Annotated in this window: 48 protein-coding genes, 1 tRNA gene, 2 pseudogenes and 1 riboswitch; of the genes and pseudogenes, 22 read left to right on the top strand and 29 right to left on the bottom strand. The window is 75.0% G+C overall.

The window, feature by feature from the left end:
- Both LPA27_RS13450 and LPA27_RS13445 read left to right on the top strand, forming a co-directional pair.
- The coding region (locus LPA27_RS13450) for a TldD/PmbA family protein (RefSeq protein ID WP_228942761.1) at window positions 1-1210 on the top strand (1210 nt) is incomplete at its 5' end.
- Window positions 1210-2607 (top strand): metallopeptidase TldD-related protein, encoded by a 1398-nt coding sequence (locus LPA27_RS13445; protein WP_228942760.1) that lies wholly within the window; start codon window positions 1210-1212, stop codon window positions 2605-2607. The genes LPA27_RS13450 and LPA27_RS13445, both read left to right, overlap by 1 nt.
- A 10-nt stretch (window positions 2608-2617) precedes the next feature.
- On the opposite strand, the gene LPA27_RS13440 is transcribed toward LPA27_RS13445, so the two are convergent.
- Window positions 2618-4186, bottom strand: a complete 1569-nt coding sequence (locus tag LPA27_RS13440; protein WP_228942759.1) for a CYTH and CHAD domain-containing protein — start codon at window positions 4184-4186, stop codon at window positions 2618-2620.
- Between the two features lie 159 nt (window positions 4187-4345).
- Between LPA27_RS13440 and LPA27_RS13435 the strand changes: the two genes are divergently transcribed.
- Window positions 4346-4516, top strand: coding sequence for a hypothetical protein (locus tag LPA27_RS13435; RefSeq protein ID WP_228942758.1), 171 nt, complete (start codon window positions 4346-4348; stop codon window positions 4514-4516).
- 101 nt (window positions 4517-4617) lie between these two features.
- Here the strand turns inward: LPA27_RS13435 and gcvP are convergent, their stop codons facing one another.
- From gcvP to LPA27_RS13385, 10 genes and pseudogenes are all read right to left on the bottom strand, one after another.
- Window positions 4618-7506, bottom strand: a complete 2889-nt coding sequence (gene gcvP, locus LPA27_RS13430) for an aminomethyl-transferring glycine dehydrogenase (RefSeq protein WP_228942757.1) — start codon at window positions 7504-7506, stop codon at window positions 4618-4620.
- Between the two features lie 74 nt (window positions 7507-7580).
- A riboswitch (glycine riboswitch) is annotated at window positions 7581-7681 on the bottom strand.
- A gap of 94 nt (window positions 7682-7775) precedes the next feature.
- Window positions 7776-8390 (bottom strand): MerR family transcriptional regulator, encoded by a 615-nt coding sequence (locus tag LPA27_RS13425; protein WP_056864480.1) that lies wholly within the window; start codon window positions 8388-8390, stop codon window positions 7776-7778.
- A 188-nt stretch (window positions 8391-8578) separates the two neighbouring features.
- The gene (locus LPA27_RS13420) at window positions 8579-9058 is read right to left on the bottom strand and encodes a bifunctional nuclease family protein (RefSeq protein ID WP_056864481.1); all 480 of its coding nucleotides are present in this window, start codon (window positions 9056-9058) and stop codon (window positions 8579-8581) included.
- A 44-nt stretch (window positions 9059-9102) separates the two neighbouring features.
- Complete coding sequence (locus LPA27_RS13415) at window positions 9103-9798, bottom strand: MerR family transcriptional regulator (protein WP_056864701.1); 696 nt, start codon at window positions 9796-9798, stop codon at window positions 9103-9105.
- Window positions 9799-9849: 51 nt separating this feature from the next.
- A complete protein-coding gene (locus LPA27_RS13410; RefSeq protein WP_056864482.1) occupies window positions 9850-10380 on the bottom strand; it encodes an FHA domain-containing protein in 531 nt (176 codons plus the stop codon).
- A 158-nt stretch (window positions 10381-10538) separates the two neighbouring features.
- Window positions 10539-10925: a glycine cleavage system protein GcvH gene (gcvH, locus tag LPA27_RS13405; RefSeq protein ID WP_056864483.1), complete on the bottom strand. Its 387-nt coding sequence runs from the start codon at window positions 10923-10925 to the stop codon at window positions 10539-10541.
- A gap of 30 nt (window positions 10926-10955) precedes the next feature.
- A complete protein-coding gene (locus tag LPA27_RS13400; protein WP_228942756.1) occupies window positions 10956-11654 on the bottom strand; it encodes a DUF881 domain-containing protein in 699 nt (232 codons plus the stop codon).
- Window positions 11655-11775: 121 nt separating this feature from the next.
- Complete coding sequence (locus LPA27_RS13395; RefSeq protein WP_056864484.1) at window positions 11776-12108, bottom strand: small basic family protein; 333 nt, start codon at window positions 12106-12108, stop codon at window positions 11776-11778.
- Window positions 12105-13040: a DUF881 domain-containing protein gene (locus LPA27_RS13390; RefSeq protein WP_228942755.1), complete on the bottom strand. Its 936-nt coding sequence runs from the start codon at window positions 13038-13040 to the stop codon at window positions 12105-12107. Before LPA27_RS13390 ends, LPA27_RS13395 begins: the two co-directional genes overlap by 4 nt.
- Window positions 13041-13179: 139 nt before the next feature.
- Window positions 13180-13749: pseudogene (locus LPA27_RS13385) on the bottom strand (CDP-alcohol phosphatidyltransferase family protein); the annotation flags it as partial.
- A 458-nt stretch (window positions 13750-14207) separates the two neighbouring features.
- Here LPA27_RS13385 and LPA27_RS13380 point away from each other — a divergent pair.
- Together LPA27_RS13380 and LPA27_RS13375 are read left to right on the top strand one after the other, a co-directional pair.
- Window positions 14208-15833 carry a DUF1800 domain-containing protein gene (locus tag LPA27_RS13380; RefSeq protein WP_228942753.1) on the top strand — a complete coding sequence of 542 codons (1626 nt, stop codon included), beginning with the start codon at window positions 14208-14210 and terminating at the stop codon, window positions 15831-15833.
- Window positions 15834-15843: 10 nt separating this feature from the next.
- The gene (locus LPA27_RS13375; protein WP_228942752.1) at window positions 15844-17127 is read left to right on the top strand and encodes a DUF1501 domain-containing protein; all 1284 of its coding nucleotides are present in this window, start codon (window positions 15844-15846) and stop codon (window positions 17125-17127) included.
- Between the two features lie 105 nt (window positions 17128-17232).
- Here the strand turns inward: LPA27_RS13375 and LPA27_RS13370 are convergent, their stop codons facing one another.
- Both LPA27_RS13370 and LPA27_RS13365 read right to left on the bottom strand, forming a co-directional pair.
- Window positions 17233-18144 carry an NAD(P)-dependent oxidoreductase gene (locus LPA27_RS13370; protein ID WP_228942751.1) on the bottom strand — a complete coding sequence of 304 codons (912 nt, stop codon included), beginning with the start codon at window positions 18142-18144 and terminating at the stop codon, window positions 17233-17235.
- Between the two features lie 35 nt (window positions 18145-18179).
- Window positions 18180-19043, bottom strand: a complete 864-nt coding sequence (locus tag LPA27_RS13365) for a spermidine synthase (protein ID WP_228942750.1) — start codon at window positions 19041-19043, stop codon at window positions 18180-18182.
- Window positions 19044-19094: 51 nt separating this feature from the next.
- On the opposite strand from LPA27_RS13365, the gene LPA27_RS13360 reads away from it, so the two are divergent.
- A complete protein-coding gene (locus LPA27_RS13360) occupies window positions 19095-19244 on the top strand; it encodes a hypothetical protein (protein WP_165699044.1) in 150 nt (49 codons plus the stop codon).
- Between the two features lie 116 nt (window positions 19245-19360).
- Window positions 19361-19684, top strand: coding sequence for a putative quinol monooxygenase (locus LPA27_RS13355; protein WP_056904106.1), 324 nt, complete (start codon window positions 19361-19363; stop codon window positions 19682-19684).
- 22 nt (window positions 19685-19706) lie between these two features.
- On the opposite strand, the gene LPA27_RS13350 is transcribed toward LPA27_RS13355, so the two are convergent.
- Window positions 19707-21203, bottom strand: coding sequence for a helix-turn-helix domain-containing protein (locus tag LPA27_RS13350; RefSeq protein ID WP_228942749.1), 1497 nt, complete (start codon window positions 21201-21203; stop codon window positions 19707-19709).
- A 167-nt stretch (window positions 21204-21370) separates the two neighbouring features.
- Here LPA27_RS13350 and LPA27_RS13345 point away from each other — a divergent pair, with 167 nt between their 5' ends.
- From LPA27_RS13345 to LPA27_RS13325, 5 genes are read left to right on the top strand one after another with little or no spacing between them, the layout of a single operon-like run.
- Window positions 21371-22414, top strand: coding sequence for an amidohydrolase family protein (locus tag LPA27_RS13345; RefSeq protein WP_228942748.1), 1044 nt, complete (start codon window positions 21371-21373; stop codon window positions 22412-22414).
- Complete coding sequence (locus LPA27_RS13340) at window positions 22414-23253, top strand: metal-sulfur cluster assembly factor (RefSeq protein WP_228942747.1); 840 nt, start codon at window positions 22414-22416, stop codon at window positions 23251-23253. The genes LPA27_RS13345 and LPA27_RS13340 overlap by 1 nt, the downstream gene beginning before the upstream one ends.
- The gene (locus LPA27_RS13335) at window positions 23250-24293 is read left to right on the top strand and encodes an NAD(P)-dependent alcohol dehydrogenase (RefSeq protein WP_228942746.1); all 1044 of its coding nucleotides are present in this window, start codon (window positions 23250-23252) and stop codon (window positions 24291-24293) included. Before LPA27_RS13340 ends, LPA27_RS13335 begins: the two co-directional genes overlap by 4 nt.
- Window position 24294: 1 nt before the next feature.
- On the top strand, window positions 24295-24801 hold the full coding sequence (locus LPA27_RS13330; protein ID WP_228942745.1) for a DUF1097 domain-containing protein: 507 nt from the start codon (window positions 24295-24297) through the stop codon (window positions 24799-24801).
- 21 nt (window positions 24802-24822) lie between these two features.
- On the top strand, window positions 24823-25152 hold the full coding sequence (locus tag LPA27_RS13325) for a putative quinol monooxygenase (RefSeq protein ID WP_056864492.1): 330 nt from the start codon (window positions 24823-24825) through the stop codon (window positions 25150-25152).
- A 28-nt stretch (window positions 25153-25180) separates the two neighbouring features.
- Here LPA27_RS13325 and LPA27_RS13320 read toward each other — a convergent pair whose 3' ends face one another.
- The 4 genes from LPA27_RS13320 to LPA27_RS13305 all read right to left on the bottom strand — a co-directional run bounded on the left by LPA27_RS13320 (window position 25181) and on the right by LPA27_RS13305 (window position 29110).
- Window positions 25181-26569: a glycoside hydrolase family 3 N-terminal domain-containing protein gene (locus LPA27_RS13320; protein ID WP_228942744.1), complete on the bottom strand. Its 1389-nt coding sequence runs from the start codon at window positions 26567-26569 to the stop codon at window positions 25181-25183.
- 25 nt (window positions 26570-26594) lie between these two features.
- Window positions 26595-27506, bottom strand: coding sequence for a hypothetical protein (locus LPA27_RS13315; RefSeq protein WP_228942743.1), 912 nt, complete (start codon window positions 27504-27506; stop codon window positions 26595-26597).
- Entirely contained in the window at window positions 27503-27925 is a 423-nt protein-coding gene (locus tag LPA27_RS13310) for a hypothetical protein (protein WP_056864495.1), read from the bottom strand. The genes LPA27_RS13315 and LPA27_RS13310 overlap by 4 nt, the downstream gene beginning before the upstream one ends.
- Window positions 27926-28210: 285 nt before the next feature.
- Window positions 28211-29110, bottom strand: a complete 900-nt coding sequence (locus tag LPA27_RS13305) for an alpha/beta fold hydrolase (protein ID WP_267477215.1) — start codon at window positions 29108-29110, stop codon at window positions 28211-28213.
- Window positions 29111-29245: 135 nt separating this feature from the next.
- Between LPA27_RS13305 and LPA27_RS13300 the strand changes: the two genes are divergently transcribed.
- Window positions 29246-29938 (top strand): nitroreductase, encoded by a 693-nt coding sequence (locus tag LPA27_RS13300; protein ID WP_228942742.1) that lies wholly within the window; start codon window positions 29246-29248, stop codon window positions 29936-29938.
- Here LPA27_RS13300 and LPA27_RS13295 read toward each other — a convergent pair.
- Window positions 29935-30843: a CPBP family intramembrane glutamic endopeptidase gene (locus tag LPA27_RS13295; protein ID WP_228942741.1), complete on the bottom strand. Its 909-nt coding sequence runs from the start codon at window positions 30841-30843 to the stop codon at window positions 29935-29937. The two genes, LPA27_RS13300 and LPA27_RS13295, sit on opposite strands and share 4 nt — an antisense overlap.
- Before the next feature lie 97 nt (window positions 30844-30940).
- Between LPA27_RS13295 and LPA27_RS13290 the strand changes: the two genes are divergently transcribed.
- Both LPA27_RS13290 and LPA27_RS13285 read left to right on the top strand, forming a co-directional pair.
- A complete protein-coding gene (locus LPA27_RS13290) occupies window positions 30941-32470 on the top strand; it encodes a M28 family peptidase (RefSeq protein ID WP_228942740.1) in 1530 nt (509 codons plus the stop codon).
- 130 nt (window positions 32471-32600) lie between these two features.
- Window positions 32601-33119: a nucleoside deaminase gene (locus LPA27_RS13285; protein ID WP_228942739.1), complete on the top strand. Its 519-nt coding sequence runs from the start codon at window positions 32601-32603 to the stop codon at window positions 33117-33119.
- Between the two features lie 84 nt (window positions 33120-33203).
- Here the strand turns inward: LPA27_RS13285 and LPA27_RS13280 are convergent, their stop codons facing one another.
- From LPA27_RS13280 to LPA27_RS13270, 3 genes are read right to left on the bottom strand one after another with little or no spacing between them, the layout of a single operon-like run.
- Window positions 33204-33968, bottom strand: a complete 765-nt coding sequence (locus tag LPA27_RS13280) for a hypothetical protein (protein ID WP_228942738.1) — start codon at window positions 33966-33968, stop codon at window positions 33204-33206.
- On the bottom strand, window positions 33965-34651 hold the full coding sequence (locus LPA27_RS13275; RefSeq protein WP_228942737.1) for a SatD family protein: 687 nt from the start codon (window positions 34649-34651) through the stop codon (window positions 33965-33967). The genes LPA27_RS13280 and LPA27_RS13275 overlap by 4 nt, the downstream gene beginning before the upstream one ends.
- A 48-nt stretch (window positions 34652-34699) precedes the next feature.
- Window positions 34700-36235 (bottom strand): DHA2 family efflux MFS transporter permease subunit, encoded by a 1536-nt coding sequence (locus LPA27_RS13270; protein WP_228942736.1) that lies wholly within the window; start codon window positions 36233-36235, stop codon window positions 34700-34702.
- A 126-nt stretch (window positions 36236-36361) separates the two neighbouring features.
- Here LPA27_RS13270 and LPA27_RS13265 point away from each other — a divergent pair, with 126 nt between their 5' ends.
- On the top strand, window positions 36362-36949 hold the full coding sequence (locus LPA27_RS13265) for a TetR family transcriptional regulator (protein WP_228942735.1): 588 nt from the start codon (window positions 36362-36364) through the stop codon (window positions 36947-36949).
- A gap of 579 nt (window positions 36950-37528) precedes the next feature.
- On the opposite strand, the gene LPA27_RS13260 is transcribed toward LPA27_RS13265, so the two are convergent.
- Complete coding sequence (locus LPA27_RS13260; RefSeq protein ID WP_228942734.1) at window positions 37529-38917, bottom strand: glycoside hydrolase family 30 beta sandwich domain-containing protein; 1389 nt, start codon at window positions 38915-38917, stop codon at window positions 37529-37531.
- Between the two features lie 249 nt (window positions 38918-39166).
- On the opposite strand from LPA27_RS13260, the gene LPA27_RS13255 reads away from it, so the two are divergent.
- The 6 genes from LPA27_RS13255 (at window position 39167) to LPA27_RS13230 (ending at window position 45288) form a co-directional block, all read left to right on the top strand.
- Window positions 39167-39751, top strand: coding sequence for a TetR/AcrR family transcriptional regulator (locus LPA27_RS13255; RefSeq protein ID WP_056864503.1), 585 nt, complete (start codon window positions 39167-39169; stop codon window positions 39749-39751).
- Window positions 39748-41001, top strand: a complete 1254-nt coding sequence (locus LPA27_RS13250; RefSeq protein ID WP_228942733.1) for a GDSL-type esterase/lipase family protein — start codon at window positions 39748-39750, stop codon at window positions 40999-41001. Before LPA27_RS13255 ends, LPA27_RS13250 begins: the two co-directional genes overlap by 4 nt.
- 76 nt (window positions 41002-41077) lie before the next feature.
- Entirely contained in the window at window positions 41078-43204 is a 2127-nt protein-coding gene (locus LPA27_RS13245) for a sensor histidine kinase (RefSeq protein ID WP_228942732.1), read from the top strand.
- A 361-nt stretch (window positions 43205-43565) separates the two neighbouring features.
- Window positions 43566-44333 carry a hypothetical protein gene (locus LPA27_RS13240; protein ID WP_228942731.1) on the top strand — a complete coding sequence of 256 codons (768 nt, stop codon included), beginning with the start codon at window positions 43566-43568 and terminating at the stop codon, window positions 44331-44333.
- Window positions 44330-44734 carry a phage holin family protein gene (locus LPA27_RS13235; protein WP_228942730.1) on the top strand — a complete coding sequence of 135 codons (405 nt, stop codon included), beginning with the start codon at window positions 44330-44332 and terminating at the stop codon, window positions 44732-44734. Before LPA27_RS13240 ends, LPA27_RS13235 begins: the two co-directional genes overlap by 4 nt.
- Complete coding sequence (locus LPA27_RS13230; protein ID WP_228942729.1) at window positions 44710-45288, top strand: DUF3618 domain-containing protein; 579 nt, start codon at window positions 44710-44712, stop codon at window positions 45286-45288. The genes LPA27_RS13235 and LPA27_RS13230 overlap by 25 nt, the downstream gene beginning before the upstream one ends.
- Before the next feature lie 97 nt (window positions 45289-45385).
- On the opposite strand, the gene LPA27_RS13225 is transcribed toward LPA27_RS13230, so the two are convergent.
- The 6 genes and pseudogenes from LPA27_RS13225 to LPA27_RS13200 form a co-directional block, all read right to left on the bottom strand.
- Window positions 45386-45709: a hypothetical protein gene (locus LPA27_RS13225; protein WP_228942728.1), complete on the bottom strand. Its 324-nt coding sequence runs from the start codon at window positions 45707-45709 to the stop codon at window positions 45386-45388.
- Window positions 45706-45909: a hypothetical protein gene (locus LPA27_RS13220; RefSeq protein WP_082502940.1), complete on the bottom strand. Its 204-nt coding sequence runs from the start codon at window positions 45907-45909 to the stop codon at window positions 45706-45708. The genes LPA27_RS13225 and LPA27_RS13220 overlap by 4 nt, the downstream gene beginning before the upstream one ends.
- Before the next feature lie 102 nt (window positions 45910-46011).
- Window positions 46012-46085: transfer RNA gene (locus LPA27_RS13215), tRNA-Pro, on the bottom strand.
- Window positions 46086-46206: 121 nt separating this feature from the next.
- On the bottom strand, window positions 46207-49635 hold the full coding sequence (locus tag LPA27_RS13210; protein ID WP_228942763.1) for an error-prone DNA polymerase: 3429 nt from the start codon (window positions 49633-49635) through the stop codon (window positions 46207-46209).
- The gene (locus LPA27_RS13205) at window positions 49635-51383 is read right to left on the bottom strand and encodes a DNA polymerase Y family protein (protein ID WP_228942762.1); all 1749 of its coding nucleotides are present in this window, start codon (window positions 51381-51383) and stop codon (window positions 49635-49637) included. Before LPA27_RS13205 ends, LPA27_RS13210 begins: the two co-directional genes overlap by 1 nt.
- Window positions 51383-51644, bottom strand: a pseudogene (locus LPA27_RS13200) (hypothetical protein); the annotation flags it as partial. The gene LPA27_RS13205 and the pseudogene LPA27_RS13200, both read right to left, overlap by 1 nt.

The following is a 51644-nucleotide window of genomic DNA, read 5'->3' as shown; positions in this document are numbered from 1 at the left end:
GGAGCCGGTGGTGCTGGCGCCCGAGCCGGTGCACGACGACGTCACCTGGGTCTCCTCCTACGCCGTCAACCCGCTCGACGTGCCGGTGGCCGACAAGGCCGCGCTGCTCGTCGGCTGGACCGACCGGCTGCGCCGCTCCCCCGCCGTCGAGCACGCCTCCGCGCACCTGGCCCAGGTGCAGGAGAACAAGTACTACGCCGACCTCGCCGGCACCCGCACCACCCAGCAGCGGGTCAGGATGATGCCCGGCTTCGAGGCCATGGGCTCCTCGGCCGACGCGTTCGACTCGATGGCGAGCATCGCCCCGCCGGTGGGCCGCGGCTGGGAGTACTGCACGGAGGGCCCCTGGGACGGCGGCTGGGACTGGGACTCCGAGCTCGCCGAGGTGCCCGAGCTGCTGGCCGAGAAGCTCGCCGCGCCGGGCGTCGAGCCCGGCGTGCACGACTTGGTCGTCCACCCCTCCAACCTCTGGCTCACCATCCACGAGTCCATCGGCCACGCCACCGAGCTCGACCGTGCGCTGGGCTACGAGGCCAACTACGCCGGCACCTCCTTCGCCACCCCCGACCTGCTGGGCACGCTGCGCTACGGCTCCCCGGTCATGCACGTCACCGGCGACCGCACCGTCGAGCACGGCCTGGCCACCACCGGGTGGGACGACGAGGGGGTGGAGACCCAGGAGTGGGACATCGTGCGCGACGGGGTGCTCGTCGGCTACCAGCTCGACCGGCCGATGGGGCCGATGCTGCCCGAGCTCAACGGCGGACGCTCCAACGGGTGCGCCTACGCCGACTCCCCCGGGCACATCCCCGTCCAGCGCATGGCCAACGTGTCGCTGCAGCCCGACCCCGAGGGGCCGACGACCGAGGAGCTGATCGGTCGCGTCGAGCGCGGCCTCTACGTCGTCGGCGACAAGTCGTGGTCGATCGACATGCAGCGGTTCAACTTCCAGTTCACCGGCCAGCGCTTCTACCGCATCGTCGACGGCGAGCTCGCAGGTCAGGTCCGCGACGCGGCCTACCAGGCCACGACGACCGACTTCTGGGGGTCGATGGAGGCCGTCGGCGGCCCCGACACCTGGGTGCTCGGCGGCGCCTTCAACTGCGGCAAGGCCCAGCCCGGACAGGTCGCGGCCGTGAGCCACGGCTGCCCCACCGCGCTCTTCCGGGGCGTACGCATCCTCAACACCACCGACGAGGCGGGTCACTGATGTCGAGCACCTCCCCCACTCCCCAGCAGCTCGTCGAGCACGCCCTGGCCCTGTCGGAGGCCGACGACTGCGTCGTGGTCGTCACCGACGCGACCAGCGCCAACCTGCGCTGGGCCACCAACACGCTGACGACCAACGGCGTCATGCACCGCATCTCGGCCACCGTGGTGTCCTTCGCCCGCACCGCCGACGGCGTGGCCGCCGCCCCCGTCTCGGGCAGCGCCGGATCGCTGGAGCAGGTGGCGGCGCTCGTGGCCGCCGCCGACGCCGCCGCCCGGCTGGCCTCGCCCGCCGAGGACGCCGCCGATCTGGTCCCCGAGCGGGTGTCCCCCGACTGGGACGAGGCGCCCGTGCCGACCGACATCGGTGTCTACCGGCTCTTCGCCCCGGCGCTCGGGGAGGCCTTCGGGCGAGCGCGTGCCGAGGACCGCCTGCTCTACGGGTTCGTCAACCACGAGATGACCACCACCTACCTCGGCTCGTCGACCGGGCTCCGGCTGCGCCACGTGCAGCCGACCGGGCACTACGGCTGCACCGGCAAGCCGACCGACCTCTCGCAGAGCGCCTGGGTCGGCGGCGCCACCCGCGACTTCACCGAGGTCGACGCCCTGGAGATGGACGCGACCCTCGCCCGCCGTCTGGGCTGGGGCGCGCGGCGCGTCGACCTCCCCGCCGGGCGCTACGACACGATCCTGCCCCCCGGCTCGGTGGCCGACCTCATGATCGACGCCTACTGGTCGGCCGGTGCACGCGTCGCCCACGAGGGCCAGTCGGTCTACAGCCGCCGCGGCGGCGGCACCCGGATCGGCGAGCAGGTGGCCGCGCGGGGCGTGCGACTGTTCTCCGACCCGGCCCACCCCTCGCTGCCGTGCTCCCCCTTCGAGGTGGCGACCTCCTCGGGCAACGAGTCGTCGGTCTTCGACAACGGCCTGCCGCTGGGACGCACCGACTGGATCCGCGACGGGGAGCTGGTCTCGCTGCTCCAGACGCGTCACTCCGCGGCCATGACCGGGCAGCCGGTCACCCCGGGCATCGACAACCTGGTGCTGGAGGTCGACGGCGCGACCGGCAGCGTCGAGGACCTCGTCGCCGGCACCGAGCGCGGCCTGCTGCTGACGTGTCTGTGGTACATCCGCGAGGTCGACGCCCAGTCGCTGCTGCTCACCGGGCTGACCCGCGACGGCGTCTACCTCGTCGAGGGCGGCGAGATCACCGGGGTGGTCAACAACTTCCGCTTCAACGAGAGCCCGGTGGACCTGCTCGGCCGCTTCAGCCACGCCTCCGCGACCGTGCCCAGCTTCAGCCGGGAGTGGGGCGACGACTACTTCAGCCGCACCGCCACCCCGGCCCTGCGCGTGCCCGACTTCAACATGTCCAGCGTCTCCCAGGCCCTGTGACCGCTCGCGCTCAGGCGAGCGCGCGCGCCTGCTTGCGCAGCCGTGAGCGCGTGCGCGGCCAGGCGTCGAGGAAGGCCGTCTCGAGCTCCTCGGCCCGCGCCTGCTCGCGGGCGTGCAGCACGCCGTAGGTGAACGCGCTCTCCCCCGCCGCCGTGGCGGCGCGCGCGAGGTCGAGCAGGTGCCGCCGGGTGATCTCGGTGTCCTGACGCTCGCCGAGCCGCTGCGTGATCGCCTTGGCGGTCCTCGTCAGTCGCCTGGCCCGCTTGCCCCACGCCGGCTCGAGCACCTCGGCGGCGTAGCGCAGTCGCTTCGCGGCCTTGCGGGCGTCGTGCCAGGCCTCCTCCACCTCGCGGCGCACCTCGACGCTCGCGGGGTCGTCGTCGAACCGCGCCAGCCGGTCGAGACCGTCCACGACGCGCTCGACCGCCCGCTCCGCCCGGGCGACGTCGCGACCGACCCGCGGCACCGCGACCTCCCGGGCGGGCAGCTGGGCCTCCTCGGCCAGGGGCGGGCGCGCCGCAAGCTCCTGCAGCACCGGCCACAGCGCCCGGCAGCGCGGCGAGTCGAGCACCGCGACGACGTCGGCGCGACGACTGGCGCCGTAGGTGGAGCGCAGCCGGCTGCGCACCGGGCCGACGACCTGCTCGGCCGGCAGGTCGACCACCCGCTGGCGCAGCAGGTCGTGGACCACCTCCGCGTCGCGCGCGCCGCCCAGCTCGCCGGCCAGCCAGCGCAGCTCCTCGCGCACCGGCTCGGTGACCTCGCGGTCCAGCAGCGGGCGGTAGGTCGCGAGCGCGGAGCGGATCCGGCGGCACGCCACCCGCGCCTGGTGCACGCCCCGGTCGCCGCCGCGGCGGATCTCGGTCTCGCGGCGCAGCAGCTCCTCGACCTGCTGCTGCAGCCGGAGCTCGACCAGCCGTCCGGCGGGCTTCCCCCGGCCGGGGCGTCCCGGCGCCGTGGCGGCACGGGCGAGGGCCTCGCCGAGCACCACCTCGATCTTGCGGGACACCGCCGCGACCTCGACGCCCAGCTCGGCGAGGTGCTCGTCGGCCGCCTCGAGGAGGTCGGTGCCGGCCGTGACCAGCTCCAGCTCCCACTCCCGCCACACCGTCACCGCCCCGGGTGACGTCTCGCCGGCCAGGCCCGGCCCGGGCGATCCCGTGACCTCGTCGTCGACCAGCTCGGCCAGCACCGCACCATCGGCGTCGAGCAGCTCCTGGGTCGTACGCCGGGTCAGCACGGTGGCGACCACCACGAGCGGCGCCTCGCCCACGCGCGCCGCCACCAGCGTCCGCAGCTGCTGGGGCGGCGTCGTGCCCGTCGTGAGGGGACGCCGCAGCTCGTCGCGCCCCTCGCCGACCGGCAGCTTGAGGTGCCAGCCCGCGTCGGTCCCGCCCGTGCGCCGACGCAGCGAGATGCCCGCCCGCACCAGGCGCAGGTCGGGGGTGTCGACGTAGGCCGCCTCGAGGTCGGTGACGACGGGCGGCCCCACCTGCGCCACCCCGGGCAGCTCGGTCAGGTCGGGCACCGGAGCCTGCGGCGGAGGGGTGTAGGTGCGCTCGATCTCGTGGTGGGCCATGTGCCAGGTCTACCGCACGCGTGGGTGCTGCAGCGCCTGCGGTTCCTGCAGTTCCTCCTACGAGGCCTGCGACGACGAGTTCGTCACCCCGGCCACTGCCACCGTCAGCGGGATCGCGCCCGAGCCGCTGTGCGTGCTGGCGCGTCCGAGGTCGTCACCGTGTCGACCCGTCGCATCCGCTACGTCGCCATCGCACCCCGCCAGGACCTGCTGGTCGACGTCGGCCTGGTGCGCGGCATCGAGCAGCGCACGACAGCGAGCGGGCCCACCGGCCCCGGCGCCGTGATGGTGCCCCAGCGCGCGCAGCGGCTGTGGAGCGCCACCCGCTGAGCCGAACCACTGGCCCACGTCACGAGGCCCGGACCCCAGCGGGGGTCCGGGCCTCGTGCCGTCCTCAGAGCGTCCTCACGGCCCGCACGCGCGGGCGGGGCTCACTCGGCGAAGGCCTCCAGCGGCGGGCAGGAGCACTGCAGGTTGCGGTCGCCGTAGGCCTGGTCGATCCGGCCGACCGGCGGCCAGTACTTGTCGGCGGCGGTGTGCGCCCCGGCCGGGAAGACCGCCAGCTCGCGGGAGTAGGGACGGTCCCACTCCCCACCCAGCACCCGGGCGGTGTGGGGCGCCCCGCGCAGCGGCGACTCCTCGGGCGTCCACTCCCCCGCGGCGACGCGGTCGATCTCGCCGCGGATGGCGATCATCGCGTCGCAGAAGCGGTCGATCTCGGCGAGGTCCTCGGACTCGGTGGGCTCGACCATGAGGGTGCCGGCGACCGGGAACGACATGGTCGGGGCGTGGAAGCCGTAGTCGACCAGCCGCTTGGCCACGTCGTCGACGGTGACGCCGGTGTCCTTGGTGAGCCCGCGCACGTCGAGGATGCACTCGTGGGCGACCAGGTCGCCGTGACCGCGGTAGAGCACCGGGAAGTGCTCGCCGAGCCGCGCGGCGACGTAGTTGGCCGACAGCACCGCTGAGGCGGTGGCCCGGGTCAGGCCCTCGGGGCCCATCATCCGCACGTAGGCCCACGAGATCGGCAGGATCCCGGCCGAGCCGTACGGCGCGGCGCTGATGGGGCCGATCCCCTCGCGCTTGGCCGCCTCGGGGTGCATCGCGTGGGAGGGCAGGTACGGCGCGAGGTGAGCGCGCACGCCCACCGGACCGACGCCGGGCCCGCCGCCGCCGTGGGGGATGCAGAAGGTCTTGTGCAGGTTGAGGTGCGAGACGTCGCCGCCGAACTCGCCCGGCTTGGCGTAGCCCAGGAGCGCGTTGAGGTTGGCGCCGTCGACGTAGACCTGTCCGCCGTGGGCGTGCACGATCTCGCAGAGCTCGCCGATGGTGTCCTCGTAGGCCCCGTGGGTCGAGGGGTAGGTGACCATGATCGCCGCGAGGTCCTCGGCGTGCTTCGCGCAGGCCGCACGCAGGTCGTCGAGGTCGACACCCCCGTCGTCGGCGGCCTTGACCACGACCACCTTCATGCCGGCCATCACCGCGGAGGCGGCGTTGGTGCCGTGGGCCGAGCTGGGGATCAGGCACACGTCGCGCACCGGTGCGCCCTCGGCGGCGCGGGCGCGGTGGTAGCCCCGGATCGCCAGCAGCCCGGCCAGCTCGCCCTGCGAGCCGGCGTTGGGCTGGATGGAGACGCGGTCGTAGCCGGTGACCTCGGCCAGCCACCCCTCCAGCTGCTCGACCATGCGCCGGTAGCCCTCGGCGTCCTCCGCGGGCGCGAACGGGTGGAGGTCGGCGAAGCCGGGCAGCGAGACCGGCTCCATCTCGGTGGTCGCGTTGAGCTTCATGGTGCAGGAGCCCAGCGGGATCATGCCGCGGTCGAGGGCGTAGTCGCGCGCGGAGAGCCGGCGCAGGTAGCGCAGCATCTGGGTCTCGCTGCGGTGGGTGCGGAAGACCTCGTGGGTGAGGTAGTCGCTCGTGCGGCGCAGCGCCTCGGGCAGGGCGTCGCCCGTGGTGGCGTCGAGCGCGTCGAGGTCGGCGCTGACGCCGAAGGCGTCGAGCACGCGGTCGATCGTGGCCCGGGTGGTGCACTCGGAGGTGGAGACGCCCACCGTGTCCTCGTCGACCAGGCGCAGCTGCAGGCCGAGCTCGCGGGCGGCGTGCACGACCTGGGCGGCGCGGCCGGGCGCCGCGACGGTGAGGGTGTCGAAGAAGTCGGCGGTGAGCACGTCGACGCCGCCGTCGGCCAGCGCACGCGCGAGGACCGCGGCGTAGCGGTGGGTGCGGGTCGCGATCGCCCGCAGGCCGTCAGGGCCGTGGTAGACGGCGTACATCGAGGCCACCACGGCCAGCAGCACCTGGGCGGTGCAGATGTTGGAGGTGGCCTTGTCGCGACGGATGTGCTGCTCACGGGTCTGCAGCGCCAGGCGGTAGGCCGGGCGGCCCTCCGCGTCGACCGACACCCCGACGAGGCGACCGGGCAGGTGGCGCTCGAGTCCGGGTGCCACCGACATGTAGCCGGCGTGGGGGCCGCCGTAGAACAGCGGCACACCGAAGCGCTGGGAGGACCCGACGACCACGTCGGCGCCCATCGAGCCCGGGGACTCCAGCACGGTGAGCGCCAGCAGGTCGGCGGCGACGACGGCCAGGCCGCCACGGGCGTGCACGGCCTCGACGAGCGGGCGCGGGTCGCGCACGCGCCCCGACGCGCCGGGGTACTGCACCAGGACGCCGGAGACCGGCTCCTCGCCACCGGGCAGGCCGTGGTCGAGGTCGGCGACGACCACCTCGATGCCCATCGCCTCGGCGCGGGTGCGCACCACGTCGACGGTCTGCGGCAGCGCGTCGGCGTCGACCACGAACGGCCCCGAGGCCTTGCGGTTGCCCCGGCGCACCAGGGTCATCGCCTCGGCCGCCGCGGTGCCCTCGTCGAGGAGGCTGGCGTTGGCGGTGGGCAGGCCGGTCAGGTCGCCGATGACGGTCTGGAAGTTGAGCAGCGCCTCGAGGCGGCCCTGGGAGATCTCGGGCTGGTAGGGCGTGTAGGCGGTGTACCAGCTGGGGTCCTCCAGCACGTTGCGCCGGATGACGGCCGGGGTCAGCGTGGCGTGGTAGCCCAGGCCGATCATCGACTCCCCCGGGCGGTTGGCGCCGGCCAGCTCGCGCAGCTCGCGCGCGGCGACGTCCTCACCCACCGCCGCCGGCAGGTCGAGCGACTCCGGGGTGCGGATGCCCCCCGGCACGGCGGCGTCCATGAGGGCGCCGAGCGAGTCGAAGCCGAGCCGCTCGAGCATCGTGGTGACGTCGGCGGGGCTCAGGCCGATGTGACGGTCGACGAACGGCAGGGCCGCGTCGAGCTCGGCGAGGGTGGGGTGGTCTGACACGTGGCGGCTCCTCGGGGCGTGGTCGTCCGGGTGCCTCCCCCTCTGTCGGGGCGTCGTCGCGCCTCCAGAGTTGCCTCGACCGCGCGGTCCGGGTGCCTGAGAGGTTCCGGGGAGGAATTGCCCCTTCGGCGCCCCGGGCCGGCCAGCGACCCGGAGACTCTCCCGCGCGGGATAGTCAGCGGTGCCACTCTAGCCCCGGCGCAGGCCCGAGCACGACATCGGCCCGTCGCCCCGGGTGGGGCGACGGGCCGTCGTACGTCGGGTCGGCGTCAGCCGATCTTGCGCGCGGCGCGGCGCGCGGCGAGCTCGTCGGAGGCCGACGGGGCCTCCGCGGCGTCATCGCCGGTGCGCTCGCTGGGCAGCTCGGCGAGCGTGCCCTCGATCTCGCGCCACACACCGCCGATGGCGATGCCGAAGACGCCCTGGCCGCCCTGGAGCAGGTCGATGACCTCGTCGTTGCTGGTGCACTCGTAGACCGAGGCGCCGTCGCTCATCAGCGTGACGCGCGTCAGGTCGTCGGTGCCGCGCTCGCGCAGGTGCTGCACCGCGGTGCGGATCTGCTGCAGGGAGATGCCGGCGTCGAGCAGCCGCTTGATGACCTTGAGGATCAGGATGTCGCGGAAGGAGTAGAGCCGCTGGGACCCCGAGCCCTTCGCGCCGCGCACGGTGGGCTCGACCAGGCCGGTGCGGGCCCAGTAGTCGAGCTGGCGGTAGGTGATGCCGGCGGCGTTGCAGGCCGTGGGGCCGCGGTAGCCGGTGTCGCTGGGCAGGGGCGAGACGTCGTCGGTGAAGAGCAGGCCCTGCTCCTCGGCGGCCTCGACGGCCACCTCGGCGGCCAGGGCCGCCTGGGCGTCGACGCCCTTGCTCGTGTCGTGCTCGTTCACACGGTCCTCCGTGGGTCTACTCCGTTAGCGCGTAACACCGGGGAAGGTGGTGAGCTGCGGAGCAACGACACCGGTGGAGTTACAACAGAGACAGTTCAAGGTAGGCCCGCCGCGTGACCCCGTCAAAGACCTCGGGCCCGCGTGTCCTCACCCTCATCCTCTGCTTGAGGGTGAGGGTCTGGCCGGCCCTACGTCGGCTCCTGGCCCGCCTCGAAGTCCTCGGGGGTGACGTGGTCGAGGAACTCGCGGAACTTCTCCACCTCGTCCTCCTGCTCGGCCGGCACGGCCAGACCCGCCTCGTCGAGGACCTCCTCGGCGCAGACGATGCGGGTGCCGGTGCGCAGGGCCAGCGCGATCGAGTCGGAGGGCCGGGCACTGACCTCCGCGCCGCTGCCGAGCACCAGGGTGGCGAAGAAGACGCCGTCCTTGACGTCGGTGATGCGCACCTCCGTCAGCTCGTCGCCGGTGGCCTCCAGCACGTCCTTGAGCAGGTCGTGGGTCAGCGGTCGCGGCGGCACGACGCCCTGCTGGGCGAAGGCGATGGCCGTGGCCTCGACCGCCCCGATCCAGATGGGGAGGTACCGCTCCCCCGTGATCTCGCGCAGCAGCACGATCGGCTGGTTCGAGGGCATCTCGACCCGGACTCCCATGACATCGACTTCGCGCACGTCCTCACCCTACTCCGGGGTGGTGGGCGCCGCCGACGGCCCGGTCAGCGCGACAGGCCGGCCTTGACCAGGGTGGCGTGCAGGCGCACCGAGAGCGCGGCGATCTCGCTGGCGGCGTGCTCGGCCCGGGCCGAGGCCGCGGCGTCGCGACCACGCTGCAGCGGCGCGACGACCTGCTCGACGAGGCCCACCTCGCGGTCCGCGGCGGTCTTGAAGGCGCGCAGGTGCCGCGGCTCGAAGCCGAAGTCGGCCAGCTCGCGCGCCGTGCGGGCGAGCACGAGGGCGTCGGTGTCGTAGAGGCCCGTGCCCGTGCGCGCCACGATCAGCCCGAACTGCTCGAGCTGGCCCAGCAGCTCCTCGGAGATCTCGGCGACCTTCAGCAGCTCGCGCCGCGAGAGCCGCAGGTTGTCCTGGCGGCGGAAGGACTCGGGGCTGGGCAGGCCGTCGGGGGCCAGCGCGACCGTGGGCACCGTCGGCACCACGGTGTCGATCGGCGGCGGCTCCAGGCCGCGGTCGATGGCGTCGAGGTGCTCGCCGATCACCTTCAGCGGGAGGTAGTGGTCGCGCTGCATCCGCAGCACGTAGCGCAGCCGCTCGACGTCGTCGTGGGAGAACTTCCGGTAGCCCGCGGGCGTGCGCTCGGGCTTGATGAGCCCCTTGTCCTCGAGGAACCGGATCTTGGGGATCGTGACGCTCGGGAAGTCGGCGCGCAGCCGCTCGAGGACCTCCCCGATGTTCATCCGCGCCCGGTGCCCCCCGCTGGGTGCCGGGCTGCCGGTGGAGGCCACGCGTCAGCTGCCCTCGTGACCGGAGAAGAACACCAGGCGGTACTTGCCGATCTGCACCTCGTCGCCGTCCTTGAGGAGCACGTGGTCGATGCGGTCGCGGTTGACGTAGGTGCCGTTGAGGCTGCCGACGTCGCTCACGGTGAAGGACGCGCCCTCGCGGTTGAACTCCGCGTGCTTGCGCGACACCGTCACGTCGTCGAGGAAGATCTCGCTCTCGGGGTGGCGCCCGGCGTAGACGACGTCGCTGTCGAGCAGGAAGCGGCTGCCCGAGCCCGGGCCGCGCTGGACCACGAGCAGGGCGTGACCGGTCGGCAGGGCGTCGACGGCCGCGGCGTCGACGGGGTTGAGCTGCCGGTCGGAGGTCTCGACCTTGGCGTCGCCCAGACCGATCTGGATCGTCGCGGTGGACTCCCCGAGCGGCTCCGCGGAGGCCGGGGCGGGCACGTCGGCCGGCGTCACCAGACGCGTGCCGCACTGGGAGCAGAACCGTGCGTCGTCGGGGTTCTGCCGACCGCAGGCTGTGCAGAAAGGCATCTCTTCTCCTCCAGCTGCTGGGCTGTGGTCGAGCGGGTGGGGCGCGGGGTCGGACGGGCACCCGAACCCTCAAGGCTGGCCTGAGGGTGAGTGTCGGCCCGAACCTACCAGCAGGCCGAGCCCGGCCGCTCCCGCTCCACGTGCCCGGTGGGGGCCGCTCAGCCCTCGAGGGTGCCGGTGTAGGCGGTGGCGTCCATGAGGGCGTCGAGCTGGGCGGGGTCGCTGGGCACGACCTCGAAGAGCCAGCCACCGGAGTAGGGGTCGTTGTTGACCAGCTCGGGGGTCGCGTCGAGCTGCTCGTTGCGTGCGACCACCTCGCCGGTCACCGGCGCGTAGATGTCGCTGACCGACTTCGTCGACTCCAGCTCGCCGCACGTCGTGCCGGCCTCGAGGGTGTCGCCCACCTCGGGCAGCGAGACGTAGACGATGTCGCCGAGGGCGTCCTGGGCGAAGTGGGTGATGCCGATGCGGACGGAGCCGTCGTGCTCACCGGGCTGGCGCAGCCACTCGTGCTCGGCGGTGTACAGCAGGTCGTCGGGGTACACGGTCTCTCCTCCGGTCGGGGTCACGGAAGGCTACTGCCCGTCCGCGGGGGCGGCGTACTCAGGTTGGGTGCTCTCGGCGACGCTCTCGATGTCGAGGGAGGTCAGCTCGGTGACCTCGACCTCGATCCCCGACTCCTCGAGCTGGAGCCGGGGGCCGGAGAAGAAGTCGACGGCGCCCGACAGCGTGGCCGGCGCGCCGATGACGTCGAGCACGTAGGGCGCCTCCAGGAGCTCCCCGTCGACCACGATGCCCCCGGTCGCGTCGGCGAACGAGCTCTGCGCGACCAGCCGGACCCGTCCGTTGAGCTGCATCGCCTCGGCGTCGGCCGTGCGGAGGTCCTGGACCATCGCGACCAGGGCCTGCGCACCGACCGTCCCGGTGACCTCGCTGAGGGTGATCCGCACGCCCGGCCCGGTCACGGGGACGGTGCCGGCCAGGATGCTCAGGGTGTCGGCCTCGCTGCGCGCCTGCGCCAGCGCCGCGGCCTCCGCGGAGGTGTCGGAGGCGAGGTCGTCGCGGGTCCGCTCGAGCCGGGTGATCTCCGACTGCGCCCGCTGGGAGGCGCCCGCGAGGCCGCTGAGCACGTCGATGAGGTCCTGCTCCCGGTAGCCCGCGAACGAGTCGTCGACCTCGTTGCTGCGCACCTGGGTCACGCCGGCGAAGCCCACGAGGGCCAGCAGCACCGCCACGACGGCCTGGCCGCGCGTGGGCTTGAGCAGCGCGCGCACGAGACGGTCACGGCCCGGCTCGGCCGGCCGCTGTCGCGCGGGCCGCTGCGCGGTCGGGGGCGCCTGCGGCTCATCCGGCGGTCGCGGGGCCTGCGGCTGCCCCGGCGCCTGCGGCGTGGGCTCAGGCATGGAAGAGGTGGCGGCGGATCGCCGCGACGTTGGAGAAGATCCGGATGCCGAGGACCACGATCACACCCGTGGACAGCTGTCCCCCGACCCCGAGCTTGTCGCCGAGGTAGACGATCGCGGCGGCGATGACGACGTTGGAGACGAAGGAGACCACGAAGACCTTGTCGTCGAAGATCCCGTCGAGGTAGGCCCTCAGGCCGCCGAAGACGGCGTCGAGCGCGGCGACCACCGCGATGGGCAGGTAGGGCTCCAGCGACAGGGGAACGTCGGGCTGGAAGGCGAGGCCGAGCACGATGCCGACCAGCAGTCCGAGCGCTGCGATCACTGCACGTTCTCCTCTCCCCTGGGTGGGCCGGGCGGGGTCACGACGAGCTCCTCGACGCTGCGCAGGGGGCGGGGACGCGCGGCCGGGAGGGTCATCGAGGAGACATTCTGCCTCTCGACGCCGAAGCCGTACTGGGCGGCCACCTGCGCGAAGAGTGCGCCCGACGCGGTCTCGGCCAGATCGGCCTGCAGCGTGCGGCTGTCACCGATGGCGGAGACGACGTAGGGCGGGCGCAGGTCACGTCCCTCGATGGCCACCGTCGTGCCCGACAGCAGGATGGACGACAGCACGGTCAGCCGGTTGCCGTTGATCGACACCGCCTCGGCGCCCGCCTGCCACAGGCCGTTGACCAGCAGGCGCAGGTCGCGGTCCTCCACCAGCACCCCGCCGGTCGCGGGGTCGGACACCGTGATGCGGACGCCCTCGCCCTCGACCGCTCCGTAGCCGGTGCGAGCGGCCAGACGGCGCTCGCGCGCCTCCTCCGTGACCCGGTCGGCGCGCAGCGCGGCCGTGGTCGCCTCGGCGGCCGCGATCCGGTCGCCGAGGCGGCTGATGCGCTCCTGCTGGTCGGCGATGCCGGCCCGCGCCGTGAGGACCTGGTCGATGAGCGTGCTGCGGCCGGCCTGGTCGACGTCGGCGTTGCGCGAGGTCTGCAGGGCCGCGGTGGCCACCATGATCCCGAAGACCGCGACCACCACGGCCGCCGTGCGGTGGCCTCCGCCCCGGCGCGTCGGCGGAGTCTCGGGCTCCGCGCCGAGCGAGGCGGCGCGACGATGCTCGGCGCGACGCTCCGCGACGTGGAGGTAGTCCTCGTCGAGCGACTGCTGGGTGATGAGCGTCAGCAACGGCATCGTGACCCGGGCCGGGAGCTGCTCGGGGTGCCGCGACTCCTCCGGGGTCGTCGGCGCCGGGGGACGCTGCCGGCTAGCCACCGCTCACCCGGTCCGACTCGGCGGTGGTCCCGGGCGTCGTCCCGGAGGTCGTCCCGGGCGTGGCTGCCCCGGCCGCGCCCGTGGTCCGCGGACCGGGGGCTCGAGCCGGTCGCGGCCGACGACGCGGACGCGGCTCCGTGGTGGCGAGCAGCCGTCGGACCTGCCAGGCGTAGAGGATGCCGGCCCACCAGTAGAGCCCGATGCCCCAGACCGCGAAGGCCCAGCCGAAGACCTCGGCCAGCCTCGCCACGGTGCCGTCGCCGTCGCCGAGCAGCAGCAGCGGGAAGGCGTAGAGCAGGTTGAAGGTGGCGGCCTTGCCCAGGAAGTGCACCGGCAGCGCGCTGTAGCCCCGGGTGCGCAGCAGCGGCACCAGGCCCCACATGAGCGCGTCGCGCAGCGGCAGCGAGACCGCCATCCACCACGGGATGACGTCGCGCAGGGCCAGCCCGACCACGACGGCGAGGATGTAGAGCCGGTCGGCCACGGGGTCGAGCACCTGCCCCAGCACCGAGGTCTGGCCCAGGCGGCGGGCGAGCCACCCGTCGAGCCAGTCGGTCACGCCGGAGACCATGAGCAGGGCCAGGGCCCAGCCGTCGGCCTCGGGGCCGAGCACCAGCCACAGGAACACCGGCACCCCTGCCAGGCGCACGGCGCTCAGCAGGTTGGGGACCGTCCACACGCCGTGGTCGGGCGTCGGGGCGTCGGACACTGCGGCCTGCTCTTCTCCGTGACGGACGGGCACCCGGGCGGGGCCCGGAGGCCGGCTCGGTGCACGTGAGCCGGCGGCCTCACCATAGCCGTCGCGCGCCGCCCCCGACCGCGACGCCCCGCGACCGACGCCGCCGGAAGGCGGGTCCGGTCGGCCCCGATCGGCGCGGCGGTCTAGCCCGATGTGACCAGGCCGGTCGGCCCACGCGGGGGCGGCCCGGGCCGGGCGGCCCGCACTAGCCTGGGCGAGCGCCGCCCGGCGCCATGGGGCTCGACCGGGCGGCGCTGTCACGTGCGGGGAGAGGGGGCGTACCCCAGGTCGGGTATCTGTGCGTCCGACCGCGGCCGACCCCTCAGGCCCCACGACCCCCCTGCCGATGAGGCTGGTCCCCCCGCACCACGGCCCGACTCCCCGGTCGGCCGGCTCGGCCCCTCCCCCCTCGGACCTGGAGTACCCCCGTGCCCGACGTGTCCCCCCGCACCGCACCGTCCACCACGACCGCTACCACGACCGCCACCACGCGACGCAGCGTCCTGCGCGCCGGCGCCACCGCGGCCGGCGCGGCAGGGGTCGGCGCGACCGTGCTCGCCGCGCCCGGACGCACCGAGGCGGCTCCGGCGTACCGCCCGGCGCGCTTCGCCGGCGACACCCCCCTCCTCGGGGCCCGCGACCGTCACCTCGTCATGCGCTTCAGCTACGGCCTGACCCCCGCGCTCGCGCGGCAGGTCCGCAGGGCCGGTGGCGGGCGGGCGTGGTTCGAGCAGCAGCTCGACGTCGACTCGGTCACCGACGGCGCCGGAGCCTTCGCCTCGTGGTGGCCCGGGCTGGGACGCACGCCCTCGGAGCTGTGGCAGCGCCACGTCGGCGAGGTCGAGGGCGGCTGGGAGGTGATGGACGACTACCAGCGCTGGCTGCTGCTGCGCCGCATGCACACCGGCCGTCAGGTGCACGAGGTGATGACGGAGTTCTGGGAGAACCACCTCAACGTGCCGGTCAACGGCGACGCCGTCTTCACCTGGCGCGCCGACTACGGCGACACCGTCCGGCGGCACGCCCTGGGTCGCTTCGACGAGCTGCTGCAGGACGCTGTCGTGCACCCCGCGATGCTGCTCTACCTCGACGGCGCCATCTCGACCGCCGAGCACCCCAACGAGAACCTCGGCCGCGAGCTCCTCGAGCTCCACACCGTCGGGCGCGGCCAGTACGACGAGGACGACGTCAAGGCCTCCGCGCGCATCCTCACCGGCTGGTGGGTGGACATGTGGCGCACCTGGGCCGCCTCCTACGAGCCGCGCCACCACGCCGTCGGGCCCGTCAGCGTCATGGACTTCAGCCACCCCAACGCCGACCGCGACGGCCGGGCCGTCACCCGTGCCTACCTCACCCACCTCGCCCACCACCCGGCGACCGCGGCCAGGATCGCCCGCAAGCTGGCGGTGAAGTTCGTCAGCGACGACCCGCCGCAGGCGCTGGTCGACGAGCTGGCCCGGGTCTACCTCGCCTCCGACACCGCCATCGTGCCCGTGCTGCGCGCCCTCGTCGCCTCCGAGGCCTTCGCCGGCTCCGCCGGGGCCAAGGTGAGGGACCCCGGCGAGGACGTCGTGGCGACCTACCGCGCCCTGCGGGTGAAGGTCAGCGAGCCTCCCCAGGGTCGCGCCGGTGACTCGTGGGGCGCCAACGCCGTGCTCTGGCAGTGCTCCGACCTCGGCAGCACGCCCATGTCCTGGCCCCGACCCGACGGGGCGCCGCTCGACAACGACTCGTGGTCCTCCTCCTCGCGGGTCGTGGCCTCCTTCGGCCTGCACTACGCGATGAGCGGGGGCTGGTGGCCCCGCGACGGCATGCGCTATCGCACGCCTCGGCAGTGGCTGCCGAAGGCCTCGATCCGCTTCGACCTGCTGGTCGACCACCTCGCCCAGGAGCTGCTCGGCGTGCACTCCACCGCCGAGCTGCTGCAGGCCTGCTGCGAGGCCTGCGACGTCCGCCCGGGCGAGCGGATCACCCGCGAGCACCGCCTGGTGAAGTGGGCCTTCCAGCGCCTGCTCACCACCTTCCTCGACTCCCCGCTGCACATGACCCGGTGACGGTGACCCCATGACGACCTCTCCCCTCCCCGCCGGACCGCGCGCCGTCGCACCGGCCGGCTCCCCCTGCTGCGCCGAGTACGCCGGCCTGAGCCGCCGCGGCCTGTTCCGGGGGCTCGCGCTCGCCGGTGCCACCACCGCGATCGGCTCGGCCGTGGTGACCGCCTCGCCCGCACGGGCCGCGAGCGCCTCCTCGGTCCTGGTGGTGGTGTCGCTGCGCGGCGCCGCCGACGGGCTGTCCCTGGTGGTGCCCCACGGCGACCCGGCCTACTACCGGGCCCGCCCGCGCATCGCCGTGCCCTCCGAGAGCCTGCTGGCCAAGGACGCGATGTTCGGGCTGCACCCCCAGCTCTCGCCGCTGCTGCCGCTGTGGACCTCGGGGCGCCTGGCCGCGATCCAGGCCACGGGGCTGCCGGTGGCCAACCGCTCCCACTTCTCGGCGATGGAGGAGCTCGAGGACGCCGCCCCCGGCTCGACCGCCCGCGTGGGCTGGCTCAACCGGCTCATCGGCGGTGACGCCGACGCCTCCCCGCTCGAGGGCCTCCACGTCGGGCTGGGGGTCGTGCCGACCTCGCTCTACGGCGGGGCGGCCGTCTTCGCGGTCAAGGACGTCGACTCGGTGGAGATCCCCGGCGCCGACCAGTACGACACCACCGGCGGCCGTCCGCGTTCGCTGCGCACGCTGTGGGGCGGCGACACCAGCCCGCTGGGGCGCGGGGTGCGCGCGACCTTCGACTCCGTGCAGGGCTTCGCGCCGGTGCAACGCGCCGTCGACCGGCGCGGGCGCTACCCCTCGACCGACCTCGGTCGCGCCCTCGCCGACGTGGCGCGGGTCGTGCGTGGCGACGTCGGGGTCGAGGTCGTCACCGTCGACCAGGGCGACTGGGACATGCACACCAACCTCGGCACGCTGGAGTGGGGCGACATGCGCCGCAACGCCGCCGACCTCGCCGGGTCCGTCGCCGCCTTCTTCGACGACCTCGGCGCCGCGGGCGACAAGGTCACGATGGTCGTGCTCAGCGAGTTCGGCCGCCGGGTGGTGGAGAACAGCAACCAGGGCCTCGACCACGGCTACGGCAACGTCATGCTCGTCGCCGGCGCGGGGGTGAGGGGCGGGCGCTACTACGGCCGCTGGCCCGGCCTCGACACGACCCTCGACGCCGACCTGCTGGTCACCACCGACTACCGCCAGGTGCTGGGCGAGGTGGTCGCGAGCCGGTTCGCCGACGCCTCGGTGGCCCGCGTCTTCCCGGGGCTGTCCTACGACCCCGTGGGGTTCATGCGCACCGCCTGAACCGGCCGGGCCGGCTCGGGCGCGTCGGGTCGGGTCGAATCGGGTCGGCTCGGGTCGGGTCGGGTCGGGTCGGGTCGGGTCGGGTCGGGTCGGGTCGGGTCGGGCTCAGTCGACCCGGTAGGACGCCGACATGTCGCGGTCGCCGAGCCCGGCCTCCGCGGCCCGGGCGAGGTGCTCGCGCGCGCCCGGCACCAGGGTGAGGTCCAGCCCGGCGCCGCGTGCGGCGGCGAGGATGAGGTCGGCGTCCTTGAGGGCGCCGCCGAGGGCGAAGGAGGGCTCGTCGTCGCCGGCGAGCATGGCGCCGCCCTTGAGCTGCACGTAGGGCGCGTCGAGCGCCCCTCCCTCGACGGCCTCCAGGAAGAGTGCCGGGTCGAGGCCGAGCTCACGGGTCAGGCGCAGCGACTCCGCCACCCCCTCGAGCACGGTGAGCACCCAGGCGTTGGCCGCCATCTTCAGCCGGGAGCCCGCGCCGGCGGCGCCGAGCCACATCGTGCGGCTGCCCACGGCGTCGAGGACCGGGGCGATCCGGTCACGGGCGTCGTCGGGCCCGGAGGCCAGCACCACCAGGGCGCCGGCCTCGGCCGGTCCGCGGGTGCCGAGCACGGGGGCGTCGACCAGGGTGAGACCGAGCTCCTCGGCCAGGGCGACGAGCCGGTCGGAGCCCTCGACGCCGACAGTGCTCTGCTGGACCCAGACGGCGTCGTCGCCCATCGACGGCGCGACCTCGCGCACCACCGACTCCACGCTGTCGAGGTCGTAGAGCATGGTCACGACGACGTCGGCCCCGTCGACGGCCGCGGCGGCCGACGACGCCACCGTGGCGACGTCGGCCAGCGGCTCGGCCCGCTCGCGGGTGCGGTTCCAGACCGTGGTCGCCAGCCCCGCGGCGGCGATGTTGCGCGCCATGCCTGCGCCCATGACGCCGGTGCCGAGCACGGCCACGCGGGGCCCGGAGCCCGGCGACGGGGCGGGGACGTCGCTCGCGGCGGGTGCGGGGGTGCTGCTCTGCTCGCTCATGGCGCCACGCTAGGTCGCTCGCGCGCCCGAGCCGCTCACCCCTCCGGACGACCGCCGGGCGCCGGCGGCTCGGGCAGGGGCGTGCCTCCCCCGAAGCCGCTGGCCACCCCCACCGCGTCGAGCACGACGTACGGCGTGAGCGCACTCACCGCCCCGCGCGCCAGCGCCCGGTCTCCCCCGGCGAGGTGCTCCGCGGCCCGGCCGGCGACGACCACGAGGTTGCCGGCGCGGCGGCCCTTCAGCGTCGGCGGCTCGGCGCTCAGCGTGAGGTGCGGCAGGTGCACCCGCAGGCCGGCCAGCACGTCGCGGGTGTGGGCGAAGGGCGTGCGGTCGCTGAGGTTGAGCAGGGCCAGGCCGTCGGGCGCCAGGGCGCGGGCGACCAGGGCGAAGGCGGCCGGCGTGACGAGGTCGGCGGGCACCCGGCCGGCGGCGTACGCGTCGAGCACCACGAGGTCGAAGGCGCCCTCACGGAGCTCCGCCAGGCCGGTGCGGCCGTCGACGGGGCGCACCTTGATGCCGCTGCGCCGCGGCAGCGGGAGCCGCTCGCGCACCAGCGCGGTGAGCGCGGTGTCGGGCTCGAGCACGACCTGGCTCGACCGGGGGCGGGTGTGGGCGACGTAGCGCGGAAGGGTCAGCCCCGCCCCGCCGACGTGCACGACGCGCAGCGGCGCCCCGGGCCCGCCGTGGGCGTCGACGACGTCGCCCATGCGGCGCACGTAGCCGAACTCCAGGCGCGAGGGGTCGTCGAGGTCGACGTGGGACTGGTCGCGGCCGCCGACGCGCACCAGGAAGGTCCGCGCGCGCTCGGTGGCCACCACCTCGGCGACCTCGGCCGCCTCGGCCACTCCGGCCACTCCGCCCGGTCCGGCCGGCTCGCCCGACGGCGCCTGTGATCCCACACCGGCCAACCTAGGCGGTGCCCGCTTCGGCCCCTCGGTACCCTCCCCGGCATGGGCATGATGAAGAAGATGGGCAAGCTCGGCGTCGCGAAGCTGATCTACGACGAGGCGCGCAAGCCGGAGAACCAGGCACGCATCAAGGCGGCTGCCGCCAAGGTGCAGACGACCGTGCAGGAGCGCCGGGCCAAGCGGCCGCGCTGAGCGCACGCACCGCGCACCGCGCGGACCCCGACCCGCAGGACGCCGGCACCCGGCCGGCACCGGACCTGCCCCAGACCAGCACCAGACGAGCGCCAGACGAGCACCGAGGAGAGCCGATGATCTTCATCACCGCGAAGTTCCAGATCAAGCCCGAGCACGCCGAGGACTGGCCCGAGATCTCGCGGCCCTTCACCGAGGCCACCCGCGCCGAGGAGGGCTGCCTGTGGTTCGACTGGTCGCGCAGCCTCGACGACGCCCACGAGTACGTGCTGGTGGAGGCCTTCCGCGACGGTGACGCCGGTGGCGCCCACGTCTCCTCCGACCACTTCAAGCAGGCCCAGCAGGACCTGCCGCCCTACCTCGTCTCCACCCCCAGGATCGTGAGCCTCGAGGCCCCCGGCACCGACTGGTCCGAGCTGGGCGAGATGCAGGTCGGCTGACCGCGACTCCCCCGCGTCCTCCTCAGCGCTCCCGTGCCTCGCGGCCGGGGGCGCTGAGGTCGTAGTGGGCCAGCTTGCGGTACATCGTGGCGCGGCTGACCCCCAGCTCGCGGGCCGCCGCCGTCACCGTCGCCCCCGGCCGGGCCAGCGCCCGGGCGATCTCCTCGCGCTCGACCGACTCCAGGCGCGTCAGGCGGTGGCCGCCGGCCCCCCTCAGGTCGGCGGGCAGGTGGCGCACGTCGACGACGTCGGTGACACGGCCGGCGTCGCGCACCACCCGCGCGAGCTGGTCGACGTTGTCGGGCCACGACGCGTCGCGCAGCACGCGCTCGGCGGCGGGGGTGAAGCGGAGGTCGCGGCCACGGTGGCGCCGTCCCAGGTGTGCGGCCAGCGGCACGACGTCCTCGGGGCGCTCCCGCAGCGGCGGCACCCCGACGACCGCGCCCACCAGTGGGGCCAGCGACGCGGGCACGTCGTGGAGGTCCTGCGCGGTGAGCACCAGCCGGGTCGCGGTGGCGGCACCGCCACGCGCGCCGGTCGCGGCGAGCAGGTCGCGCAGCCGCTCGGCGGCCCACAGCGGGAGGGTGTCGACGTCGGCGACGACGAACCCCGTGCCGGCCTTGCCCAGCTCGGGGGTCCACAGGTCGAGCCAGGCGTCGACGTCGCGCGGGTCGGGCGGGGTCGCACTGAGGATCCGGTCGCGCGGGCTGACCTGCCGCAGCGCCTGGGCACCGAGCGTCGCCCGCCCCGATCCCGGCTCCCCGAGCACGAGCACGACGTGCCCGGCCGCGAGCCCGGCGGCCGCCTCGGCGACAGGTGCGTTCCAGGCCGCCGAGAGCGCGGCGGCCAAGGTCGACGAGCCGCTGACCGCGCGGGCCGACTCCACGCGGTAGACCTGACCGCGCGGTTGCGGGCGGGGCGAGCGGCCCTGCGAGCGGGCCAGCATGAGGGCGGCGGTCGTGCCGGCCGCCGACTGGGCGAGCGCGAGCAGCAGGTCGCTGGAGGAGCGCGACCAGGTCGTGAGGTTGACGCTCCCCTCGAGCCGCCCGGTCACCGGGTCGTGCACGGGCACCGCGGCGCAGGTGTAGCCGCACAGGCTGGCGCTGTAGTGCTGCTCGGCGTGCACGAGGGTCGGCACCCGGTCGGCCAGCGCCAGCGCCAGCCCGTTGGTGCCGGCGTCGCGCTCGGAGAAGGCGAACCCCGGTGCGAGGTGCACCCGGTCGAGGGCGCGCAGCAGGGTGCTGTCACCGCAGAGCCGGTCGAGCACCAGACCCTCGTGGTCGGTGAGCATCAGCGAGACCGGCTCCGAGGCCAGGGTGGCGTGCAGGCCGCCAAGCACCTCGCGCCCGCATTCGAAGAAGAGCGACTCGGTGTCGACGGCACCGGCGAAGGCGGGGTCGACCTCGTCGAGGGGCACGCCGTAGTCCTCGCTGCGCTGCCAGCTGGCCAGCACCCGCTCGGGCACCGGACCGCCCGGTGCGACCTGGCGCGCGCGCAGAGGCACCACCTCGTCGTCCACGCCCCACCTCCCCGTCGTGTGACCCACGTTACGTCGGGGTCGCCGCGGGCAGCAGGCCCCGCTGTCTCAGATTGAGACACGGCACCCCTCGGCGACACCCCCGTCGGCTGCCTACCGTCGACCCAGACCAGGTGTGACACCCGTCACCCGTCCAGAGGGGATCGAGCATGTACAGCAAGAACGGTGAGGACTTCTACATCGTCGACGCGCACATCGCGCTGTGGGACGCGCGGCCGGAGAACCAGCGCAACATCCACGGCAAGCAGTTCATCGACTGCTTCTACGACTACCACCGCAACCTCAGCCCCGAGTCGGAGCAGTGGGGCTACGAGGAGTACCTCTACCAGGGCGGCGAGCGGCTGATGAAGGACGTCTTCACCGACGGCTACGCCGACCACGCGATCTTCCAGCCGGCCTACCTCAAGGAGTTCTACAACACCGGCTTCGGTCAGTCCGAGGAGGCCTTCGCCCTCGCCCAGGCCCACCCCGACAAGCTCACCTACAACCACAACTTCGACCCGCGCAACGGCGAGCAGGGCCTCGAGCAGCTCCACGCCGACGCCGAGAAGTACGGCCTCAAGGGCGTGAAGCTCTACACCGCCGAGTGGCACGGCGACTCACGCGGCTGGAAGCTCGACGACCCGTGGGCGGTGCGCTACTTCGAGGCGTGCCGGGAGCTGGGCATCCGCAACATCCACGTGCACAAGGGCCCCACGATCCGTCCGCTCGACCGCGACGCCTTCGACGTGGCCGACATCGACCACGTCGCCAGCGACTTCACCGACCTCAACTTCATCGTCGAGCACGTGGGCCTCCCCCGCCTGGAGGACTTCTGCTGGATCGCCACCCAGGAGCCCAACGTCTACGGCGGGCTCGCGGTCGCGATGCCGTTCATCCACACCCGGCCGAAGTACTTCGCCCAGATCATGGGCGAGCTCCTCTACTGGATCGGGGAGGACCGGATCCTCTTCTCCAGCGACTACGCCATCTGGACCCCGAAGTGGCTGGTGGAGTCGTTCGTGGACTTCCAGATCCCCGCGGAGCTCGGCGAGTACGCCCCGATCACCCTGGAGCAGAAGAAGAAGATCCTCGGGCTCAACGCCGCCAAGCTCTACGACCTCGACGTGCCCGCGCGACTGCGGCTGCCCGACGCCGACGAGACCGCGACCGGTCCGCGCGAGCCCGAGCGGGCCGACCTGGCGGCCGTGTGATGGCGCCCGCGACCCTGACCACGCGCGTGCGGCTCGACCCCTCTCCGGGGGCCGGGCCCGACGAGGAGCGCGTCCGCCGGGCCATGGACGTCGTCATCGACCCCGAGCTCGACGAGCCGATCACCGACCTGGGCTTCGTGCGCAGCGTCGAGGTCGGCGCGGGCGGGCCCACCGACGTCACCGTCCACCTGCGGCTGCCCACGTCCTTCTGCTCGCCCAACTTCGCCTACCTCATGGCCTCCGACGCCAAGGACGCGGTCAGCGCGCTGCCCGGCGTCGGGCGGGTGGTCGTCGAGCTCGACGACCACCACGACTCGGCGATCATCAACGCCGGCCTCGCCACCGACGCGGGCTACCGCGGCACGTTCCGCCACGAGGCCGAGCAGGACCTCGACGAGCTGCGCGAGACCTTCCGGCGCAAGGCCCACACCGCCGCGATGGAGCGGGCCCTGACCGGTCTGCTGCGCTCGCGCAGCGACCTCGAGGAGGCCCGCGTCGGCGACGTCGTGCTCGGCGACCTCCCCGACGACGAGGTCACCCGCTCGCTGCTGCGCCGCAGGAGCGAGATCGGGCTGGACAACGACCCGGCCTCGCCGGTGCTCGTCGACGCGCACGGCACGCCGTACGCCGAGGGCGACGTGCCGATGGCGCTGCGCCGCGCCCGCTCGACGCGTATCTCGATCGACGGCAACGCCCACTTCTGCCGCGGCCTGCTCGCCACCCGCTACCCCGGCTCCGAGGCCGACCAGAGCGAGCGACCCGACCCCGAACGGACGTTCGTGCCGCTCACCGAGATCACCACCCGCCCCACCACCAGCACGAAGGAGCTCCCCGCATGAGCACGATGCGCGCCGTCCAGGTGGTCGGCTACCACCAGGACCTGCAGATGACCGAGGTCCCCAAGCCCGAGCCCACCGGCCCCTTCGACGTCGTCGTGCGGATCGGGGGCGCCGGGGTGTGCCGCACCGACCTGCACATCCTCGAGGGGCAGTGGGCCGAGAAGTCCCAGGTGCAGCTGCCCTACACGATCGGCCACGAGAACGCCGGCTGGGTGGAGGCGGTCGGCAGCGCGGTCAGCCACGTCGTCGAGGGCGACAAGGTGATCATGCACCCGCTCGTGACCTGCGGCCTGTGCCGCGCCTGCCGCTCGGGCGACGACGTGCACTGCGAGACCAGCCAGTTCCCGGGCATCGACACCCACGGCGGCTACGCGGAGTACCTCAGGACCACGGCGCGCAGCGTCGTGCGCATCGACGACTCGCTCGAGCCCTCCGACGTGGCCGCCCTCGCCGACGCCGGCCTCACCGCCTACCACGCGGCGGCCAAGGCCGCCCGCCGGCTCACGCCGCGCGACCGCTGCGTCGTCATCGGCGCCGGCGGACTGGGCCACATCGGCATCCAGGTGCTCAAGGCGCTGAGCCCGGCCGAGCTGATCGTCGTCGACCGCAACCCCGACGCGCTCAAGCTGGCCCTCACCATCGGGGCCGACCACGGCGTCGTCGCCGAGGGCCGCCAGGTGGAGGAGGTGCTCGACCTCACCGGCGGGCACGGCGCCGAGGTGGTCGTCGACTTCGTCGGCGAGAACGGGTCGACGGCCGAGGGCCTGGCGATGACCCGCCAGGCCGGCGACTACCACGTGGTGGGCTACGGCGAGAACATCGACGTGCCGACCATCGACCTGATCTCCTCGGAGAAGAACATCATCGGCAACCTGGTCGGCTCCTACAACGACCTGTGCGACCTGATGGCCCTCGCCGCCCGTGGCGACGTCACGCTGCACACCCAGAAGTACGCCCTCGACGACTTCCAGAGCGCCATCGACGACCTCGACGCCGGTCGCGTGCGCGGTCGGGCCATCCTCACGCCCGAGGGGATCTGACGTGAAGGGCCTGCTGGGCATCGGCACCTCCGTGGGACTGCTGGCCGGGGCGTGGACCTGGGTCAGCGTCGAGGCCGGACTGATCACCTGGATCGCCTTCGTCGCCTGGGCCTGCTTCTTCGCCGCCGGCGGCGGCACCGAGGGGCTGCGCAAGGGCCTGGCCGCCAACCTGGCCGGGCTGGCCTGGGGCTACGTCATCAGCCTCGTGCTGGAGCTGGACTCCGCCACCTGGGTGCTCGCGCTCTCGGTGACCGTGGTCGGCTTCATCCTCTGCGTCGAGTCCGCCTGGTCGGTGCTGTCGTTCATCCCGGGGGCCTTCGCCGGCACGGCCGTCTTCTTCGGCTCCGCCTTCGACCTCACCGGGAGCCTCGTCGCGATCCTCGCCGGAGCCGCCCTCGGCCTGGTCTCGGCCCTGCTCGGCGCCCGCATCCAGGCAGCCGTCGACCACCACGGCAGCGGGGTGCGTCCCGCTGCCGGCCCCACTCCCGGCGCCCCGGCGCCGGCCTGACCCGTCCCCCGGAGGAGACACATGATCCACAACACGGCGCGCTTCACCGTGCGTCCCGAGCACGCCGACGACTGGCCCGAGATCGCGCGGGCCTTCACCGAGGCGACCCGGGCCGAGCCCGGCTGCCTGTGGTTCCACTGGTCGCGCGACGTCGACGACCCGTGCCAGTACCTGCTGCTGGGCGCGTTCCGCGAGGACGCGGCCGCCGACCACGTCGGCTCCGCGCACTTCCAGGAGGCTCAGCGCACGCTCCCGGCGTACCTGCAGCAGACCCCCACGATCCTCGGCGTCGTCGTCGAGGACCGCGAGTGGGTGGAGCTGGGCGAGATGAGGGTGCCCGACGCCACCTAGGCGTCCCGGGCCCCTGCGGGGCACGTGCTCACCCGGCCGCGGCCGCCAGCTCCTCGGCGGCCGCGGCCGCGGTGTCGGCGAGGGCGGCGAGGTCGGGGGCACCCGCGGCGTCCACCGGCACCGGCCGCTCCTCCGAGACCCGCTGCTGCCACAGCTGCACCGCGACGACGCGCGACGCCGCCTCCTCGACCCGCTCGCGCGGGAGGCGACCCTCCTCGATCGCCCGGGTCAGGGTGCGATGGGTGCGGGCGGTGTCGGCCGGCATCAGCAGCAGGTCGGCACCCGCCGCGAGCGCGGTCACCGCAGGCTCCTCGCGCCCGGCCACCGCACCCATGCCTAGGGAGTCGGTGATCGCGACGCCCTCGAAGCCGAGCTCCTCGCGCAGCAGGTCGTAGGTCTCCGGCGCGAGGCTCGCCGGCACCCCGGGGGCGACCGCGTCGACGGCGACGTGGCTGACCATGATCGACGGCGCCTCGTGCAGCACCGCCTTGGCGAAGGGGCGCAGGTCACGGTCGGCCAGCTCCGCCATGCTCACGTCGAGCTCCGGCAGCGCGACGTGGCTGTCGACGCTCACGGCGCCGTGGCCGGGGAAGTGCTTGGGGGTCGAGACGACGCCGGCCCGGTCGTAGCCCGCCACGGCGGCCGCCACCGCGAGGGCGGCCGTGGCGGGGTCGGTCGACGGCGACCGCGAGCCGATGGTCGGGTCGCCGGCGCCGATCGTGACGTCGGCGACCGGGGCGAAGACCCAGGTGAAGCCGAGACCGCGCAGCTCCATGGCCAGGGCGTCGGCGGCGGCGCGCACCACGGCGCGACCCGGCTTCTCCCCCGCGGCCACCGCGTCGCCCGCGGCGGCGAAGGCCGGGAAGTCGGTGGCCACCCCCGACAGGTGGGAGACCAGCCCGCCCTCCTGGTCGACGCCGACGACCGGCGGGAAGCCGCGGCCGTCGGCGCTCACGGCCGCCTCGACGGCCGCGGTGGTGGCCCTCACCTGCGCGGCGTCGACGACGTTCTCGGCCGTCACCGACACCCCCGCCAGGTGGTGCTCGGCGACGAGGTCGGCCGCGACCTCCGGGTCGGTGCCGGCGTAGCGGCCCACGACGACCTGGCCGGCGAGCCGCTCGGCGTCCCACCCCGCGACCAGCGCCCTGGCCTGCTCGACCTCGCCACGTGTCGGGCCCCAGCCGGTGGGCTCCGCCGAGTCCTCCGAGGACACGTCTCCGGCCGCGCCGGACCCGCTGGAGGGCACCGTGGTGCCCGGTGTCGCGGCGCTGCCGGTCGGCCCCGCCGGGGTGCCGGTGGCACCACAGCCCGCCAGCACGAGGGCGCTCAGCGCCAGCGCGCACAGGCCCGCCGGGCGCGCGGACGGCCGCGGGTGCAGGGCCGTGGAGGGACGGGAGGTGGAGGGAGGACGCAGCACCCGGCCGAGGCTAACCGCGGGGGCCTCAGAGCCCGCAATGGGTGGCGAAGAAGCCCCGCAGCGCCGCGCGGGTGGCGTCGGGCAGCGGCAGGTAGAACGACGCCGCCGCAGGCAGCCCCGGGCCGCCCACCCGCACGCCGACCAGGGTGCCGACCTTGTCCTCGGCCAGCGCGTGGGGGTCGCAGCGGCTCGGCACGAGCCGCAGCCGCACCTGCTCGGGCGGCCCGGTGGCCAGGCGCACCCGCACCCCCGAGCCGACCGAGGCCGATCCCTCGGCCTGGCGGAAGAGCACCGTGTCCTCGAAGCCGCGGAACACCGTCACGGGGCGCGCTGCGCCGGTGGGGCGCAGCGTCACGTCGAGCTCCAGCACCGAGCCCCGCCCGCGGCCCACCACCCGCGGCTCGCCCACCTCGAGGTCGGCCGCGTCGGCGAGCCGCTGCGCCGCGCAGTCGCGGTCGAGGAAGAGCCCGACCGCGCCGTACCGGTCCTCGGCGGTGGTCGTCGACTCCACCGGTGGGCCGCCGTCGACGCGGTAGGTGAGGCTCACCGTGGCGTCGGATCCCGTGCCGCAGCGTGCGAGCGGCAGGGCGACGGGCAGGTCGGCCTCGTTGAGGAAGGTCTTCTCCCCGGTCCAGGTCGTGGTGGCGAAGCGCTCGGAGCCCACCTCGGCCCGCAGCGCGGTCAGCTCGTGGTCGGTGGAGTCCACCAGGCGCACGAATACCTCGCGGCCCTGCCGCTCGAGGCGGGACTGGTCGACGTAGGCCGTCAGCCCGTCGGGCCAGGGCGCCGACCCGACCGGCTGAGCCGAGGCCGCGTCACCCGGCGAGGGTGCGCCCGGGCCGGGGGCCCCGTCGGCGCAGCCCGAGGCGGCGCCGAGCACGAGCGACACCACCACCGACGCGAGCCACGGGCGCCCGCGCCCGACCGCGAGCCTCACAGGTGGTCGGGCACGATCAGCGCGTCGGGGTCCTGGCGCACCGGCATGGCCTCCAGCGCGGCCCGGGTCAGGTCGACGGCACCACTCACCAGGCGCCGCCTGCGCCGCTCGGACAGCCGGTCCCACGCGCCCGGCCGTCGGTGCTCCATGAGCTCGCCGGTGGCGCGCTCGGCCGCCTCGGCGAGCTCGGCGTCGCTGAAGACCGGCCGACTGCCGACCGTGGGGCGCTCGGGCAGCGCGGTGAGCACCGGGAGCACGACGTCGCCCGCGGCGACCTTGGCGCGGTAGCTCCTCTCCCGCGGCAGCCGGGCCCAGGCGGTCGCGAGGTCGCCACGCCCCCAGGGCGGGCGCGTCGCCGACCACAGCCTGCGCGCGACGGCGTCGACCGCGACGGTCATCTCGTGCTCGGTGAACCTCATGCCCCGATTCTGGACCACCGGCGCCGGCGCCGCGCCGGGCGCGGCCGCCCGGTCGGGCACCGGGACGGGAAACACCCCCCGGGACGGGTCCCGGGGGGTGCTTGTCGCAACCTGCTCCCCCCGAAAGCGGGAACGCTCAGAGGCAGCAGGCAGCCCTAGGTTCACCCGGAGATGCGGGTGATCCATCACCCGCCAGGTGTGAGCCTGTAGGGCCCTTACAGAAGACCACCCCGTCGCCGGCCGCGCCAGGGGCTCGCGCGGATCCGGTCCTTCGGGGTGAGGGGATCAGGCCTCGCGGGCCCGATCCTCCTGCGGAGCCTGCGCCGGCACCCGGTCCAGCACCCGGTCGAGCACGGCGGTGGCCACCTGGTCGGGGCACTCGTCGGGGGTCCAGTGCGAGGCACCCTCGAGCGCGACGAAGCGGTAGTCGGCGCGCACGTGGGCCCCGCACGCGTGCGCCGCGGTGGGTGAGGTGGCCAGGTCGTCGGCGCCCCACAGGAACGTCGTCGGCACCGTGACCGGCGGAGTGGCGGCGAGGTCGCCGTCCATGGCGCGGTACCACCCCAGCGCCGGGGTGAGGGCGCCCGAGCGCATCAGGTCGACGTAGGCCTCCACGTCGGGCGCGGCGACCGCGCCGCCGTAGAGCGCGCGCAGCCCGCGGGCGTCGTCGTCGAGCAGGGAGGCCTCGCCGCGGCCCGGCTCGCGGAAGACGCGGATGTAGGCCGAGCGGCGCTGCTGCTCGGGGTCCTCGCGCAAGGCCGCCCCGAAGGCCGCGAGGTGGGGCACCGAGAGCGCGGTCAGCGTGCGCAGCCGCTCGGGGTGCCGCGCGGCGAGCGCCCACGCGACCGAGGCGCCCCAGTCGTGGCCGACCAGGTGGAAGGGGCCCGTGTCCAGGGCGTCGGCCACCGCCAGCACGTCGGCGACCAGGCGCGGCACGGCGTACGCCGCCACCGCGGCGGGCCGGGCCCCCGGGGAGTAGCCGCGCTGGTCGGGCGCCACGAGGCGCAGGCCGTGCCCGGCGAGACGCCCGACGACCCGGTCCCAGCTGCGCGCCGACTGCGGGAAGCCGTGCAGCAGGAGCACCGGCACGCCGTCGGCGGGCCCGGCGAGGTGGACGTCGAGGTCGATCGGGCCGTGGTCGGGGTCGTCGACGACCACCGTGGTCGACGCGTCGAAGGCGCTCATGGGCCGAGCATGGCATCCCGACGCGGGCGCCACCACCGACGACCGCGGGCCCCGGCCGTGGCCGCCCGGCCCACGCAGACGCCACACCCCCGACCGTGACAGCAGCGCTGTCACGGACAGTGCCATGATGGCGCCATGAGCGACATCGACGTCCTGGAGCGCATCCTCGCCGAGCGGTGGAGCTGCCGCGGCTACCTGCCCGACCCCGTCGACGACGCGGTGGTCGAGCGGCTGCTGCTCGCCGCGCAGCGCACGCCGTCGTGGTGCAACACCCAGCCCTGGCAGGTGCACGTGGTCTCCGGCGACGCCGCACGCGCGCTGAGCGCGCGCATGCTCGCCTCCTTCGACGGCGCCGGCAGCGACTTCCCCTTCCCCGAGACCTACACCGAGGAGCGGCAGGCGCGACGACGCGAGAGCGGCTGGCAGCTCTACGACGCCGTCGGGATCGCCAAGGGCGACCGGGAGCGCTCCTTCGCGGAGGGGCTGCGCAACTTCGAGCTCTTCGGCGCCCCCCACGTCGCCGTCGTGACGACCGCCGCCGAGCTCGGCACCTACGGCGCGGTCGACTGCGGGCTCTACGTGCAGACCTTCCTGCTCGCGGCCCACGCCCTCGGCCTCGGCGCCTGCGCCCAGGCCGCCCTGGCGGGGCAGTCGCCGCTGCTGCACGAGGTGCTCGACCTGGCCGAGGACCGCCGCGTGGTCTGCGGCATCTCCTTCGGCCACCCCGACCCCGGGCACCCCACGGCGTCCTACCGCACCACGCGGGCCCCGCTGGAGGAGGTCGTCACGCGCGTCACGAGTCTCGACGGGGCTGCGCACCACTCCTAGGTCGGCAGCCAGGACACCTGCCCGGCGAGCACGGCGTAGCCGACGAAGGCGCCGATGTCGAGCAGGGTGTGGGCCACCACCAGCGGCATCACCCGGCCCCACCGGCGGTAGAGCCAGCCGAAGAGCAGGCCCATGACGAGGTTGCCCACGAAGCCGCCGAGGCCCTGGTAGAGGTGGTAGCTCCCCCGCAGCACGGCGGCCACGACGATCGCCGTCAGGTCGCCCAGGCCCAGCTGACGCAGCCGCACCAGCACGTAGCCGAGGACCAGCACCTCCTCCACGACGGCGTTCTCCAGCGCCGAGAGCACCAGCACGGGGATGTGCCACCACACGTCGGGCAGGTTGTCCGGCACCACCGTGAGGCTCAGGCCCAGGGCGTGCATCACGAGGTAGAAGGCGACCCCGACCGACCCGACGCCGGCGGCGATCGCGGCGCCGCGCGCGAGGTCGAGCCCGGTCAGCCACGCTCCCCCGCGGGCCCACAGCTCACGCAGACCGACGCCGGAGCGCACCAGGAGGTAGCCCGCCAACAGCACCGGCACGAGCGAGAAGCCGAAGGCCAGCAGCTGGTAGGCCAGGTCGAACCACGGTCGCTGGGGGGCGTAGGAGCCGTTCATCGACGCCGTCTGGCCCGCGAGCCCGCCGGGGGCGGTCGCCGCCTCGAGCAGGTTGACCACCGAGTAGACGGCCGAGCGGCCCAGCGAGAGCGCCAGCACCACGACCAGCTCGACGAGCAGCAATCGGCGGCTCAGCGGTCCTCCCGGGCTCCGCGGCGCCGGCACGGCGGTCGAGCCGGGCACCTCGGCGCCCCGGGCGGCCCGGCCGCGGGGGCCGGGGGCGGGCCCACCAGCGGGGTCGGGAGTGGGGTCGGGGGACGGGCCGGGCCCGTCGGTGTGCGTCGCCACGGGCGCCACCCTGCCACCCGCAGGTGAGGGGCGGCTGAGAGCGGGCGTGGCAGGGTGGACGGCACGCACCTCGTCTACTCGGAACGGGAGCACACCCATGCACGACCCCGCACACCCCTCGTCCCAGGCCCCCGGCAGCGACACCACGGCGTCGCCCCACCCGGCCTCGCCTCCCCCCGCCACCACCCGGCGCAGGCTGCTCGGCGGCTCGGGCGCGCTGGCCGCCGGAGCCGTCGGCGCCACGGTCTCCGGCGGGTCCGCCGCCGTGGCCGGCCCCGGTCGGGGACCCGGCCCGTCGGGCGTCCTCGACACCGCGGAGTGGCCCGACGGGCCCGGGCGCCCGCTGCGCGCCCAGCGCGCCGACCGCGACCTGCGCGCGATCATGGCCGAGGTCGACCCCGACCGGATCCGTGCCATCGTGGAGAAGCTGGTGTCCTTCGGCACCCGGCACACCCTGTCGAGCCAGGACGACCCCGAGCGCGGCATCGGCGCGGCCCGCGACTGGATCGCCGCCGAGATGCGCCGCTACGCCGCGCGCTCGGGCGGACGGATGAGCGTCACGGTCCCGTCGTACGTGCAGGAGCCGGCCTCGCGCATCCCCGCGCCGACCCGGATCAGCAACGTCGTGGCGCGTCTGGAGGGCTCCTCGGATCCCGGACGGGTCTACGTCGTCTCCGGTCACTACGACTCGCGTGCCACCGACGTCATGGACGCCACCTCCGACGCCCCCGGCGCCGACGACGACGCCAGCGGCGTGGCCGTGGCCATGGAGCTCGCCCGCATCATGGCCACCCGGCGCCCGGCCGCGACCATCCTCTTCGCAGCCGTGGCCGGCGAGGAGCAGGGCCTCTACGGCTCCACGTTCCTGGCCCGCCAGCTCACCGAGGAGGGCGCCGACGTCCAGGGCATGTTCACCGACGACATCGTCGGCAGCAGCCGCGCCGACGACGGCGAGCGCGACCGGCGCAGCGTGCGGCTCTTCGTGCAGGGCGTGCCGACGAGCGAGGACGAGGCGCGCGCCGCGACCCGGCTCTCGATCGGCGGGGAGAACGACTCCCCCACGCGCCAGCTCGGCCGCTTCGTCGCCGAGGTCGCCGACCCGCGCCTGACCGGCATGGAGGTGCGCCTGGTCTACCGCCTCGACCGCTACCTGCGCGGCGGCGACCACCGACCCTTCCTCGAGGCGGGCTACCCCGCGGCCCGCTTCACCGAGCCGGCCGAGGACTTCGCCCACCAGCACCAGGACGTGCGGGTCGAGGACGGCGTGCAGTACGGCGACCTGGTGCGCTTCTGCGACATGGACTACATCGCCGGCGTCACCCGGGTCAACGCCGCCGCACTGTGGTCGCTGGCCCAGGCCCCGGGCGTGCCGCGCGACGTGGTGGTGGACACCACCGCGCTGACCAACGACAGCACCCTGAGCTGGTCGCCCGGGTCGGGCGAGACCGCGTCAAACGAGGTCGTGTGGCGCCCGACCCCCGAGCCGCTGTGGCAGCACGTCGTCGCGGTGCGGGGCACGAGCGCGACCCTGGACCTGTCGAAGGACAACGTCGTGCTCGGGGTGCGCGCCGTGGGGCCCGACGGCCACCGCAGCCCCGCGGTGTTCCCGTTCCCCGCACCCGCCTGACCGGTCGCCCGCAGGCGCCCCGGCAAGCGGGTCCGCCCGGGTGAGCGCAGGCCCCTGCGGGCCGTGGTGGTGTGGCACCTCACCCGCGCGGCCGTCCCCGGCCGCCCCACCACGACCCGCAGGAGTCCTCGTGACCGCACCCCACCGCGACGCGCCCACCGGGGCGGACGCCGGCCACGACCCGCGCCACGCGCAGCGCGCCGTCGAGCTCGCGCTGCTCAACGTCGACCAGGGCGGCAAGCCCTTCGCCTGCGTGGTGGTCGACGCCGCGACGGGCGGGGTGGTCGTGGAGGCGGCCAACCAGGTCGCCCAGTCCGGCGACCCGACCGCCCACGCCGAGATCACCGCGATCCGCGACCTCGCCGCCCGGGGGCGCTCCGACCTCGAGGGCTGCGACGTCTACGTCACCGCCTACCCCTGCCCCATGTGCCTCGGCGCGCTCTACTACGCCGCACCCGACCGGGTGCTCTTCGGCGCGACCCGCGAGCAGGAGGGCGAGCACTACGAGGACGGTGGCCGCTGGATGACCCTGGCGAGCTTCTACGACGAGTACGCCCGGGAGCCCGCGGACCGCAGCCTGCCCTCGGCCCAGGTGGCGGTCGAGGACCCGACCGCGCCGTTCCGTGCCTGGTCGGAGCGCCACGGCTGAGGCCGTCTGCCTTCACTCCGACGCAGTGAAGCCTCAGGCTTGACCGGCCACGTGGATCAGGCCGGGCGGATGAAGCCAGGCGGATCAGGCCAGGTGGATCAGTGCGGCGCCGCCGAGGGCGAGCAGCCAGCTGGCGAAGCTGCCGATGAGGAAGTACTCGGTCACGTCGCTCGGCCCGTCGGCGGGCAGCCCCGGGTCGCGCTGGGCGCGCTGCAGCTCGGGGAACCGCAGCAGCCCCTTGGCCGCCACGACGATGGCGGCCGCGGTGAGCTCGCCCAGCGCTCCCAGGCCGGTCAGGAAGACGCGCTCCATCGGGCCCAGCACGCGCCCGCCCTTGAGCTGCTTCTCCCCCGAGGTCGCGGGCACGCCGACGGCGTCGAGCAGGAGGCGGACCAGGATGTTGGCCGTCACCAGCTGCGCGAGCACCACACCGGTGGCGACCAGGAGGTCGGCGGCGGGCCAGCGCGCGAGGAGCGTGGCGTCCAGGCGGGCGGGCCAGACCGGCTCCGAGCCCACCAGCTGCACCCCCAGCACGGCGACGGCGGCGCCGGCCACCGGCGCCGCGAAGGCGACCACCCGCGCGTGCGAGCGCGACCGGGCGGGGAGCTCGACGTCCATCGCCCGCGCCGACGCCAGCAGCCAGACCACGAGCGCGACGGCCAGCAGGAGGAAGAGGGCGACGACCTCGCCCGCCCCGAGGTCGAGGAGCACCAGCCCGACCAGCAGCGGCGCGAGACCCGCGACGAGGCAGCCGAGCAGCCGACCGCGGCTGAGGAGGTCGTGGGAGGGGCGACCGAGGTCGCAGGCCCCCAGGCCCACCAGCCACAGCCCCACCAGCACCAGGCTCACCGCTGCTCCTCCCGACCGGCCCTCGCCGGCCCCGTCGCCGATCCCGCCCCTGAGTCCGCCTCGGTCTCTCCCGCCGCGAAGCTGAGGTGAGCATCGCGCAGCGCACCGACACCCCGGGCGAACTGCTGGCTGACCGCCGACCGCGAGATGCCCTGGTCGGCGGCGATCTCCGCCTGGGAGCGGCCCTGGAGCGCCGCGAGCGCCAGGCTGCGGCCGCGGTCGCCGAGGCGGTCGAGCAGCGCGTCGCGGGTGAGCAGGAAGGCGTTGACCGGGCCGGCGTGGGTGCCGCCGGCCCCGGCGTCGTACCAGGTGCGGCTGGAGGCGCGGCGTGGGCGTCCCAGCACATCGAGGGCCTCGCGGGCGGCCCACCAGCCCGGCCCGTCCTGCAGCAGCGGGGTGCGCTGGTCGTCGTAGACCGTGACCTCGCCGTGGCCCAGACCGCAGCGCACGTCGACGTCGGGCAGCAGGGCCAGGCGCACCAGGGCGGTGGCCAGCACCGCGTCGGCCAGGGTCGTGAAGGCTCCCTGGAGCTCGTCGCCCACGGTCGCCTCGAGGCGCTGCGCCGGGGTCAGGGCGCGGGAGACCTCGGCGAGGACCTCGACGATGCGCCGCTGCGCCGCACCGCGGTCGGGCAGGTCGCGGGAGCCGACGACGTCGCCGATGAGGGTGAAGAGCTGCACCATCGGTCAAGCATATCGCTGAACTAGACCGAAGTTAAGCCATGATCTGGATCAGCTGACCGAGGCGGACTCGTCGCTCCCACGCTCGCCCGCCCGGCTCCGGTCCGTGCCGGGCTCGGCCGCCGGCTGCGGTGCGGACGCTGCGGCCGCCGGGGTCCGCACGAGCAGTGCGAGCAGCACGGCCACCGCCGAGACCACGCCTCCCCAGAGCAGGGCGTCCTGCACGCCGGACGCCGTGGCGGCCGCGGCGGGAGACCCGCCCTCGGCGGCCCGCGTGGCGCCACGGGTCATCACCGTCACGAAGAGCGCCGTGCCCGCTGCGCCGGCCACCTGCTGCACCGTGCTCACGATGGCGCTGCCGTGGGAGTAGAGGTGCGGGGGCAGCGAGCCCAGCGCGGAGGTCAGCAGCGGCGTGAACATGAGCGCGATGCCGATGCTCAGCAGCACGTGGGCACCCACGACGGTGGCCGTGGCGGTGCCCTGGTCGAAGGTGCTCATCAGCCACAGCGCCGCACTGGCCACCACCGCGCCCGGTGGCACCAGGGGACGCGGGCCCACGCGGTCGAATATCCGACCGACGACCGGTGCCATGAGGCCCATGACGACACCGCCGGGCAGCAGGACCAGGCCGGTGCGCAGCGTGGAGAGGCCCAGGACGTCCTGCAGGAAGATGGGCAGCAGGATGAGGGTGCCGAAGAGCGCCATCATCGCCACCACGACGAGGGCGACGGCGACGGCGAAGGCCCGCGACCCGAAGGCCCGCAGGTCGAGCAGCGCCCGCTCCCCCAGCCGCAGCTGCCGGTGCACGAACAGGCCGAGGGCCACGAGGCCGGCTCCGAGGGGCACCCAGGGCGAGACCGGGGCGTCGCCCGAGGCGCTCTCGCCGATGCTGCTGAGGCCGTAGACCAGGCCGCTGAAGCCGAGGGCGGAGAGCACGACGGAGGCGACGTCGACCGGCACCGCGGTGCGCTCGGCCACGTCGCGGACCCACAGGCGCCCGAGCCCGAGCGCGAGCACCGCGATCGGCAGGACGATCCAGAACATCCATCGCCAGCTCAGCTGGTCGAGCACGACCCCCGACACCGTCGGGCCGACCGCCGGAGCCACCGAGATGACGATGGAGATCGTGCCCATCATGCGGCCGCGACGCTCGGCCGGCACGAGGTTGAGGATCGTGGTGATCAGCAGCGGCATCATGATGGCGGTGCCGGAGGCCTGCACCACCCGGGCGAGCACGAGCACGCCGAAGGTGGGGGCCAGCGCCGCGAGCAGCGTGCCGGCGGTGAACGCCGACATGGCCACCGTGAAGAGCGTGCGCAGCGAGAAGCGGCCGATGAGGTAGCCGGTGACCGGGATGACCACGGCCATGGTCAGCAGGAACGCGGTGGTGATCCACTGCGCGGTCGACGCCGCGATCGAGAACTCCCCCATCAGACGCGGCAGGGCCACGCTCATGATCGTCTCGTTGAGGATCACCACGAAGGCGGAGCCGACCAGCAGTGCGATCAGGCGCGCCGCACCCGGCGGCAGGCCCGCGCCGGGGTCCGCCGGGGCGGGGGCGTGGGGGTCGGTGAGCGTGTCGGGCACGAGGCTTCCCTCTCGGTGGCGGTGCGACGGCGGCAGGGGACGGACGGCGCGGCGCCGCTCCTCCCCGGGATCTTTCTGCACGGAGTACAACTTTGCACGTCGTCGGTTTTGTTCCACACTTCCCGGATGGGTCTGCGCGAGGACAAGAAGCAGGCCGCGTGGCAGGAGATCCGCGGCGCGGCGTGGCGCCTCTTCGCCGAGCGCGGTTTCGACGCGGTCAGCGTCGAGGAGATCGCCGGCGCCGCCGGCGTCTCGCGCAGCACCTTCTTCAACTACTTCCGCACCAAGGAAGCGGTGGTCGTCGACCCCGCGCCCCGTGTCGTACGCCGCCTCGACGACCTCCTGGCCGAGCAGCCGGTCGAGCGCGAGGCCTGGGAGGCGCTGACCGCGGTGCTGGTCGGGCTGACCCGGGCCGACCGTGACGACATGGTCGCGCGCCGCCGACTGGTCGCCGACAGTCCGGAGCTGCAGCGCGGCGCCCACGAGCTCGGCGAGCAGCTCGCCGCGCAGCTCGTGGCGTGGATGACGACCCGCCTGCCGCACGATCCGCTCGGGGCCGCCCTGGTGGTGGAGCTGTCGCTCGCCGCCACCCGCACCGCGTGGGCGGCGTGGCCCGAGGACGCCGGGGTGGACGCCTACCTCGCACTGCTCCAGGACTGCCTCAGCCGCGCGCGGCCCGCCGCGGACGGGCACGGTCGACCCGAGGCGCACTGAGTCTCACTGAGGCTCACTGAGGCTCACTGAGGCTCACTGAGGCTCACCGGCGCATCGCCCGCCAGGTGCGCTCGGAGCGCAGCCAGGAGGCGACGACCCGGGCGCAGGCGGTCGGGTCGGCCGCGACGGTCTCGCACCGTCGGCCACGACCGCCGCCCGCAGCCCAGGGCTGCACGCACACCCGCGTGCCGCCGGAGCGGTCGCCGCTCCGGTCACCGCCTCGGTCGCCGCCACGGTCACCGCCTCGGTCACCGCCTCGGTCGCCGCCTCGGTCGCCGCCTCGGTCGCCGCCTCGGTCACCGCCTCGGTCACCGGCGCACGAGCCCGGTCGCAGGCAGCCGGTGCGCACCAGCACCGCGCCCGCCTCCTGCCGCACCACGGCGCGCAGCGCCTCGAGGACAGGGGCGTGCGTCGGGCCGCAGCCGCCCGCCGCACACACCCCGACCGCCACCGTGGGCTCGCCGTCCTGACGCGTCCTGGCCATCACGCACCTCCTCGCCTCGGGCCGCACCTTCGACCACCAGCCAACCGTACATGCGAATGATTCTCGTTAGCGTAGCGCGGGGCAGGCGTCAGCCGTCAGGCGACCGTGCCCTCCCAGGTGAAGACCGCCCCGGCCTCGACGGCGTAGGTCCGCGAGGTCGTGCCCCCGACGACCACCCGCACCAGCTGGGTCTGCCCGGTGTCGTTGTAGCCGTAGACCCCGACCGTGCCGTCGGGGCGCACGAAGGCCGAGGACCACACGCTCCAGCTGGTGGTGGAGCTGGCCACGCTGACCGCCCCCGGACGGGCCGCGCGCGCCAGCTGCGCGAGCACGGCGTGCTCCGGGCCGGTGGTCACCGTGCGGTCGGGCGCCACGGCGAGCACGCCGCGGCAGGTCTTGCAGCCCCACTGCGACCCGGCGTCGAGACCCACGCCGGGGGTCGTGCTGAGCGCGGCGTTCCAGAACATCAGCCCGCCGGAGCCGGCCCGCACGCTGCGCACGACGAGGTGGGCGGAGTCCCAGCGGAAGGTGCCCCACCGGGAGTCGGTGGTGCCGGTGCACTCGGTGAGGATCGACGGCACGGGGAGGCCCGCCATCTGGTCCGGGGTGCCGCCGTAGCAGTGGAAGGCCGCGGCGGCGTGCGCGCCGGGCGCCTGAGCCAGCACCGCGTCGACGCGCGCCCGGTCGCTCCAGTTGTGGTCCACGGCCCACAGGTCGACGCCGAGCGCCCGCAGCCGGGGCGCGACCGCGGCGGCCACCCGTGCCAGCTGCTCGTCGCTCATGCGCATGGTCGTGTAGTCGCTGGCGTGCCCGGGCTCGTTGACGATGCTGAGCGCCGAGACCGGCACACCGCGTTCGCGCAGCCAGGCCGCCTGGGCCACGAGCATCGAGGCGTAGGACGCCTCCGCGCCCACCAGGAGCGACCCGCCGCGCAGCGAGCGGGAGTCCTTCATCGAGGCCGGTGCCGACCAGGGGGCCACGACGACCTCCAGGTCGGGGTTGAGCGGCAGGGCCCGGGTCAGCAGGTAGTCCACCGCCCTCCTGGCCTCGGCGGGCGGCGTCACCCTGCGCCCGTCCCACCCCCACGTCCACAACCGGGTGGAGAAGTCGGTCGACGACAGCGGGAGGCGCACCCAGTCCAGCCGTGCGCCGTCGGTGCGGGTGCGGTCGAAGAGCAGGCGGGTGGCGGCGTCGTTGCCGCCGAGCTGGACGACGGCGGCGTCGGTGAGGGCGGCGCCGACCCCGCGCCAGACCTGCGCGCGGCGCGAGGTGTCGACGGTGACCGTCGCGGTGGCCGCGGCGGTCGTCGCGGCCACGGGCACGACCGTGCGGGCGGCGTCGGCGCCCGACGACAGCGTCATCCGGTCCACCGTGACGACGCTAGCGCCCAGGTGCACCGGCACGCGCGGGCGGGCGGAGGCGGTGGCGCCCAGCGCCAGGACGAGGGCCAGCCCGACGAGCAGGGCGAGGCCGCGGCGGGTCACGTGTCGCGGCGTACGGCGGGGGCGTGCGGGCGTGGCGGACGAGGGGGTGTCGGGGGTCATCGCTGTCGTTCCTGGTGGGTCCGGCGTCAGGGGGGTGCCGGGCAGTCGCACCATCGGCGGCGGGCGGGCCGACCGGAGGGGTTCGAGGTCACCGTCCGGTCTCGGAGGGTGGTGCCGGACGTCGACTTGCCTACGACTCGTAGGCAGATGCAGGATGTGCTTAGCAATCCCGGGACGGAGACACACGACATGGCGCGCGCAGGACTCACGACGCAGCGACTCACCCTCGAGGCCGCCGACCTGGCCGACGAGGCCGGCTTCGCCGCGGTCACCCCCGCCGCGCTCGCCCGGCGCGTGGGGGTGCGACCCGCGAGCCTCTACTCCCACCTGCGCGATGCCGACGACCTGCGCACCCGCGTCGCCCTGCTGGCCCTGCAGGAGATGGCCGACCGGGTCGCCGCGGCCGTCGCCGGCCGCGCCGGCAAGGACGCCCTCGTCGCCTTCGGCGGTGCCTACCGCGACTACGCCCGGGAGCACCCCGGCCGTCACGACGCCGCGAGGCTGCGGCTCGACCCCGCCACGGCCGCCGCCAGCGCCGGCCCGCGCCACGCCGAGCTGGCCCGCGCGGTGCTCCGTGGCTACGACCTCACCGGGGAGGACCAGACCCACGCCGTGCGCCTGCTCGGCAGCGTCTTCCACGGCTACACCAGCCTCGAGGCGGCCGGTGGCTTCAGCCACAGCAGTCCCGACAGCGACACCACCTGGCGCCGCACGCTCGACGCGCTCGACGTGCTGCTGCGCCGCTGGCCCGACCCCACCCAGGAGACACCGTGACCCGCGACCCCCGCCCCTCACCCTCCACCTCGCCCACCACCTCCCCCACCCCGAGCCCCGCCCCGAGCCCCGCCAGCACGCTCGCGCACCGGGTCTCGTTCACCACCTCGGCCGGGCACGCCCTCGTCCGCGGGGCGCTCGACCTCGAGGACACCGACCGCGGTCTGGTGCCGCACCGGCTGCCCCGGTGGGTGCGCGAGCGCCATGCCGACGCCCAGCTGGCGATGGCGCAGTCGCAGACCTCCGGCGTGCGGCTGCTGGTGCGCACCCGGGCCACGACGCTCGCCCTGGAGGCCGTGCCGACCAAGCGGGTCTACCCCGGCCTGCCCGCCCGTCCCGACGGCGTCTACGACCTGCTCGTCGACGACGTGCCGACCGCCGAGGCCACCATCCGCGGCGGCGACACCGTCACCCTCGACATGGCCGCCGGGACCGCACGCCACGACCTCGGCGCCGCCGGCACCGCCACCTTCACCGGTCTGCCCGCCCACGACAAGACCGTCGAGATCTGGCTGCCCCACGACGAGACGACCACCCTGGTCTCGCTGGGCTCCGACGCCCCGGTCGGCCCCGCCGAGCGTGCCGACCGCCCGGTCTGGCTGCACCACGGCAGCTCCCTGAGCCACGGGTCCTTCGCCGCGAGCCCCACGGGCACGTGGCCGGCGGTCGCGGCCCGTGCCGCCGGGGTCGAGCTGGTCAACCTCGGACTGGGCGGCAGCGCCCTGCTCGATCCCTTCCTGGCCCGCACGCTGCGCGACACCCCGGCCGACCTGATCAGCCTCGAGATCGGCATCAACGTCGTCAACGCCGACCTGATGCGGCTGCGCGCCTTCGTGCCCGCGGTCCACGGCTTCCTCGACACCATCCGTGACGGACACCCCGACACGCCCCTGCTCGTGCTCTCCCCGCTGCTGTGCCCTCTCCACGAGGACACCCCCGGGCCGACCGCTCCCGACCTCGACGCCCTGCGCGCCGGCGAGCTGCGCTTCGTCGCCACGGGCGACCCGGCCGATGTCGCCGCGGGCCGGCTCACGCTCTCCGTCGTACGCCGCGAGCTCGCGGGCCTGGTCGCGGCACGCGCCGACGACCCCCACCTGCACCTGCTCGACGGCCTCGAGCTCTACGACGAGGCCGACCACGCCCGGCACCCGCTCGTGGACGGCCTCCACCCGGGACCCGAGACGCACCGCGAGGTCGGTGAGCGGTTCGCGGGCGTCGCACGGAGTCTGGCGTCAGGACTCCTGCGATGATGGGGTCAAGACGGGTGCTCGGCTGCCGATGGGGTGGGTCGGACCCGTCCCCCCGACCCGTGAGGTGGTGCAGCAGGTGCGTCGCGACTCCCCCCACGTCGCCTTCGCGACCTGGACGGGGGCCTTCGTGCTCGCGGCTGTGGTTGGTCTCTACACCAAGCCGGCCGACTCCGCGATCGCCCTCTTCTGGCCCGCGGCCGGCGTCGCCGTCAGCTGGCTGCTGGCATCGCGGACCGCACCGGCCCGGGCGGGGGTGCTGCTCGTCGTCGCCTCCGTCCTCGTGGTGCAGGCCACCGTCGTCTACGACGGCGTCGCGGCGGTCCTGCTCGCCGCCGCCACCCACGTGGTCCTGGCCGGCGGCTGCGCGGCCCTGCTGCACCGGCTGGCGCTGAGCGAGGCCGGTCCCGAGGACCCGTGGGGGCCGCTCCGGTCGGCTCACGGCCTGATGGCCGTGATCGTCTCGGCCGCCGCCGCCTCGCTCGGCACCTCGCCCCTCATCGCGGCCGCCGTCGTGGCCTCCGGGGGCGTGTGGTCGTGGGAGACCCCGTTGGCCTGGACCGGACGCAACGCCGTGGCCGTCGTGCTGGTCACCGTCACCGTGGTCGCGGTCTGCTCCGACGGCCGCTCGACCCTCGCGGCGCGCGACCGGGTGCGCGCGGCGCGGCCCTCCCGGTCGGGCCTGGGCGCCCGGGTGGGCGGCTCCGTGCCCGAGCTGGGTCTGCTGCTGCTCGCGACCGCCACCGCGCTCGTCGTGGTGTTCCAGGTCGCTCCCGGGCTGCCCCTGGTGTTCGTGCTGGTCGCGGTCGTGGCCTGGGCCGGCGCCCGCTTCGCGGTGGAGACCGCCGCCCTGCACGTGCTCGCCACCTCGATGGCGGTGATCGCTGCGACGGCGCTCGGCGTGGGGCCGTTCGCCGAGGTGACCGATCCGCTCATGCGGGCGCTCGTCGCACAACTGTTCGTGGGCCTGTGCTTCTGCCTCGCCCTCACCCTCGCGCTCGGGGAGGAGCGTCACGAGCGGCTCGCGACCCGGCTGCGCGCCTCGGAGGCCGAGGCCCGGGCGCAGGCCGACCTGCTCGCCACCGTCACGGCCTCCATGACCGACGCCCTGGTGGTGCTCGGGGCCGACGGCACGGTCGTGCTGGCCAACCAGGCCGCCCGCTCCCTGCTCGGCGGCTCGACCGTCGTGGCGCTCGACGACCCGGCACGCCACGGCTTCTTCCTCCCCGACGGCACGCCCATCCCCACCGAGGACGGTCTCCACAGCCGCGCGCTGCGCGGGGAGACCGTCGCCGGGGAGCTGGTGCAGCACGTCGCCGCCGGCAGCGGCGAGCGGCGCTTCCTGTCGGTGGGCGCCGCACCCCTGCCCGGCACGCAGGCCTCCGCGGTCTTCCTGCTGCGCGACGTCACCCGCGAGCAGATGCACCTGCGCCAGGTGCAGGGCTTCGCCGGCATGGTCGCCCACGACCTGAAGTCCCCGCTGGCCGCCCTGACCGGGTGGCACCAGATGCTGGACGAGGAGCTCGACGCCCTCGGAGCACCGGCGGCCACCGCCGCCGGCATGAACGACCGCATCGGGTCCTCGACCCGCCGCATGGCCCGGCTCATCGACGACCTCCTCGGCTACGCCCGCGCCCAGGCCGCCGAGCACCACCCCGAGCCCGTCGACCTCGACGCCGTGGTCGGCGAGGTCCTGGCCGACCGACCCGACCTCGGGCCCGGGGCCGTCTCCTGCGCCACGGGCGCGGTCCTGCACGCCGACCCCGTGCAGCTGCGCCAGGTCATGGCCAACCTCGTGGGCAACGCGTTGAAGTACGTCGCGCCCGGCACCACCCCCCGGGTCCGGATCAGCGCCCGCACCACCCACGGCTGGGACGAGGTCGTCGTCGACGACAACGGCGTCGGCATCCCGGCCGGCCAGCACGAGGCCGTCTTCGACCCCTTTGTGCGCATGCACACCGGCTACGAGGGCACCGGGCTGGGGCTGGCCATCTGCCGCACCGTCGCCGACAAGCACGGCGGCTCCCTCACCGCCCGCACCGGACCCGAGGGCGTCGGCACCCGGATGGTGCTGCGCCTGCCGTCGGGCGGCCCGGCCGCCGGCCCGGCCGTCGGCCCGGGCACGGAGCGACCCTCGGCACGGCCGGCCTCCGACCGGGTCGTCCCAGGCGCCCTGCGACCGGTCGGGTCCGCCGAGCACGGCTGAGGCCACCGCCGCGGCGTCGCCCGCCTGCCCGCGCGGCCGCGGGCCGCGGGGGCGGGCGCCCGTGCGGGCCGGGTGGGTCTTCGTGCGCAGCGTGGATGCGTATCCACGGTCCGCATGACGTCCGCGCGCACGGCACCGCCAGGAGCATGCCGCGCGCCTCGACCCGTCCCACCCCGTCAGGCGGTGACATCACCGGGCCCGACCTGCGGGGCCCCTCGACCGCACGCCCGGGCGGCCACCGACCCACCCCACGGGAGGGAGCTGGACCCCCCGGCCGGTGCGGTTGCGTGGAGGACGTCGAGGGACCACCGCGACGGCCCGAGCGGCCGAGCACCTCTCGTCCTCGACGACAGGAGACGACATGACCCACACCCAGGACACCACCACGGGCCCCCACGACGGGCTCGGCACCACCGAGGCGCCGGGCACCGGGGCCCAGGCGCAGCACGCAGCCTCCACCGCGGCCGACGAGACCCGTCACGTCGCGTCGGTGGCCGGTGAGGAGGCCGGCACCGTGGCCGCCGAGGCCCGGGCCCAGGCCCGCAGCGTGCTCGACGACGCGGTCGCCCAGGCCACGGAGCAGTCACGCACGCAGCGCGACCGTCTGGTCACGACGCTGCACGGCCTCAGCGACGATCTCGACCAGATGGCCTCCAGCGGCACACGGTCGGGGCTGGCCACCGAGGCCGCCCGTCAGGTCTCGCAGCGCGCCCGCAGCCTCGGCACCCACCTCGACGGGCGCGAGCCCAGCGACCTGCTCGACGACGTCAGGGGCTTCGCCCGCCGCCGACCGGGCGTGTTCCTCGCCGGAGCGCTCGCCGCAGGGGTCGTCACCGGGCGCCTGCTCAGCGGTGCCCGCGCCTCCGGGTCCGCCTCGGGCGCCCCGACCGGCACCGAGGACGCCCGGGGCGCCGCGTCGCCGGTCCTGCCGCCCACCACCCCGGGCACCACACCGGTGGCTCCGCCGAGCACCCCCACCCCCGTGACGCCGGCGACGACGGCCGTCCCGGCCCCCGGCGCCGACGACGCTCCCCGGAGCGACCCGCTGGCCGATCCCCTGGCCGACCCGCTGGGCGACCCGCTGGCCGACCCCCTGGGTCACGACGACCGCCCGGGGTCGCTGCGATGACCCAGACCCCGACGCCCGACGGCGGTCAGCGCAGCCTCGGCGAGATCGTGGGCGACATCACCCAGGACCTCACCACCCTGGTCCGCCAGGAGCTGGACCTCGCCAAGACCGAGATGAAGCAGGAGGCCGGCCGGGCCGGCAAGGGTGCCGGCCTGCTCGGCGGCGCCGGCGTGGCCGGGTCCAACCTGCTGCTGTTCCTCTCCGCGGCGGCGATGTTCGGCCTCGACGCCGTGCTGCCGCTGTGGCTGGCCGCGCTCGTCGTGGCCCTGGTGTGGGGCGTCGTCGCCGGCGTCCTCGCCCTGACCGGCAAGAAGGCTCTCCAGCAGAGCAACCCGCAGCTGCCGACCACGCAGCGCACCCTCAAGGAGGACGCATCATGGGCCAGAGCACAGAAGAGCTGAGCAACGACATCGCAGGCACCCGCGAGGCCCTCGCACAGGACCTCGACGCCCTGCAGGACCGGGTGAGCCCGAGCGCGATCGTCGAGCGTCGCAAGGCCGCCGTGCGCGGGCGCGCCTCGTCGGTGCGCGACCGGGTGATGGGCACCGCCTCGGGGGTCCGTGACTCGGCCGGCTCCACCGCCGGCAGCGCCACCGACGGGGTGCGCGGCGCGGCCTCGAGCGCTGCCGACAGCACCGGCAGCGCCGTGCAGGGCAGCCCGCTCGGTGCCGGGCTGGTGGCCTTCGGCGCAGGGCTGCTCGTCGCCGCGCTCGTCCCGGCCAGCGACGCCGAGGCACGTCTCGCGCAGCAGACCGTCGACGCCGCCAAGGAGCACGGCCAGCCCGTGGTCGACGAGGTCAAGCAGGCCGGTCAGGACGTGGCCGGGCACCTCAAGGACAGCGCCGCCGACGCCGCCGCGCAGGTCAAGGACACCGCGCAGCAGTCCGCCGCCCGGGTCCAGGACGAGGGCTCCTCGTCGGTGCAGAGCGTGCGCGCCGAGACCCCTAGCGCCTGAACCGGTCGCACGACGTACGACGACCGCCGCCGCCCCTCCGAGGGGAGCGGCGGTCGTCGCACGCCGGGTCGATGGTGACGCGGGCCGGCGCCCCTGCTCACTCCCCCGCTGGCGGTGACGCCACCTCGACGCTCGACGGCAGCTCCGCGCGCAACAGCGCGAGCAGTCGTGCCTTCTCCTCGTCGCCGCCACCCGTCTCGCTCCACCGGCAGCAGGCGTCGAAGGTGGCACGGGTCATTCCGTACGGCTCCCAGTCGGCGTAGTCCTCGCCGAGGCCGCCTTCGTCGTCCCAGAACGGCCCGGCGTACTCGTGGTGCCTCAGCTCGACGTAGGTGACGGGGGCGGCGCCGCTCGCCTCAGCGGGTCGGGCCGAGTCGTAGGAGAAGCCGGAGGACCGGGGCTCGCTGGTCCCACCCGTCATCTCAGGCAGCTGCCGCCGGAGACGCCGTACACCGCGCTGTCGTCGGGGGCACGCGACTGCGACCTCTCCAGCGCCTCGATGGTCGTGCGCAGGTCCTCCTGGCACGCGGACACCTCGGCGCGACCGAGGACGTAGCCGGCCAGTCCGGACGTCGCGGCGATCAGGACGGCAGCGATGCCGAGCAGCAGGACCCTGGACACGCACCCATCCTCGCTGATCTGCCTGTGTCGGAGGAAGTCCCGAGACGCGAGAAGAGGGTGCCGGATCGCTCCGGCACCCTCTCCCACCTGCATCTTCTCCGGTCGGGCTGACAGGATTTGAACCTGCGACCCCTTGACCCCCAGTCAAGTGCGCTACCAAGCTGCGCTACAGCCCGAACCCCGTCCCGTGCGGCCACGCGAGCGTGACCGGGACAGCGCGTGAACACTACAACACCCCGGCTCCCGGTCCGGAATCGACCCCGCCGCACGCACCCGACCGGGCTCCGGGGCGGGCGGTCAGCGGAAGTCGCGGGAGGTCTGGCGCAGCTGGAGGGCCGAGCCCGCACCGGCGATGACCGAGTCGAGGGTGACCACGCGGTCGGCGACCAGGTTGGTCACGCCCTCCTCCCGCTCGAGGATCCCGCGCACCACCACCGCGACCGCGCCCCGCGCCGCGGAGCGGTGCGCGCGCATCACGCCGACCGAGCAGACGACGTTGAGCATCCCGGTCTCGTCCTCGACGTTGAGGAAGGTGATGCCCTGCGCGGTGCCCGGGCGCTGCCGGTGGGTGACCAGGCCCGCGACGTGCACGCGACGGCCGGGCTCGGCGCGCGCGAGGTCGGCCACCGAGGAGATGCCGCTGCCGGTGAGCAGCTCGCGCAGGTGCTCGACCGGGTGGGTCTCGGGCGAGACCCGGGTGGCCCAGAGGTCGGCCAGGGTCACCTCCTCCGCGCTCATGCCGGGCAGCGTCGGCGGGGCCGGCGAGGGCGTGGAGCCGGGCAGGTGGTCGGCGCTCTCCGAGGCGCCCGCGGCCCACAGCGCCTGGCGCCGGTCGAGCCCCAGGCACTCCAGCGCCCCGGCGGTGGCGAGCGCCTCCAGCTGCTGGGTCGACAGCCCCACGCGCCGTGACAGGTCGGTCACCGAGGTGTACGCCGCCTCCGCGCGCGCGGCCACGATCCGCGCCGCGACGTCGGCGCCGATCCCGCGCACCGAGTCCAGCCCCAGGCGCACGACCAGGTGGCCGTCGCGCCGGTGGGTGCGGGTGGGGTCGGGGCGGGCCGGGTCCCACTCCGCGCGCTCGAAGGACGCCGCGAGGCACTCGTCGAGACCGGTCGCACCCGTCGTACCCGTCCCGCCGGGGTCCACCGGCTCGAGCCCGGCCTGCACCCCGGAGCGCGCCAGGTCGGGGCGGCGTACCTCGACGCCGTGGCGGCGGGCGTCGCCCACCAGCGACTGCGGGGAGTAGAAGCCCATCGGCTGGGTGCACAGCAGACCGACCAGGAAGGCCGCGGGGTAGTGCAGCTTGAACCACGACGAGGCGTAGACCAGCAGCGCGAAGCTCAGCGCGTGGGACTCCGCGAAGCCGAAGTTGGCGAAGGAGAGGATCTTGACGTAGATCGCGTCGGCGGCGTCGCCGACCAGCCCGCGGCGCTCCATGCCGGCGTAGAGCTTCGCCTTGACGCTCTCGATCCTCTCGACGCCGCGCTTGGAGCCCATGGCCCGGCGCAGCAGGTCGGCGTCGTCGCGCGAGCAGTCGCCCAGGGTCACCGCCATCGCCATCAGCTGCTCCTGGAAGAGCGGCACCCCGCGGGTGCGCTCGAGCACCGGCACCAGCTCGGGGTGGTCGTAGACGACCGGCTCCTTGCCGGTGGCCCGGCGCACGTAGGGGTGGACCGCACCGCCCTGGATCGGCCCGGGGCGGATGAGGGCGATCTCGATGGCCAGGTCGTAGAACTCCCGCGGCTGCAGGCGCGGCAGCGTGCCGATCTGGGCGCGGCTCTCGACCTGGAAGACGCCGATGGAGTCGGCGCGGCAGAGCATGTCGTAGACCGACGGCTCCTCGCGCGGGATCGTGGCCAGGGTCCAGCGCTCCCCCAGGTGCTCCTCGGTCAGGCGCATCATGTGGTCGAGCGCGCCGAGCATGCCCAGGCCCAGCAGGTCGAACTTCACCAGCCCCATCGACTCGCAGCCGTCCTTGTCCCACTGCAGCACCGTGCGGTCCTCCATGCGGGCCCGCTCGATCGGGCACACCTCCCCCACCGGGCGCTCGGTCAGCACCATGCCACCGGAGTGGATGCCGAGGTGGCGCGGCGCCCCCAGCAGCTGCTCGGCCAGCGCCACCACCGGGCGCGGGATGTCGAGCGCGGGGCCGCCCTCGGGGTCGCGGGCGTCGGCGGCCACCACCGAGCTCCAGCCGTCGACCTGCTTCGACCACGCGTCCTGCTGGCCCTGGGAGTGGCCCAGCGCCTTGGCGGCGTCGCGCACCGCCATGCGGGGGCGGTAGGCGACGACGTTGGCGACCTGGGCGGCGTTGCGCCGCCCGTAGGTGCGGTAGACCCACTGGATCACCTCCTCACGCCGGTCGGAGTCGAAGTCGACGTCGATGTCGGGCTCCTCGTCGCGGTGGGCGGAGATGAAGCGCTCGAAGGGCAGGCGGTAGAAGACGGCGTCGACGGCGGTGATGCCGAGCGCGAAGCAGACCGCGGAGCTGGCCGCCGAGCCGCGGCCCTGGCACAGGATGCCGCGCTCGCGGGCGAAGGCGACGATGTCGTGCACGATGACGAAGTAGCCCGCGAAGTCCTTCTCCTCGATCACCCGCAGCTCGTGGTGGACGCGCTCGCGGGCCTCGGCCTCCATCGGCGTGCCGGCGTAGCGCTCCTCGAAGCCCCGCCAGGCCAGCACCCGCAGCCACGAGCTGGGGGTGTGGCCCTCGGGGATGCGGTGCTTGGGCAGGCGCGGGGAGGCCTTGCGCAGGTCGAAGGCCAGCTCCTCGGCCAGCGCGACCGAGCGCCGCACCGCCTCGGGGCGGGTCGCCATCGCCGCGGCCACCTCCGCCCCGCTGCGCAGGTGGGCCGCGCCGGAGAGGTCGAGCCAGCCGTCCATGTCGGCCAGGCTGCGCCGGGCTCGCACCGCCGCCATGGCCGCGGCCAGCCGGCGCCCGGAGGGCTGGGCGAAGTGGACGTTGCCGGTGGCCACCACCGGCAGCCCGTGGTCGCGGGCCAGGCCGGCGAGCAGCTCGTTGGCCTCGGCGTCCTGCGGCGTCGGTCGCGCCGAGAGCTCGACGACCACCCCGTCGAGGCCGAAGCGGGCGGTGAGCCGGTCGAGCTCGAGGGCCGCGGCCGTCGGCCCGCCCGCCGCGAGCGCCCGGTGCACCGTGCCCTTGCGGCAGCCGGTGAGCACCACCCAGTGCCCCCGGCCGCGCTCGGCCAGCTCGTCGAGGTCGTGGTCGGGGCGGCCCTTCTCGTCACCGCGCAGGTTGGCCTCGGTCATCGCGCCCGCGAGCCGGTGGTAGCCCTCCACCCCCCGCGCCAGCACCAGCAGGTGGGAGCCCTCGGGGTCGGCCACGCCGTTCTGCGGGCGGGTCAGCCCCAGCGACAGCTCGGCGCCGAAGACCGTGCGCAGGTCGTGGACCGCGGCGGCCTCGGCCAGCAGCGGCGCCCCGTGGAAGCCGTCGTGGTCGGTCAGTGCCAGCCCGCTCAGCCCCAGGCGCACCGCCTCCTCCACCAGCTCCCCCGGCGAGCTCGCCCCGTCGAGGAAGCTGAAGTGGGAGTGGCAGTGCAGCTCGGCGTACGGCGTGACCGCCGCCGGACGCTCGATGGGCCGCTGCGAGGGGCGGGCGTGCTTGCGCCGCGAGATCGGCGCGTCCTCGGCACCGGGCGCGCCGGGACGACCGGAGAGCCGCCTCTCCAGCTCGCGCCAGGGCACCGCGGGGTTGGACCAGCCCATCAGTCGTAGCCCGCCTCGAGGGTCCACCCGGCGGTGCTCCACCGCAGCAGCCAGGCGCGACCGTCGACGCCGACGACCTGGAAGCGCGCGGCGCGGGAGCCGTCGGCCGGGGCGCTCTCCACCCACCACTCCTCGTCGACCGGCCACGGGCCGGCCCAGGAGGCCACCGGCTGCCAGGGCCGCTCACCCGGGCGGCCCGGTGCCCCCGGTGCCCCGCTGGGCGGGTGTGCGCCGGCGCCGACCTGCGGACGGCCGGTGGTGCGGGCGACGACCTGCGGGGTGTCCTCGAGGGCCCACAGGCCCTCCTGTGCTCCCGCCCGGCCGCCCGCCTGGGGCACACCGGCGGAACCGGGCGCCGCGACCAGCAGCGCGGCGCCGAAGCGGAAGCGCCGCGGGTCGGCACTCACCGCGCCCCGCTCGCTGACCGCCACCGGGTGGCCGGTCCCGTCGACGACCTCGGCCACCCGCGGCGGGCTGAACACCCGCACCGGGGGCGGGCCGGGCACCCGGGTCGGCCACGGCCGGTCGAGGGGGCGCAGCCCGGTGGGCCGCTCGCCCCAGGGCACGCTGGCCTGCCGCTCGGCCGGCGAGCGCCCGCCCTGGAGCACGGGGCGCAGCACGGACTCGAAGCCGATCATCGCCTGCACCCGCGCCACCCCCCGCTCGACGAGCTCGTCGCTGCCGCCGCCCCACAGCGCCTCGGCGTGGGCCGCGGCGGGCTCGACGGTCTCGGGCACGAAGCGCACCCGCTCCACCGGCGCGCGCACGACGCCCGCGTCGTGGCGCGAGCGCAGCGACCCGCCCTCGCCCTGCAGCTGCCAGTGCACCCGGTCGACGAGGTCGCGCGCGGTGAAGCAGCGCGGGTGCAGCCAGGCCCGGCTGGAGACGACGACGCCCTCGCTCTCGGCCTCGACCCGCACCTCGGTGGCCACCAGCTGACGCGAGGCGAGCCCGGAGACGAGGCGCTCGGCGGTGGTGCGCACGCTGAAGCAGACGGCCTCCACCGACTCCAGGGGCGGCTCGAAGACGACCTCGACGTCGAGGTCGGGCGGCGGGGTGCGCTCGCCCAGGACGCTGCGGCCCGCGCCGCGCACCCGGTGCCACAGGTCGGCGCCGTAGCGGCCGAAGCGGTCCTGCACCGAGGCCAGCGGCAGCCCGGCCAGGTCGCCCAGCGTGCCCAGCCCGAGACGACCCACCAGCGAGGCGACCTCGCGCCCCGCCTGCCCGTCGCTCTCCAGCACCCGCACCGGCAGTCCGCGCAGGAAGTCGGCCGAGCCGCCCGAGGGCACGACCACGGCCTCCTGCACCGCGGCGGTGCGGGCGGCCTGCTCGGCGGTGAACACGTCGTCGGCCACCCCGATGCGGCAGTCCCAGACCCCGGCGTCGACCAGGGTCTGGGCGACCAGCGCGGCGGCGTGCTCCTCCCCGCCGAAGTAGCGCCCGGGCGCGCGCACCGCGAGCAGCCCGGGCCGCATCGGGGAGACCCCCGGGCGCAGCTCCTCCACGGCCGCGAGCACCGGCTCGAAGTGGCGCGCGTCGCGCTCCGGACCGGCCTCCAGCAGCAGCAGCTCGGGGCAGCGGGCCTGCGCGTCGCGCTTGCGCTGTCCGCGTCGTACGCCGCTGTCGCGGGCCGGGCCGTTGCACACCTCCACCGCGCCGGCGGCCAGCACCGCCGCGGGCAGCTGGCGCGAGCGTCGCGCCTCGGCCAGGCCGGCCACCACCGACCAGTCGGGGCACCACACCACCATCACCCGCACGCGCCGGCCTCCTCGACGACCAGGCCGCCCGGCCCACGCACGCCGACGGGTCCAGCCGGGCCGCCCGGGCCGCGCGGACCGACCGGCTCGAGCGCCGGGCCCCGGGGGCGGGAGACCCGGGCCGCTCGCTCGGACCGCTCGTCGACGCCGACCAGCGGCGCGTCGATCCCGGGGAACCACACCTCCGCACGCGCCGGGGTCGCCGTCTTCTTGGCGGCGGTCTTGGTCGCGGTCTTCTTGGCGGTCGTCTTC

This window comes from Nocardioides sp. Leaf374 (genome assembly GCF_916862475.1).
Classification (GTDB): domain Bacteria; phylum Actinomycetota; class Actinomycetes; order Propionibacteriales; family Nocardioidaceae; genus Nocardioides; species Nocardioides kribbensis.
Note: the sequence above shows the minus strand (reverse complement) of the source record. Positions and strands in the feature narration are given on the sequence as shown.

Excerpts from the sequence above, each read along its gene's own strand:
- LPA27_RS13445 (WP_228942760.1), top strand. The coding sequence starts at position 1,210 with ATGTCGAGCACCTCCCCCACTCCCCAGCAGCTCGTCGAGCACGCCCTG.
- LPA27_RS13440 (WP_228942759.1), bottom strand. The coding sequence starts at position 4,186 with ATGGCCCACCACGAGATCGAGCGCACCTACACCCCTCCGCCGCAGGCT.
- LPA27_RS13415 (WP_056864701.1), bottom strand. The coding sequence starts at position 9,798 with ATGAACATCGGGGAGGTCCTCGAGCGGCTGCGCGCCGACTTCCCGAGC.
- LPA27_RS13410 (WP_056864482.1), bottom strand. The coding sequence starts at position 10,380 with ATGCCTTTCTGCACAGCCTGCGGTCGGCAGAACCCCGACGACGCACGG.
- LPA27_RS13375 (WP_228942752.1), top strand. The coding sequence starts at position 15,844 with ATGACGACCTCTCCCCTCCCCGCCGGACCGCGCGCCGTCGCACCGGCC.
- LPA27_RS13370 (WP_228942751.1), bottom strand. The coding sequence starts at position 18,144 with ATGAGCGAGCAGAGCAGCACCCCCGCACCCGCCGCGAGCGACGTCCCC.
- LPA27_RS13360 (WP_165699044.1), top strand. The coding sequence starts at position 19,095 with ATGGGCATGATGAAGAAGATGGGCAAGCTCGGCGTCGCGAAGCTGATC.
- LPA27_RS13355 (WP_056904106.1), top strand. The coding sequence starts at position 19,361 with ATGATCTTCATCACCGCGAAGTTCCAGATCAAGCCCGAGCACGCCGAG.
- LPA27_RS13345 (WP_228942748.1), top strand. The coding sequence starts at position 21,371 with ATGTACAGCAAGAACGGTGAGGACTTCTACATCGTCGACGCGCACATC.
- LPA27_RS13340 (WP_228942747.1), top strand. The coding sequence starts at position 22,414 with ATGGCGCCCGCGACCCTGACCACGCGCGTGCGGCTCGACCCCTCTCCG.
- LPA27_RS13335 (WP_228942746.1), top strand. The coding sequence starts at position 23,250 with ATGAGCACGATGCGCGCCGTCCAGGTGGTCGGCTACCACCAGGACCTG.
- LPA27_RS13325 (WP_056864492.1), top strand. The coding sequence starts at position 24,823 with ATGATCCACAACACGGCGCGCTTCACCGTGCGTCCCGAGCACGCCGAC.
- LPA27_RS13310 (WP_056864495.1), bottom strand. The coding sequence starts at position 27,925 with ATGAGGTTCACCGAGCACGAGATGACCGTCGCGGTCGACGCCGTCGCG.
- LPA27_RS13305 (WP_267477215.1), bottom strand. The coding sequence starts at position 29,110 with ATGAGCGCCTTCGACGCGTCGACCACGGTGGTCGTCGACGACCCCGAC.
- LPA27_RS13300 (WP_228942742.1), top strand. The coding sequence starts at position 29,246 with ATGAGCGACATCGACGTCCTGGAGCGCATCCTCGCCGAGCGGTGGAGC.
- LPA27_RS13290 (WP_228942740.1), top strand. The coding sequence starts at position 30,941 with ATGCACGACCCCGCACACCCCTCGTCCCAGGCCCCCGGCAGCGACACC.
- LPA27_RS13275 (WP_228942737.1), bottom strand. The coding sequence starts at position 34,651 with ATGGTGCAGCTCTTCACCCTCATCGGCGACGTCGTCGGCTCCCGCGAC.
- LPA27_RS13265 (WP_228942735.1), top strand. The coding sequence starts at position 36,362 with ATGGGTCTGCGCGAGGACAAGAAGCAGGCCGCGTGGCAGGAGATCCGC.
- LPA27_RS13255 (WP_056864503.1), top strand. The coding sequence starts at position 39,167 with ATGGCGCGCGCAGGACTCACGACGCAGCGACTCACCCTCGAGGCCGCC.
- LPA27_RS13240 (WP_228942731.1), top strand. The coding sequence starts at position 43,566 with ATGACCCACACCCAGGACACCACCACGGGCCCCCACGACGGGCTCGGC.
- LPA27_RS13235 (WP_228942730.1), top strand. The coding sequence starts at position 44,330 with ATGACCCAGACCCCGACGCCCGACGGCGGTCAGCGCAGCCTCGGCGAG.
- LPA27_RS13230 (WP_228942729.1), top strand. The coding sequence starts at position 44,710 with ATGGGCCAGAGCACAGAAGAGCTGAGCAACGACATCGCAGGCACCCGC.
- LPA27_RS13225 (WP_228942728.1), bottom strand. The coding sequence starts at position 45,709 with ATGACGGGTGGGACCAGCGAGCCCCGGTCCTCCGGCTTCTCCTACGAC.
- LPA27_RS13210 (WP_228942763.1), bottom strand. The coding sequence starts at position 49,635 with ATGGGCTGGTCCAACCCCGCGGTGCCCTGGCGCGAGCTGGAGAGGCGG.
- LPA27_RS13205 (WP_228942762.1), bottom strand. The coding sequence starts at position 51,383 with ATGGTGGTGTGGTGCCCCGACTGGTCGGTGGTGGCCGGCCTGGCCGAG.